At 48.5% G+C, this 57671-nt stretch carries 52 protein-coding genes and 2 tRNA genes (2 of these 54 cut by a window edge); 18 read left to right on the top strand and 36 right to left on the bottom strand.

Features of this window, described 5'->3' with window-relative positions:
• The 6 genes from pgsA to CWE06_RS01870 form a co-directional block, all read right to left on the bottom strand.
• On the bottom strand, positions 1 to 307 hold the 5' portion of the coding sequence (gene pgsA / locus CWE06_RS01895; RefSeq protein WP_126790628.1) for a CDP-diacylglycerol--glycerol-3-phosphate 3-phosphatidyltransferase. 242 nt of this gene lie to the left of the window's left edge; only the first 307 of its 549 coding nucleotides appear in the window; the start codon lies at positions 305 to 307; the stop codon falls past the left edge of the window.
• A gap of 51 nt (positions 308 to 358) precedes the next feature.
• Complete coding sequence (uvrC, locus tag CWE06_RS01890; RefSeq protein ID WP_126790626.1) at positions 359 to 2191, bottom strand: excinuclease ABC subunit UvrC; 1833 nt, start codon at positions 2189 to 2191, stop codon at positions 359 to 361.
• Positions 2192 to 2276: 85 nt separating this feature from the next.
• Positions 2277 to 2942 (bottom strand): LuxR C-terminal-related transcriptional regulator, encoded by a 666-nt coding sequence (locus CWE06_RS01885; protein ID WP_126790624.1) that lies wholly within the window; start codon positions 2940 to 2942, stop codon positions 2277 to 2279.
• Between the two features lie 258 nt (positions 2943 to 3200).
• Positions 3201 to 3788 carry a CBS domain-containing protein gene (locus tag CWE06_RS01880; protein WP_126790622.1) on the bottom strand — a complete coding sequence of 196 codons (588 nt, stop codon included), beginning with the start codon at positions 3786 to 3788 and terminating at the stop codon, positions 3201 to 3203.
• Between the two features lie 44 nt (positions 3789 to 3832).
• Entirely contained in the window at positions 3833 to 4135 is a 303-nt protein-coding gene (locus CWE06_RS01875) for a hypothetical protein (RefSeq protein ID WP_126790620.1), read from the bottom strand.
• Between the two features lie 123 nt (positions 4136 to 4258).
• Positions 4259 to 4350: transfer RNA gene (locus CWE06_RS01870), tRNA-Ser, on the bottom strand.
• Between the two features lie 339 nt (positions 4351 to 4689).
• On the opposite strand from CWE06_RS01870, the gene CWE06_RS01865 reads away from it, so the two are divergent.
• From CWE06_RS01865 to CWE06_RS01850, 4 genes are all read left to right on the top strand, one after another.
• Complete coding sequence (locus tag CWE06_RS01865) at positions 4690 to 5352, top strand: Bax inhibitor-1/YccA family protein (protein ID WP_126790618.1); 663 nt, start codon at positions 4690 to 4692, stop codon at positions 5350 to 5352.
• A gap of 99 nt (positions 5353 to 5451) precedes the next feature.
• Entirely contained in the window at positions 5452 to 5865 is a 414-nt protein-coding gene (locus CWE06_RS01860) for a DsrE/DsrF/TusD sulfur relay family protein (protein WP_126790616.1), read from the top strand.
• Positions 5866 to 5878: 13 nt separating this feature from the next.
• A complete protein-coding gene (locus tag CWE06_RS01855; protein ID WP_126790614.1) occupies positions 5879 to 6247 on the top strand; it encodes a DsrE family protein in 369 nt (122 codons plus the stop codon).
• Complete coding sequence (locus tag CWE06_RS01850) at positions 6235 to 6564, top strand: TusE/DsrC/DsvC family sulfur relay protein (protein WP_126790612.1); 330 nt, start codon at positions 6235 to 6237, stop codon at positions 6562 to 6564. Before CWE06_RS01855 ends, CWE06_RS01850 begins: the two co-directional genes overlap by 13 nt.
• A 68-nt stretch (positions 6565 to 6632) precedes the next feature.
• On the opposite strand, the gene serS is transcribed toward CWE06_RS01850, so the two are convergent.
• From serS to lrp, 7 genes are all read right to left on the bottom strand, one after another.
• The gene (gene serS, locus CWE06_RS01845; protein ID WP_126790610.1) at positions 6633 to 7925 is read right to left on the bottom strand and encodes a serine--tRNA ligase; all 1293 of its coding nucleotides are present in this window, start codon (positions 7923 to 7925) and stop codon (positions 6633 to 6635) included.
• 18 nt (positions 7926 to 7943) lie between these two features.
• A complete protein-coding gene (locus tag CWE06_RS01840) occupies positions 7944 to 8399 on the bottom strand; it encodes a fluoride efflux transporter FluC (protein WP_126790609.1) in 456 nt (151 codons plus the stop codon).
• Positions 8392 to 8784 carry a fluoride efflux transporter FluC gene (locus CWE06_RS01835; RefSeq protein WP_126790607.1) on the bottom strand — a complete coding sequence of 131 codons (393 nt, stop codon included), beginning with the start codon at positions 8782 to 8784 and terminating at the stop codon, positions 8392 to 8394. The genes CWE06_RS01840 and CWE06_RS01835 overlap by 8 nt, the downstream gene beginning before the upstream one ends.
• Before the next feature lie 84 nt (positions 8785 to 8868).
• Complete coding sequence (locus CWE06_RS01830; RefSeq protein WP_126791501.1) at positions 8869 to 10173, bottom strand: replication-associated recombination protein A; 1305 nt, start codon at positions 10171 to 10173, stop codon at positions 8869 to 8871.
• Between the two features lie 29 nt (positions 10174 to 10202).
• Positions 10203 to 10865 (bottom strand): outer membrane lipoprotein periplasmic chaperone LolA, encoded by a 663-nt coding sequence (gene lolA / locus CWE06_RS01825; RefSeq protein ID WP_126790605.1) that lies wholly within the window; start codon positions 10863 to 10865, stop codon positions 10203 to 10205.
• Complete coding sequence (locus tag CWE06_RS01820) at positions 10865 to 13429, bottom strand: DNA translocase FtsK (RefSeq protein WP_126790603.1); 2565 nt, start codon at positions 13427 to 13429, stop codon at positions 10865 to 10867. The genes lolA and CWE06_RS01820 overlap by 1 nt, the downstream gene beginning before the upstream one ends.
• Positions 13430 to 13510: 81 nt before the next feature.
• Positions 13511 to 13993, bottom strand: a complete 483-nt coding sequence (gene lrp, locus CWE06_RS01815) for a leucine-responsive transcriptional regulator Lrp (protein WP_126790596.1) — start codon at positions 13991 to 13993, stop codon at positions 13511 to 13513.
• Between the two features lie 193 nt (positions 13994 to 14186).
• Here lrp and ald point away from each other — a divergent pair, with 193 nt between their 5' ends.
• The 4 genes from ald (at position 14187) to infA (ending at position 17498) form a co-directional block, all read left to right on the top strand.
• Complete coding sequence (gene ald, locus CWE06_RS01810; RefSeq protein WP_126790595.1) at positions 14187 to 15314, top strand: alanine dehydrogenase; 1128 nt, start codon at positions 14187 to 14189, stop codon at positions 15312 to 15314.
• A gap of 155 nt (positions 15315 to 15469) precedes the next feature.
• Entirely contained in the window at positions 15470 to 16429 is a 960-nt protein-coding gene (gene trxB / locus CWE06_RS01805; RefSeq protein ID WP_126790594.1) for a thioredoxin-disulfide reductase, read from the top strand.
• A 43-nt stretch (positions 16430 to 16472) separates the two neighbouring features.
• Positions 16473 to 17213 carry a leucyl/phenylalanyl-tRNA--protein transferase gene (gene aat, locus CWE06_RS01800; RefSeq protein WP_126790593.1) on the top strand — a complete coding sequence of 247 codons (741 nt, stop codon included), beginning with the start codon at positions 16473 to 16475 and terminating at the stop codon, positions 17211 to 17213.
• A gap of 66 nt (positions 17214 to 17279) precedes the next feature.
• Positions 17280 to 17498, top strand: coding sequence for a translation initiation factor IF-1 (infA, locus tag CWE06_RS01795; protein WP_126775755.1), 219 nt, complete (start codon positions 17280 to 17282; stop codon positions 17496 to 17498).
• 115 nt (positions 17499 to 17613) lie between these two features.
• Here the strand turns inward: infA and clpA are convergent, their stop codons facing one another.
• Together clpA and clpS are read right to left on the bottom strand one after the other, a co-directional pair.
• On the bottom strand, positions 17614 to 19872 hold the full coding sequence (gene clpA, locus CWE06_RS01790; RefSeq protein WP_126790592.1) for an ATP-dependent Clp protease ATP-binding subunit ClpA: 2259 nt from the start codon (positions 19870 to 19872) through the stop codon (positions 17614 to 17616).
• A 22-nt stretch (positions 19873 to 19894) separates the two neighbouring features.
• Entirely contained in the window at positions 19895 to 20212 is a 318-nt protein-coding gene (gene clpS, locus CWE06_RS01785) for an ATP-dependent Clp protease adapter ClpS (RefSeq protein ID WP_126790591.1), read from the bottom strand.
• A 286-nt stretch (positions 20213 to 20498) separates the two neighbouring features.
• Between clpS and cspD the strand changes: the two genes are divergently transcribed.
• Positions 20499 to 20720 carry a cold shock domain-containing protein CspD gene (cspD, locus tag CWE06_RS01780; protein ID WP_126790590.1) on the top strand — a complete coding sequence of 74 codons (222 nt, stop codon included), beginning with the start codon at positions 20499 to 20501 and terminating at the stop codon, positions 20718 to 20720.
• Between the two features lie 82 nt (positions 20721 to 20802).
• Here the strand turns inward: cspD and CWE06_RS01775 are convergent, their stop codons facing one another.
• Entirely contained in the window at positions 20803 to 21864 is a 1062-nt protein-coding gene (locus tag CWE06_RS01775) for a nucleoid-associated protein (protein ID WP_126790589.1), read from the bottom strand.
• 78 nt (positions 21865 to 21942) lie between these two features.
• Between CWE06_RS01775 and CWE06_RS01770 the strand changes: the two genes are divergently transcribed.
• From CWE06_RS01770 to CWE06_RS01760, 3 genes are all read left to right on the top strand, one after another.
• Positions 21943 to 22170: a YejL family protein gene (locus CWE06_RS01770; RefSeq protein ID WP_126790588.1), complete on the top strand. Its 228-nt coding sequence runs from the start codon at positions 21943 to 21945 to the stop codon at positions 22168 to 22170.
• Between the two features lie 39 nt (positions 22171 to 22209).
• The gene (locus CWE06_RS01765) at positions 22210 to 23808 is read left to right on the top strand and encodes a DUF3413 domain-containing protein (protein WP_126790587.1); all 1599 of its coding nucleotides are present in this window, start codon (positions 22210 to 22212) and stop codon (positions 23806 to 23808) included.
• A gap of 104 nt (positions 23809 to 23912) precedes the next feature.
• A tRNA-Pro gene (locus tag CWE06_RS01760) sits at positions 23913 to 23989 on the top strand.
• A 61-nt stretch (positions 23990 to 24050) separates the two neighbouring features.
• On the opposite strand, the gene CWE06_RS01755 is transcribed toward CWE06_RS01760, so the two are convergent.
• From CWE06_RS01755 to waaA, 7 genes are all read right to left on the bottom strand, one after another.
• On the bottom strand, positions 24051 to 26030 hold the full coding sequence (locus CWE06_RS01755) for an alpha/beta hydrolase family protein (RefSeq protein ID WP_126790586.1): 1980 nt from the start codon (positions 26028 to 26030) through the stop codon (positions 24051 to 24053).
• Positions 26031 to 26127: 97 nt separating this feature from the next.
• Positions 26128 to 27162: a low-specificity L-threonine aldolase gene (gene ltaE / locus CWE06_RS01750; protein WP_126790585.1), complete on the bottom strand. Its 1035-nt coding sequence runs from the start codon at positions 27160 to 27162 to the stop codon at positions 26128 to 26130.
• Between the two features lie 60 nt (positions 27163 to 27222).
• Complete coding sequence (locus CWE06_RS01745; RefSeq protein ID WP_126790584.1) at positions 27223 to 29313, bottom strand: M13 family metallopeptidase; 2091 nt, start codon at positions 29311 to 29313, stop codon at positions 27223 to 27225.
• Between the two features lie 214 nt (positions 29314 to 29527).
• Positions 29528 to 29905, bottom strand: coding sequence for a hypothetical protein (locus tag CWE06_RS01740; RefSeq protein ID WP_126790583.1), 378 nt, complete (start codon positions 29903 to 29905; stop codon positions 29528 to 29530).
• A gap of 23 nt (positions 29906 to 29928) precedes the next feature.
• Positions 29929 to 30363 (bottom strand): DUF192 domain-containing protein, encoded by a 435-nt coding sequence (locus CWE06_RS01735; protein WP_126790582.1) that lies wholly within the window; start codon positions 30361 to 30363, stop codon positions 29929 to 29931.
• A 112-nt stretch (positions 30364 to 30475) separates the two neighbouring features.
• A complete protein-coding gene (locus tag CWE06_RS01730; RefSeq protein WP_126790581.1) occupies positions 30476 to 31273 on the bottom strand; it encodes a 3-deoxy-D-manno-octulosonic acid kinase in 798 nt (265 codons plus the stop codon).
• Positions 31266 to 32588, bottom strand: a complete 1323-nt coding sequence (waaA, locus tag CWE06_RS01725; protein ID WP_157981109.1) for a lipid IV(A) 3-deoxy-D-manno-octulosonic acid transferase — start codon at positions 32586 to 32588, stop codon at positions 31266 to 31268. The genes CWE06_RS01730 and waaA overlap by 8 nt, the downstream gene beginning before the upstream one ends.
• A 149-nt stretch (positions 32589 to 32737) precedes the next feature.
• On the opposite strand from waaA, the gene CWE06_RS01720 reads away from it, so the two are divergent.
• From CWE06_RS01720 to CWE06_RS01710, 3 genes are read left to right on the top strand one after another with little or no spacing between them, the layout of a single operon-like run.
• Positions 32738 to 33688, top strand: coding sequence for a gluconeogenesis factor YvcK family protein (locus CWE06_RS01720; RefSeq protein WP_126790579.1), 951 nt, complete (start codon positions 32738 to 32740; stop codon positions 33686 to 33688).
• A gap of 2 nt (positions 33689 to 33690) precedes the next feature.
• Positions 33691 to 36378: a M14 family metallopeptidase gene (locus CWE06_RS01715; RefSeq protein ID WP_126790578.1), complete on the top strand. Its 2688-nt coding sequence runs from the start codon at positions 33691 to 33693 to the stop codon at positions 36376 to 36378.
• 13 nt (positions 36379 to 36391) lie between these two features.
• Positions 36392 to 38419 (top strand): S9 family peptidase, encoded by a 2028-nt coding sequence (locus tag CWE06_RS01710; RefSeq protein WP_198679007.1) that lies wholly within the window; start codon positions 36392 to 36394, stop codon positions 38417 to 38419.
• 50 nt (positions 38420 to 38469) lie between these two features.
• Here CWE06_RS01710 and CWE06_RS01705 read toward each other — a convergent pair whose 3' ends face one another.
• From CWE06_RS01705 to apbC, 3 genes are all read right to left on the bottom strand, one after another.
• Positions 38470 to 40374, bottom strand: a complete 1905-nt coding sequence (locus tag CWE06_RS01705; RefSeq protein WP_126790576.1) for a sensor domain-containing diguanylate cyclase — start codon at positions 40372 to 40374, stop codon at positions 38470 to 38472.
• A gap of 45 nt (positions 40375 to 40419) precedes the next feature.
• Positions 40420 to 41001, bottom strand: a complete 582-nt coding sequence (gene dcd, locus CWE06_RS01700) for a dCTP deaminase (RefSeq protein ID WP_126790575.1) — start codon at positions 40999 to 41001, stop codon at positions 40420 to 40422.
• A 70-nt stretch (positions 41002 to 41071) separates the two neighbouring features.
• Entirely contained in the window at positions 41072 to 42109 is a 1038-nt protein-coding gene (apbC, locus tag CWE06_RS01695) for an iron-sulfur cluster carrier protein ApbC (protein WP_126790574.1), read from the bottom strand.
• Between the two features lie 211 nt (positions 42110 to 42320).
• Here apbC and metG point away from each other — a divergent pair, with 211 nt between their 5' ends.
• Positions 42321 to 44381: a methionine--tRNA ligase gene (metG, locus tag CWE06_RS01690; RefSeq protein WP_126790573.1), complete on the top strand. Its 2061-nt coding sequence runs from the start codon at positions 42321 to 42323 to the stop codon at positions 44379 to 44381.
• Entirely contained in the window at positions 44381 to 45571 is a 1191-nt protein-coding gene (locus tag CWE06_RS01685; protein WP_126790572.1) for a class I SAM-dependent rRNA methyltransferase, read from the top strand. The genes metG and CWE06_RS01685 overlap by 1 nt, the downstream gene beginning before the upstream one ends.
• Positions 45572 to 45693: 122 nt before the next feature.
• On the opposite strand, the gene CWE06_RS01680 is transcribed toward CWE06_RS01685, so the two are convergent.
• Both CWE06_RS01680 and ggt read right to left on the bottom strand, forming a co-directional pair.
• Positions 45694 to 46074, bottom strand: coding sequence for a histidine triad nucleotide-binding protein (locus CWE06_RS01680; RefSeq protein WP_126790571.1), 381 nt, complete (start codon positions 46072 to 46074; stop codon positions 45694 to 45696).
• Positions 46067 to 47857, bottom strand: coding sequence for a gamma-glutamyltransferase (gene ggt, locus CWE06_RS01675; protein ID WP_126790570.1), 1791 nt, complete (start codon positions 47855 to 47857; stop codon positions 46067 to 46069). The genes CWE06_RS01680 and ggt overlap by 8 nt, the downstream gene beginning before the upstream one ends.
• Before the next feature lie 84 nt (positions 47858 to 47941).
• On the opposite strand from ggt, the gene rrtA reads away from it, so the two are divergent.
• Positions 47942 to 48523, top strand: coding sequence for a rhombosortase (gene rrtA, locus CWE06_RS01670; RefSeq protein WP_157981108.1), 582 nt, complete (start codon positions 47942 to 47944; stop codon positions 48521 to 48523).
• Between the two features lie 36 nt (positions 48524 to 48559).
• Here the strand turns inward: rrtA and CWE06_RS01665 are convergent, their stop codons facing one another.
• The 8 genes from CWE06_RS01665 to CWE06_RS01630 all read right to left on the bottom strand — a co-directional run.
• On the bottom strand, positions 48560 to 48829 hold the full coding sequence (locus CWE06_RS01665) for a hypothetical protein (protein ID WP_126790568.1): 270 nt from the start codon (positions 48827 to 48829) through the stop codon (positions 48560 to 48562).
• 70 nt (positions 48830 to 48899) lie between these two features.
• Positions 48900 to 51401: a prolyl oligopeptidase family serine peptidase gene (locus CWE06_RS01660; protein WP_126790567.1), complete on the bottom strand. Its 2502-nt coding sequence runs from the start codon at positions 51399 to 51401 to the stop codon at positions 48900 to 48902.
• A 233-nt stretch (positions 51402 to 51634) separates the two neighbouring features.
• Complete coding sequence (maiA, locus tag CWE06_RS01655; protein WP_126790566.1) at positions 51635 to 52300, bottom strand: maleylacetoacetate isomerase; 666 nt, start codon at positions 52298 to 52300, stop codon at positions 51635 to 51637.
• Positions 52297 to 53322, bottom strand: coding sequence for a fumarylacetoacetate hydrolase family protein (locus CWE06_RS01650; RefSeq protein ID WP_126790565.1), 1026 nt, complete (start codon positions 53320 to 53322; stop codon positions 52297 to 52299). Before CWE06_RS01650 ends, maiA begins: the two co-directional genes overlap by 4 nt.
• Positions 53322 to 54455 (bottom strand): homogentisate 1,2-dioxygenase, encoded by a 1134-nt coding sequence (locus CWE06_RS01645; protein WP_126790564.1) that lies wholly within the window; start codon positions 54453 to 54455, stop codon positions 53322 to 53324. Before CWE06_RS01645 ends, CWE06_RS01650 begins: the two co-directional genes overlap by 1 nt.
• Positions 54448 to 55521, bottom strand: coding sequence for a 4-hydroxyphenylpyruvate dioxygenase (hppD, locus tag CWE06_RS01640; protein WP_126790563.1), 1074 nt, complete (start codon positions 55519 to 55521; stop codon positions 54448 to 54450). Before hppD ends, CWE06_RS01645 begins: the two co-directional genes overlap by 8 nt.
• Positions 55522 to 55873: 352 nt before the next feature.
• Positions 55874 to 57424, bottom strand: coding sequence for a transcriptional regulator TyrR (gene tyrR, locus CWE06_RS01635; RefSeq protein WP_126790562.1), 1551 nt, complete (start codon positions 57422 to 57424; stop codon positions 55874 to 55876).
• A gap of 159 nt (positions 57425 to 57583) precedes the next feature.
• Positions 57584 to 57671, bottom strand: the final stretch of a protein-coding gene (locus CWE06_RS01630; RefSeq protein WP_126790561.1) for a 4a-hydroxytetrahydrobiopterin dehydratase. The gene runs 257 nt beyond the window's last position; 88 of the gene's 345 nt are visible here — the last part of the coding sequence; its start codon lies beyond the right edge, outside the window; its stop codon occupies positions 57584 to 57586.

The following is a 57671-nucleotide window of genomic DNA, read 5'->3' as shown; positions in this document are numbered from 1 at the left end:
TCAGTTCACGGCTAATAATCACTAGCGCTGGAATCGTGATCCACAGCGTATTGTGGTACTCCACAACTGCAATTAACGCTGCCGCCACCATGATTTTATCGGCTACAGGGTCAAGAAACGCACCAAATTTCGTGTGTTGTTCAAGCTTGCGGGCAATGTAACCGTCTAAACCATCTGTGATTGCTGCGATGACAAACACCAACGCTGCATAAAAATGAGCATGTTCAATTGGCAAGTAGAAGACAACCAAGAACACCGGAATCAGCAATATCCGGAACGACGTCAAAAGATTTGGAATACTCCACATACTAAGTTTCTCATTGTTATCACGGTAGTCAGTTTTACAACTGTTGCGGAATCATTCATCACGCAAAGCATAGTAAATCGTTTCGGCCAGACTTCGGCTGATTCCTGGCACATTGGCAAGCTGTTCTATACTAGCGCTTTTTACTTGCTGTAATCCACCAAGATATTTCAATAAATTTTGCCGCCGTTTAGCGCCAACCGCCGGAATACTCTCAAGGCTCGACGTTTTTCGTGCTTTCGCGCGGCGTTGGCGGTGCCCGGTGATGGCAAAACGGTGCGCCTCATCACGTATGAACTGAATTAAATGCAAACCTGAATGGTCTGCAGGCAGCTGAATAGTTTTACGGCTATAGCCAAAGATCAAGGTTTCTAGCCCAGGACGACGACTTTCACCTTTGGCAACACCAAGTAAAATCGGTGGTTGTGGCCAGTCTTTAAAGTATGTCTCGGCTTGGGTTAGCTGCCCTTTGCCGCCATCAATCAATAACAAGTCAGGAACATTTTCTTTTTCAATGGCATTTTTATAGCGCTTTTCGAGTGCTTGCGCCATCGCGGCGTAATCGTCACCTGGTGTGATATCAGTAATATTATACCGGCGGTAATCGGCTTTGCGCGGACCTTGCGAGTCAAATACCACACATGACGCCACTGTTGCTTCGCCCATGGTATGGGAAATATCGAAGCATTCCATGCGCTCAATTGTTTTACTATCTGGCAGCACCTTTGCCAAAGCTCGCAGTCGCGTATCCATAGTTGATTGCAGACCAAGTTTACTTTGTACCGCGTTCATCGCATTTTTACCTGCTAACGCAAGATATTGCGCGCGCTCGCCTCGTTTAGGTTGAATAACCTTGCAGTTTACACCAAGCGCACTGCGCAGCTGCGTGGTTAGTTCGTCGGTAGCGAGCTTCAGCGACGGTACGAGAATCTCTGCCGGGATCCGTTCGCCATGGTTTTGATTCAAGTAGTATTGAACCAGAAACGACTCCATGATTTCTTCGTCTGAACTATGCTGAGGAACTTTCGGAAAGTAGCTACGACTGCCCTGCACTGCGTTTTGGCGCACTGTTAACAAGTGCACACAGGTGAAACCAGATTCCCGATAAAGGGCAATGGCGTCAAGCTCATGTTGGTTGCCGCTCACCGAGTTCTGTTCTTGTATCCGTCGTAATGCGGTGATTTGATCGCGATAGCGCGCCGCTTTTTCAAACTCAAGGGCCATGCTCGCGTTTTCCATTTTCCCGACGAGCGTGGTGATAACGTCCGAATTACGCCCTTTTAAAAATAATTTCGCTAAACGTACCTGCTCTTGATACTCCTGCTCATCGGCAATCCCGACACACGGCGCTAAACAGCGCTGCAACTGGTGTTGTAAGCATGGTCGACTGCGCGCTTTATAGTAGCTATCGTCACATTGGCGAACAGGAAACAGTTTTTGCACTAAACGTAAACTTTCACGCACTGCACCGCCATTTGGGAAGGGGCCGAAATACTCGCCCTTTTCTCGGCGTGCACCACGATGATATGCAATCCGCGGGTGCTCGTGAGCGCTGATAAAGATATATGGGTACGACTTGTCGTCGCGGAGAAGCACGTTGTAGCGTGGGAGGTGACTTTTAATAAAGCTATTTTCCAGAATTAACGCTTCGACCTCCGTATTCGTTACGGTCACGTCGATCCGATTAATTTGACTGACGAGCGCTTGCGTTTTAACTGAGTCGAGTTGTTTCCGGAAATAACTACTGACACGTTTTTTCAGGTCTTTTGCTTTACCCACATAAATAACCTCACCGTTGACGTCGTACATTCGGTATACGCCGGGTTGGTGGGTTAAATTGCGGATAAATTCTTGGGCGTTAAATGGCTCTACACTTGGTTCTTGCATATAACCGTGAACTAGTAACGTAAATCATAATCGTAAGACTACCAGAACACGGCTGCACTGTCTGCTAATGCTAACGTGGATTCAATCACGCTAGCAAAATAGCATCATCCCCATCGATTCCTGCTTCGATTAAACCGTACTTAATTGCAATATGCGCAAGCTGCACGTCACATGAGACATTCAACTTCCGATGCAGACGGTAACGGAATGTATTCACCGTTTTTCGTGAAATAAACAAATCTTTTGCGATTTGGCTAACCGACACGCCAGCTGTGACGAGTTGAAAAATCTCGCCCTCGCGGTTGGTTAAGCAATTCAAGATTGGATGTTCACTTACACTCTTACGATAACGTTTTACTGCTTGGTTGATCAAAAGCGGAACGTATGGCTTTCCTGCATAGGCCAAACGACAACCTTTGTTCACTTCAGCGACGGATGTTTCATTCAGAAAATAACCATGAATCGCTGACTTGTTCAGTTGGTACTGAATTGCAGTTCGCAACTTATCGCACCAAAGCAAAATTTTCAGCTTTGGATGGACTCGATGAAGCGCACGAACTAACGACTTAGTCTCGCCACCGGCGAAATTATCGTCAAGAATAACAATACGCGCACTGCGCTGTTCTGCTAACTCGAGTAAAGATTTTCGAGTCGGCCCAGGGACGTGAACATTCCAATTTAACTCTTTCAGTTCAGCGACAAGCCCTGAAGCGCGGATTCCCTGCGGTATTGCTACAATCACATCTTGCATAACAATTTCCTTGTTCCATATTTTTATTAGATTGCACGCAAGTCCCTCACGTGCATTGCTTTTTTATATTTTTTTTGAGACTTGGTCAACAAAAAATCACACCCAAATCACATACAATTCCAGTTACTGAATTGGAACACTCAAGTTAACAATAAAATCGATATTAGGAATAGCACAGTTCTTGTAATCTAAAACTGAAAACGGCTGAGCAAATCTGCCCAGCCGTTTTTGAATAGCTATAAAAGTGAGGTGTCGCGGTTATTCGATCGCGTCGCTGTGGTGCTTCAGATTAACTAACCGTGCGAAGCTTGTTGCCATTGGCGCGAAGCGTACGGATTCCCCAGTTTTTTCGGCGATTGTCAGCGCGCTCACAATGCCAACAATCCCTTCATCATTAGCAATCGTGAGAAAGCTTGTACCGGCCTGCTGCATCGTTACTGCAACATCGCCAATCATTGCTTGTAAGAATGATTGCTGGGAAACCTGGGGTAGTTCTTCTACCGCGGTCATTAACTCGAACACTTCGATGTCGTCATGCGCAAGTCGGAGATCTTTGGCAAGTTTAATTGCCCGACCACTGCTTAAATCAGCAAGCGCAACTACACCTAACAACTGCTGATGAGAATCGGTCACCCAAGCATAACGGCAGTGTGCTTTGCGCATCAGGCGTTCAGCGTCGGCAAGCGAGGTTGTGCTGTCCAATATTAAACTGCGCGGCGACTCGAGTGAATCGAAGACAGTGTATGCCGGCGCATGCCAGTCAAGCTGCACAGCGGTTAAAACTTTTTCGGTTGAAGAAATAAAACGTGGCGTCGTCTTTAACGCTAAAGCATGATAAGTAGACATAGTCGTTCTCCAAAAATCAAAAATTCAAGGGCAATTTTGTTGATTTAGGAGAGTTGCGGTGGCCCGCGAATTGTATTGTCAGAATACTGGTTATTCGCATAACCCGTGCTGGTTGTGAACAACTGGTCAACAACCACGGCAACACTTTTCCGCTCGCTCGCAGGTAAGGTTTCGTCGTAATCTTCAGTCTCTTGTTCACTCGGTGTAAAACATTCGCTCGTAAGCGCTGTGTGTAGTGCACTGAGTTGCTTGCCACCTACTTGTTCCCAGGCACTATCATGTGCTGCCGATGCCGAAGGCAATGACAACCAAGATAATAACGTAAGTAACAGTAAATGACGTGCCACAGGCGTATTCCTAAAATGGTTTACTCCCTTTTAAATACGCCCGTTGAAGACAAACTTCAAGTCCACAACGAAAATATATTTTACCCAAAGCAAAAACCCGCCACGAGGGCGGGTTCTTTAATTTGGCGGAGAGGGAGGGATTCGAACCCCCGGTAGGGATGAACCTACGCCTGATTTCAAGTCAGGTGCATTAAACCGAGCTCTGCCACCTCTCCGAGTTGTTCGCTGCGTGTATCGCTGCGAACGAGGCGAATATTACGGATCTGAATTCAGCTTGTAAAGTAAAAATTTCAATGAATTGGTTCGTTTGCTTTAATTTTATCCAAACCACCCCTTTTTTGCCCTTTCGCACACCGATTTTACTTGAACCCCACCCACGGTAATGCGGTATAGTAGAACTTATGCAAGGAATGATCGTCAAAGTAAGCAAATGAATTTTTTCAATTTGTGTTGCAACGAAGGTGCGGCGTTGATCGTCTCCTAATTATAAGGAGTACAAAGTCGTATCGCTCAAACACAAGTCGATCAGGTTATAACAACTGGAGAAACAACCTATGAACAACCCTACTGTGCATACAGCACGTGATACTCACGCCATTGAGGTGAATAAGGTATTACGCAATACGTATACACTACTCGCTATGACGCTCGCATTCAGTGCGGCAATGGCGGCTGTCTCAGGTATGCTGAACCTACCGCGTCCGGGCATTATTTTGATGCTCGCTGGTTTCTATGGTTTGCTATTTGCAATTCACAAAACTGCGAACAGCGCTATGGGGCTCGTGTTTACCTTTGCACTAACCGGTTTCATGGGGTACACCATTGGCCCAGTGCTAAATTACCTTGTGCAAAGTGGCGGCAGTGACATTGTCATGCTCGCAATGGGCGGCACGGCGTTAATTTTCTTCTCACTGTCTGGCTACATTCTCACCACAAAGAAAGACATGTCCTTCCTTGGTGGCATGATGGTGGCTGGTTTTGTTGTCATCATCGTGGCGTTTGTTGCGAACCTATTCCTCAACCTCCCTGCTCTGCATTTGGCTCTGAGCGCGATTTTCATTCTGTTCTCGGCCGGCGCTATTTTGATGCAGACGAGTGCAATCGTGAACGGTGGTGAGCGCAACTATATTTTGGCGACTGTCACGCTCTTCGTGTCGCTCTACAACATTTTCATTAGCTTGATTAATTTATTAAGTGCCTTTACTGGCGACGATTAATCATCACTCGGATACGACACAGTTTAAAACGCCTCGAAGTTACTCTCGGGGCGTTTTTCTATATACTAAGCGAAATTTAATTCAGCAGCAGAGAACCGTATGCAACCATCCGCAATCAGCAGCCAGCCCGCTGACAGCCCATCACAATCTTTTGTTGTGATGATTGAGCATGCGCCCACAAATACCGAATTGGGTTTACAGGCACTCGAGCAGGTGCGTAACCTCATCGCCGCCCAACATCGGATTGAACAGGTATTTTTCTACGCTGCGGGCGTACTCTACGCCAATTGTTTTCTCGAATTCCCTTCTGGGCTGCCGAACTTGCAACAAGAATGGTTACAGTTATCAGAGCAGCACGGTTTCCCTCTTGTCGTTTGTGCGACTGTCGGCAGCCAGTATGGAGTTAACGCACTACCGCTACCGGACGGAAACTTGCAAGCGGGGTTTGCGGCCGGCGGTCTCGCTGAATTTATCAGCACATTAAGTTCTGCTGATCAATTTGTGCAGCTGTAACGGAGGCTTGAACATGGCAAAGATTGCGTTTGTATTTAATCAGCTTCCCTTGCACGCCAGTGCCCGTCAAGGTTTAGACATGTTGATGATGGCGGTCTCTTTAGACCAAGCTTGTGTGGCCTGTTATGAAGGTAACGCGGTTTGGCAGCTGGTACCCGTTGCTGATGGACAACCGGATCCATTGAAGAAAATCCAAATGCTGCCCGATCTTTTCGATTTTACTGACTTTTACGTCTGTGCCGAAAGTCTTGCACAAGCCGAACTCAATGCCGCGGACTTACGGGTGCCTGTCCAGATTGTGCCGCGGTCGGAGTTGAACCAAATTCTATCGGCCAGTCAGCACTTAATTCGATTTAACCAGAGTGACCTATGTTTGAAGTAAATGGCGTCCAGTACGCAACCGATAAACACGAATATCTTGCCGAATTTGACCTATGGAACGAGGAACTCGCGCAACACATTGCTGAGCTGGAAAACATTCAAATGACCGCCGATCACTGGGAAGTCGTTCACTTCGTTCGCGAATTCTACCGTACCTACGACACCTCACCAGCCATGCGTGTTTTGGTTAAAGCCGTAGCGAAATCGCTTGGTGAAGAAAAAGGCAACAGCCGCTATCTGTACCGCTTATTTCCCAAAGGCCCAGCAAAGCAAGCAACACGAATTGCAGGCTTACCCAAACCAGCTAAATGCATATAAAAAAACCGTTGCAGCGAACAATACTGCAACGGTTCTTGTGATCGGACACTAGAATGAATTGGTCATGGTTAGTTGGTTAAACTTTCCACGCCATTCATGTATGGCCGTAATACGTCTGGAACCACCACAGAGCCATCCGCTTGCTGGTAATTCTCAAGAATCGCAACCAAAGTGCGGCCAACAGCTAAACCTGAGCCATTCAAGGTATGCACAAGCTCTGGCTTCTTTGCGCCCTTACGACGGAAACGTGCTTGCATACGGCGTGCTTGGAAGTCACCCATGTTTGAACATGAGCTAATTTCGCGGTACGTGTTTTGCGCCGGCAACCAAACTTCTAAATCGTACGTTTTACAGGCACCGAAACCCATATCGCCAGTACATAACAACACCTTGCGATACGGCAACTCGAGTAGTTGCAGAACTTTCTCAGCATGCGCCGTAAGTTCTTCGAGAGCAGCCATCGAGTCTTCTGGCTTGCTAATATGTACAAGCTCAACTTTGTCGAACTGATGTTGACGAATCAATCCACGCGTGTCGCGACCGTGTGAACCCGCTTCGCTGCGAAAACATGGTGTGTGGGCGGTTAACTTAATCGGCAATTCTGCTTCGTCATAAATTTCATCGCGAGCAAGGTTCGTCAACGGAACTTCGGCGGTTGGAATCAATGACAGGGCCACAGCATCTTGGCTTTCGCCTTCAACATGGAACAGGTCTTTACCAAACTTAGGTAACTGCCCAGTCCCATAGAGACTGTCGTGATTGACTAAATAAGGCACGTAGGTTTCTGCATAACCATGTTGATCACTATGTAAGTCAAGCATGAACTGGGTCAACGCACGGTGCATACGGGCAATGCCACCCTTCATAACGACAAATCGTGCGCCAGTTAACTTGGCCGCCTGTTCAAAGTCTAAACCATTATTGAGTCCAATCGCGACATCGACATGATCTTGAACATCGAAATCAAAAACCCGTGGTGTACCAAAGCGGCTGACTTCGACATTATCGTCCTCACTTTCACCAAACGGCACTTCCTCAGCTGGAATGTTCGGCACCCCTGCAATAATACTTTGCAGTTCGTCTTGAATCTGTTGCAGTTCGGTTTTGGCTGCCTCTAACTGTTCACCAAGCGAACCTACTTCGGCAAGCATCGGTTCAATATCTTCGCCACGAGCTTTCGCTTGGCCAATCGATTTAGCACGAGAATTGCGTTCACTTTGCAAGCTTTCCGTTTTAACTTGAATTTCTTTACGACGAGCTTCGAGCGCTTTCAACGTTGCGACGTCTAAGCTAAAGCCCCGACGTTTCAACTGCACTGCGGTTTCTTCAATTCCATCTCGAAAATGCTTCGCATCTAACATGCACAACTCTCTCTATAATTAAGCGGTCGGCGAACCTGTTCGCCAACGATAAAACCAAAAGCCACAGCCGACGGCCAGCAGACCGAAAATAATCGACCCGGCGATATAAACCAAGCTATAGATTGCCTGAAACTCAACCCATACATTCATAATCTGATAGGTAAACGCAGAAAAGCTAGTCAGTGCGCTAAACACACCGGCCGAAAGAAATAGAAACCCTGTTTCCATCTTGATACTCAAGCGTTCTTCGGTTAAGCCGCGTTTAGCCACCACCAAACCCAAACCAAAACTGCCTAATATGTTAACGGTCAGCGTGGCAAAAGTGAAATAAACAAATTGATTTTCTTCGCGGCTCGCCAACAGAAACAACTGCCCGCTAGCTTCACGCAATACCGCACCGAGTGCGCCACCAATAGCAACGGCCAAAGTGAAACGCCAGAATATAAAACCCGAACGCATGGAAAAGTTAGCCATAGAACCAAACCCCGCCAATGATATAGCCAAGAATAAGTCCGATGACTGTTAGTAACACCGAGCTAATGAGGTAGCTCATTGCAACCCAGAAGCGTGACTGCAGCAAGGTTCTCAGTTCCAAGGCAAAGGTCGCAAAGGTCGTAAAGCCACCGAGGAACCCAACTTCGAAAAAAGAAAAATAATGACGTGCAGAACCGGCTAGCTCGAACTCGTCAAGGTTAAAACTGAGGGCAACCATGACGACCCCGAGTAGCAGCGCACCGAGTACGTTCACCAACAAGGTACCATACATGCTCGTGCCGCAACGCCACGCCGATAGCCGAGTCAGCCAAAAGCGCAAAACGGAGCCAAGTGCACCGCCAAGGGCAACAAGTATCCAACTCATAAATCGATATATCCTAAGGTCGACATATTCTGCTTGGACGTACGTGCAGTGCGCATTCTCTTCGCCGCAGCACGCGAGCTTTTATTATTTCTTATAACGTTGCCAAGCACTGCTGGCATTCGTTTGCTCTAAAAACTCGAGCTTTTCTTTAATTTTGATTTCTAACCCACGTGCTTCGGGTTGATAAAAGCGTTGTTCTGCGAGCTCTGGTGGTAAATAGGCTTCGCCAGCAACATACGCATTTTCGTAATCGTGAGCGTAACGATAATCAGCACCAAATCCTTCCTGCTTGTGAACCGTCGTTGGCGCATTACGCAAGTGCTCGGGCACCGCATAAGACGGCCCCTCTTTAGCCAATTGCAACATGCTATTAAATGCCCGGTAGACCGCATTACTTTTCGCTGCACTAGCGCAATACAAGGTCGCTTGGGCAATTGCTCGCTCGCCCTCAGCTGGACCGACTCGATGGTACGTGTCCCAGGCGTTTAGGGCGATTTGCAAAGCCCGTGGGTCAGCATTACCAATATCTTCGGAAGCAATGGCCAATAACCGCCGTGCGACAATCAGCGGATCGCCGCCGCCAGCTAAAATTCGACAGTACCAGTACAAGGCACCATCTGGCGACGAACCTCGTACCGACTTATGAAATGCAGAAAGTAAATCGTAATACAGATCACCTTTGTTATCGAAGGCGGTACTTGTTTGACCGGTCGCAGCAATCACAGTGTCAGGATCAATTTCGTCGCCATCAGCAACAAAATCAGCAGCGATTTCTAAGCTGTTCAATAACCGTCGTGCGTCTCCCGCGGCAGCTTGTAATAACGCTTGCTTAGCTGCTGGGCTTAAGCGCAGTTGGCGCTGTCCTAAACCGCGTTCATTGTCGGTTAATGCTTGTGTGATTAATTGTTCAAGGTCTGCTTCCGTTAGCGCTTGTAGACGATAGGTACGCGCTCGTGACAATAACGCGTTATTCAGTGCGAATCCGGGATTCTCAGTCGTTGCACCAACAAAGATGACTGTGCCGTCTTCAATATGGGGGAGAAATGCGTCCTGCTGGCTCTTGTTGAACCGATGCACCTCATCGACAAATAAGAGCGTCTTTTGCCGAAATAAACCATCACCTGCGCGGGCTTTTGCTGCGTCGATGGCAGCACGAATTTCCTTCACACCCGAAGTGACAGCTGAAACGCGTTCGACATGGGCATCGGCAGCCGCAGCCATTAATTCGGCTAGCGTGGTTTTCCCTGTGCCGGGTGGTCCCCATAAGACCATAGAATGCAAATGCCCTCGCGCAAGAGCTTTGCGCAAGGGCTTGTCGGGGCCGAGAATATGTTGTTGGCCAACATACTCATCGAGGTTTCGAGGCCGCAGGCGGGCAGCCAGCGGCATAAAATCATTCAAGACTCTTACCTTATCGACTAACGTTGATCATCAATATCGGTTCCGTCTGGCAACTCGAGCGCAAACGTAGTTGCTGCCACGGTCTGATTAAAACGTACGTTGGACAACTGAAAAATACTTTCTTGTCCGTGTGCATCCTTCAGGCGCAATTCTGTTAAGCCGAATTCACTGGCACTATTAAGACTAAACACTAGCTCCAGTATTGAACCGCCGAAATCACTTTGTTCGTCTTTAATGGTCCACGTTTGGCGTTCAGCGTTGGTGTGCAATGACACATCGAAGGCCTGCCAATTCTGTTGATCGTTCTCCAGCAATAACAACAGTGGATTTGACTGCATCGCTTCAGCTTGTTTGAACAGCGTGACTTGTTCAATGAACGGGTTGTAATACCACAGCGTTTCGCCATCAGCGACCATCACTGACGCTTCGGGTTCTGCAGTTACCCAACGCAAGCGCGCTGGGCGTTCAAGAACGAAGTCTCCTTCGAGCTCTTGTAATAAATAGCCATCTTCGTAAATCGCTTGCGTGAACTGCCCTTGCAGGCTGCGCAAATCCGCTAAACGGCTTTGCAACTTTTCTGCGGCTGACGGCTCTGTCGCAATGTCCCCCGCATTCGCATCCGCACTCCAACTCAACGCCAAACAACTGGTAACTACAAGTAATTTAACAATCCGATACATCAATAATCCCTCGGTGGTTTTGCCGCCAATACTTCGCGAGCACCATTGTGCCCTGCTGCAGATACGACACCAGAAATCTCCATTTGTTCGACAATCCGAGCTGCACGATTGTAGCCAATTCGGAACTTACGTTGAATACTCGACACCGACACCCGTCCGGCTTCCGTTACAAACGCGACGGCTTCGTCATACAGCGGGTCGGACTCACCGTCTTCGTCACCGCTCTCGCCAGGTAATAACCCTTCTTCGCCTTGATCACCACTAAGAATCTCATCCAAATACTGCGGTGCGCCGCGTTGTTTCCAATCGGCAACAACAGCGTGCACTTCATGGTCATCAACAAAGGCCCCATGCACACGCACCGGCACTCCAGAACCTGGCGGCATGTAGAGCATGTCACCCTGCCCCAATAAATGTTCTGCGCCACTTTGGTCGAGAATGGTTCGTGAATCAATTTTTGACGACACTTGGAAGGAAATCCGAGTCGGAATATTGGCCTTAATTAAACCAGTAATGACATCGACAGACGGCCGCTGTGTTGCGAGTATCAAGTGAATCCCAGCTGCACGAGCCTTCTGCGCAATGCGAGCAATCAATTCTTCAACTTTTTTACCAACAATCATCATCATGTCGGCAAGTTCATCGACGACAACAACGATATACGGCAGTTTACCTAGTTCCGGTGGACGTTGATCCATCGAATCACCGGGTTTCCAAATTGGGTCGCGCAGCGGCTCGCCAGCGGCAATTGCGTCCTCAACTTTCTGGTTGTAGCCCTTCAAGTTACGAACACCGAGCGCCGACATGAGTTTATAACGGCGTTCCATTTCACCAACACACCAACGCAAGGCATTTGCTGCGTCTTTCATGTCGGTCACGACTTCAGTCAACAAGTGTGGGATGCCATCATAGACAGATAACTCGAGCATTTTCGGGTCAATCATGATCATACGCACGTCTTCTGGCTGTGACTTATACAGCATGCTCAGAATCATGACGTTGATCCCAACCGACTTCCCTGAGCCTGTGGTCCCTGCGACCAATAAGTGCGGCATTTTTGCTAAGTCAACGGTGACCGGTTTACCCGCGATATCTTTACCTAACACCATACTTAACGGTGAACCCGATTTAGCAAAGCTTTCGCTTTCGAGAACTTCGCTCAGGCGCACAATTTCGCGGTGTTTGTTCGGCAGTTCAAGGCCAACATATGACTTGCCCGGAATCACTTCAACCACGCGCACGGCAATCGCCGACAGTGAACGGGCAATATCTTTCGACAAGTTAGAAATTTTACTGACTTTTACGCCCGGTGCTAAATCTAGTTCGAAGCGCGTGACGACCGGACCCGGCTGCACGCCTGCGACCTGAACATCGACGCCAAAATCTTTCAGTACCGATTCAACGGTGCGACTTACTTCATCGAGCTCGGCTTGGCTAATCGGATTCGTTGCACTATGGGCGCGGTCAAGTAACGCTAACGAAGGTAGCTCGCTCACCCATTTCGCATTTGAGCCTTGGTTTTGCACATTGCTGTTGCTTGGTGCGGCTTTGCTTGCCGACGGCTTCGCTGCGGCGGCAGACGATTTTGCCACAGCTGTTTTCGCTGCCGCACTCACAGGTTCTGGTTCATCGTCAAAATCTGCAAGCAAATCCGCATCGGAGAAGTTATCAAAGTCATCGCGTGTGGACAGCGATGGCAAGTCATCGAGTTCGTCAGCGAGGTGCGGTTCACTAATTGGCAGCTCGTCCCACGGCGGCGTTTCATCATCGCTACGACGAGCTTTGGCAACAACCGGCTTTTCTTTACGTGCAAACAAACCCGTTACTTTACCCCACCAAGAGGCTTTATTCGTGGCATGTGTAAGGTCATGCTTGCCAGCGCTACTTGTCTCCTGCTTAGGTCGTGCTCGCGAGTCTCCACTGTCCGAATTCGAGCCTGCTTTCGCTGATTTCGCTGCGGCTTTCTGAGCACCTTTGGTGTGACCGTTTGAGCGCAGTGGTTTAGCCACCCAAAGTGCGCCTTGAATTGCACCGGCCCCCAATTTCTCAACCACTTGAATCCAGGATAAACCAGTAATTAAGGTAATTCCGGTAAGCACAAAGGTCAGCAGTAATAAGGTCGTACCGCCTAAATTGAAATATGGCAACATGGCCGCAGTGACCACACTGCCAACTAGACCACCAGCAGGAAAGTAATAAATATCGGCAAAATTGAGGGCAGCAATACCGGTAGCCCCCACAAGAAACATCAGAACCCCGAGGATTCGCAGCCCTAATGTTAGGTAGTCAACACTCAGCAGACGACGCGGGCGATGAAAAACAATATAGCCAAAGCCCACAACCACGAAAGGAATTGAATAGGCTAATGCGCCAAAACAAAATAATAAGATGTCGGCAAACCACGCGCCGATGACACCCGCTGTATTTTGTATCTCTTGGGTGTAGCCGGTTTGTGACCAGCTTGGATCGGCTGGATCAAAGGTCAATAAAGCCGTCAGCAGAAATATCGCCAACGCGCCGCATAGAATTAAGCCTGCTTCGAGCAGTCGCTGCAAACCAGTCATAACGCTCCAATCTTATTGTTTATTGTTATCCAATGAGAATAACACATCATTGTTCATCGCAAAGTAGAAAAGTCACTCAAATTAGCCTTTTATAACCACTTTGTTGTCTTGCTTTACAGCTTCCATAACAACGTAAGTTCGGCTTTCATTCACACCGGGCATATTCAATAGCGTCTCTCCGAGTAACTTCCGATAAGCGGCCATATCTGCCACCCTTGCTTTCAAAAGGAAATCAAAATCGCCGGAAACCAAATGACATTCGAGAATTTCATCGGTTTTTCGCGCTGCGGCGCTAAACTCAGCAAATACATCGGAAGACGTTTTGCTGAGTGTGATTTCCACGAACACCAGCAGCGGTGAGCCCAACTTATCGGGATCGATACGTGCATGATACCCTTTTATAACGCCATTTTTTTCAAGTTTACGAACTCTTTCCAAACACGGTGTCGGACTCAAGCCGACTTCACGGGCAAGTTGGACATTCGATATTCGCCCACGATCTTGCAGAATTCGCAATATTTTCCGGTCAAGTCGATCGATAGTTAGTTTAGCTTCTTCAGTCATGATTCTTCGATACTTTATGCTATGGATTATTTAAATTGTAGACGTTTATTCTTTTTTAAGCCACCAAAAAAGTCAGTAACGCCTGCAATTCTTAAGCTATACTTTGCCGCACATTTAGTTCTCTGCGGTTGAATTGGCAACGCCTCGCGGCACTAGAAAAACTGCAGCTTTTCGGCAATTTGAGGTTTTCATTATGTTAATCGGTGTACCAAAAGAAATTAAAAACCATGAGTATCGCATTGGTTTAACGCCAGCAGCCGTGCGTGAGTATATTGCTCACGGTCACCAAGTCATGGTTCAGCGCGACGGCGGTGTTGCTATCGGCTTTACCAACGAAGATTACGAAGCGGCAGGCGCTCGGATTGTCGATACACCGGAAGAAATCTTCGCTAGCGCAGATATGATTGTGAAAGTAAAAGAGCCGCAGCCAGGCGAATGTAAACAGCTGCGTGAAGGTCAAATCCTCTACACTTACTTGCACTTGGCACCCGATCCAGAGCAAACGCGCTTACTCGCAGAAGCTGGCGTTTCAGCAATCGCTTATGAAACCGTCACCGACAACCGCGGTGGTTTACCACTGTTAGCGCCTATGAGTGAAGTTGCAGGTCGCATGGCAATTCAAGCCGGCGCTCATAACCTCGAGAAAGCGCACGGTGGCAGCGGTACCCTGCTCGGTGGTGTTCCGGGTGTTGCACCAGGAAAAGTATTGGTAATCGGTGGTGGTGTCGTGGGCACTCAAGCTGCAAAAATGGCTGTTGGTTTAGGTGCTGATGTCACGATCCTTGATCGTTCATTACCACGCTTACGCGAATTGGACGATATCTTCATGGGACGCGTCAAAACTGTCTATTCGACTGTTGATGCCATTGATGCCTATTCACGCGAAGCGGACTTAGTTGTCGGCGCAGTCCTGATTCCAGGCGCTGCTGCACCGAAACTATTAACCCGTGAGCACATCAAAAACATGAAGCCGGGTTCAGTCCTCGTTGACGTTGCGATTGACCAAGGTGGTTGTTTCGAAACTTCAAAAGCGACGACTCACCAAGACCCAACCTACGTCGTTGACGACGTCGTGCACTATTGTGTCGCGAATATGCCAGGTGGTGTTGCTCGTACCTCGACAATCGCCTTGAATAACGCAACGTTACCGTATGGTATTGCGCTGGCAAACAAAGGGTTGGCGGCAATGGAAAGCGACGCCAACTTGCGCAATGGTCTGAACATGCATAAGGGCTACATCACCTACAAAGCGGTTCATGACGACCTTGGTAAGCAACTTGGCTTAGATTACTTAGAGCCGCTTTCAGCGATTAAGCTGTAAGGTCTGCGAGACAAACGAATAAGAGCCGGCTTTAGCCGGCTCTTTACCCTCTGCGCACAACTCCCTACAATGGGCGTTGAATTTTAGCCTCGGTACCCCCATTTTCGCGTAGGTGTACCCTTTTTTCTGTTGATAAACAGTGGAGTTTCTTTTTCATGGCTGACGCTAGACACTGCAAGCTACTTATTCTTGGTTCAGGCCCTGCCGGTTACACGGCCGCGGTTTATGCTGCTCGAGCAAACTTAAACCCAGTTCTCGTGACGGGTTTACAGCAAGGTGGTCAATTAACCACCACAACCGATGTCGAAAACTGGCCAGGTGACCCAGAAGGTTTGACCGGTCCAGATTTGATGGTACGCATGCAGCAACATGCCGAGCGCTTCAATACCGAAATCATTTTTGATCACATTAATGCTGTCGAACTAACCGAGAAGCCATTTCGCCTCAAAGGTGACAGTGGTGAGTACACCTGTGATGCTCTGATCATTGCTACAGGGGCATCAGCGAAGTATCTTGGCCTACCGTCTGAAGAAGCGTTCAAAGGTAAAGGTGTGAGCGCCTGTGCAACCTGTGACGGATTCTTCTATCGTGGGCAAAAGGTCTGTGTTGTTGGCGGTGGTAATACGGCTGTTGAAGAAGCGCTATATTTGTCTAATATCGCTGAAGAAGTTCACGTGATTCACCGCCGTGACAGCTTCCGGGCTGAGAAAATTCTTGTTGACCGTCTGATGGCTAAAGCTGAAAGCGGCAACGTTAAACTGCATTTGTATAAAACCCTCGACGAAGTACTCGGCGACAACATGGGCGTAACCGGTATTCGTATTCGCGACACCCGTAATGACGAACTCTCTGAATTAGAGCTCGCTGGTGTTTTTATCGCCATCGGTCATCAGCCAAACACACAAATGTTTGCCGGTCAGCTCGACATGGAAAACGGTTATCTGAAAGTTCATTCAGGAACCAATGGTAACGCGACCCAAACGTCTATTCCTGGCGTGTTTGCAGCAGGTGATGTGTCTGACCACATTTACCGCCAAGCGATTACCTCTGCCGGCACCGGCTGTATGGCTGCCCTTGATGCAGAGCGTTACCTTGACGCTTTAGCAGAAAAGTAGGACTGACTAAGCGGAGTAGCACACTACTTCGCTTTTTTTCGCCATGACCCACGAACGTACACCATACTTTCACATTCTCGAACGCGACCCGCTTAGTCCATTCCCCGCGGTGGAACTGGCGCACCGTGATCCCGATGGTCTGCTCGCGATTGGCGGCTGTCTCGCGCCCGAGCGCTTGATGAACGCCTACCAACACGGAATCTTTCCATGGTTTAGCCCGGGCGAACCGATTCTCTGGTGGTCTCCTTCAACTCGCGCTGTTATTCCTATTCACGGCGTTCGTGTGAATCGCTCACTGCGCAAATTTCTTGGCAATAATCCTTATTCCGTGACCATCAATCGCAGTTTTCCAGCCGTGATTCATCATTGTGCGACAACGCCGAGAGGCCCCGGTAACGGCGTTTGGATTACCCCAGAAATGCAGCGGGCATACATTCGCTTGCATCATTTGCACATCGCTCATTCAGTAGAAGTGTGGCATCAAGAACAACTCGTTGGTGGCTTATACGGTGTTCTGACGAAACAGACATTTTGCGGTGAAAGTATGTTCAGCCATGCACCAAATGCATCAAAAGTGGCATTAGTGGTCTTTTCTGAGTACCTCAAGCAAATTGGCGTGAAACAAATCGATTGCCAAATTATGAATCCGTTTTTACAGCAAATGGGGGCGGTTTCTATCGCCCGTAAAGAGTTTTTAGACCGACTCAACCGACAAGAAACGCTCGAATTTGCAGGGCAATTGCTGAAACCACAGCAATTGCTTGCAGCTAATGTTGGCAATTAACTTGAAATCGGGTTAAAATCCCCGCGCTTTAAATCAGCCAGACCAAAGAAAATACAGAGGAATTTAATGGCGAAAGAAGACAGCATTGAAATGCAAGGTACTATTTTAGAAACCTTGCCAAATACGATGTTCCGCGTCGAGCTTGAAAACGGTCACGTTGTGACTGCTCATATTTCAGGCAAAATGCGTAAGAACTATATCCGTATCCTGACTGGCGACAAAGTCACCGTCCAACTCACGCCTTATGACCTAACCAAAGGCCGTATCGTTTTCCGTTCGCGTTAATTTTTAACGCAAATGCGAAAAAACCCAGTATCGCGATTCGCGTTTCACTGGGTTTTTTTGATCATTCAATAAAAAGAGCCTAACGCAGCGTCGAACTGCACCTGCGAAGCGGCGGTTAAGTCACCGCTTCACTTGCACTGTCATAAACAAAGTCGAGGGTATTCGACTCGGTGTCGAGACGCACGCGAACGTTACCACCTTGGCTTAAACAGCCAAACAGGATTTCATTCGCTAGTGGCTTCTTCAATTGTTCCTGAATCACCCGACTCATCGGTCGTGCGCCCATCGCACGGTCGTAGCCTTTCTCAGCTATCCAGTTTAATGCAGCTTGTTCAACTTCGAGCGAAACGCCCTTCTTATCGAGCTGAGCCTGTAACTCACAGATAAATTTATCGACCACTTGCAAAATCACTTCGGTGTTGAGGTGATTAAACCAGATAATGCCGTCGAGACGATTACGGAACTCCGGCGTAAACACTTTATTAATTTCCGCCATCGCATCGAACTGATGGTCTTGCTGTTGAAAACCAATCGATTTACGCTCGGTTTCACGCACACCAGCGTTCGTGGTCATCACCAACACAACGTTACGGAAATCGGCTTTACGGCCGTTGTTGTCCGTCAGCGTGCCGTTATCCATCACCTGCAACAGGATATTGAAAATGTCACTATGGGCTTTCTCAATCTCGTCCATTAACACCACACTATACGGGTGTTTAATGACAGCATCGGTGAGCAAGCCACCCTGCTCGAAGCCGACATAGCCTGGCGGTGCGCCAATGAGTCGGCTTACTGCATGACGCTCCATGTATTCCGACATATCAAAGCGCAGTAACTCAACCCCCATGACCTTGGCTAATTGCTGCGTGACCTCAGTTTTACCAACACCGGTTGGTCCAGCAAACAAGAACGAGCCGACCGGCTTGTGTTCTGCTGCTAAACCACTACGAGACAGACGAATTGCGGAAACCAGTGAATCGATGGCCTGATCTTGGCCAAATACCACCATTTTCAGGTTACGGTCCAATTGCTTCAGCATGCTTTGATCATTGCGTGACACCGATTGCGCTGGAATCCGTGCAATACGAGAAATAATGGCTTCAATATCACTAACACCAATCGTTTTCTTCCGCTTCGATGCTGGAAGCAATCGTTGACTTGCCCCCGCCTCGTCCAGCACATCAATGGCTTTGTCCGGTAAATGGCGGTCATTGATATATTTTGCTGCCAGTTCGGCCGCGGCCCGGATGGCAGGTTGGGTGTAGCGAATACCGTGGTGCGCCTCATATTTGTCGCGAAGACCGAGTAAAATTCTCGTGGTGTCCGCCACTGAAGGCTCACTAATGTCAATTTTCTGGAAACGCCGAACGAGCGCACGATCTTTCTCAAAAATATTCTTATATTCTTGATAGGTCGTTGAGCCAATACATTTCAGTTCACCACTCGACAGTAAGGGTTTCAACAGGTTCGACGCATCCATAACACCACCAGACGCAGAGCCAGCACCGATTATCGTATGAATCTCGTCAATAAATAGAATGGCATGCGTTTGTCTGGTGATTTCTTTTAAAAGTGCTTTAAAGCGTTTCTCAAAGTCACCACGATACTTTGTGCCCGCCAATAAACCGCCCATATCAAGGCTGTAAATCACCGCATCGGCCATCACCTCTGGCACGTCGCCTTGGACAATTTTCCAAGCTAAGCCCTCAGCAATAGCGGTTTTACCAACGCCAGCTTCACCGACGAACAAAGGGTTATTCTTGCGTCGACGACAAAGCACTTGTACTGTTCGCTCGAGCTCCATGTCACGACCGATTAACGGGTCAATTTTACCGGCTTCCGCGCGCTGATTTAAATTCACACAAAAGCGCGCAAGAAAGCTCTGCTCTTCGTTATCAGAGCTCGCTTCTTGACTATCAATCGGTGCGCCTTTCTCTTCCTCGATGCGCGAGATACCATGGGAAATAAAGTTCACCACATCCAGCCGTGTCACTTCATGTTTATTCAATAAGTAAACAGCCTGTGATTCTTGCTCGCTGAAAATCGCGACTAAAACGTTGGCGCCCGTAACTTCAGAATTACCAGAAGATTGCACATGGAAAACTGCTCGTTGTAATACCCGTTGAAAACCGAGTGTTGGCTGAGTTTCCCCAAGGTCGTCGTCGGGGAAGCGTGGCGTCGAACGGTCAATGTACGTGAGCAAATCACTTTTGAGCGCAGCGAAATCGATGCCACATGCGCGTAAAGCGTCTGCAGCCTCGGGATTGTCGAGCAAGGCGACAAGTAAATGTTCAACGGTCATGAGCTCATGGTGACGCTCACGTGCTAGGCGGAAGGCGTCATTCAACGAGATTTCGAGCGCTTTGTTCAGCATACTGCTCTCCTTACTTCACAAATCATACTTGCTCCATGGTACAGAGCAATGGGTGTTGGTGTTCACGTGCATACTGATTCACCTGCACCACTTTCGTTTCTGCAATTTCAGCAGAATAGACCCCGCAAACGGCCTTGCCTCGATGGTGAACTTGCAACATAACCTCCGTGGCTGCTTCTTGATCAAGACGGAAAAACCGGACGAGCACCTCAATCACAAAATCCATCGGTGTAAAGTCATCATTGTTTAACATCACCTGATACATACGTGGAGGCTGCAGTTTCAGGTCTGTTGTCTCATCTAAATGATGCTCAGGAATTGAATCGCTAAACCAAGTCATGACTTAAAAAACACCTTTATTCCTATTCACTATAGCTAGATTTTTATCACTCTGTCATTTTTTTACAGAATGATTCGTTAAAAAATTGTAATAATTTTACCAACAAACGCTTGACTATTTTTTGGTCTTATCTACATTAACAAATGGTACTGATTGTTCAGAATTTCAAGCACCCTAAATTCAAGGGTCTGAACACACTTAAAATCAGTCTGGCACCCAAACAATAATAACAGGTGCGTCCACGACCATTATAACAAAACGACAAACGCAAGAAGGAAGTAGATGTATGGCTACCGGTAAAGTCAAATGGTTCAATAACTCGAAAGGTTTTGGTTTTATTGAATCTGAGGAGCGCAGTGGTGATATCTTTGCCCACTACTCCACCATTCAAATGGAAGGATACCGTACGCTAAAAGCTGGACAAGAAGTCGACTTTGAGCTCGAAGAAGGTCCTAAAGGTTTACACGCAATCCATATCGTTCCCCACTCAGCAGATACCAAATCATAACATTTGTTGTATCTATGAGTGGTTGCAGCCGGTGTGTTTTGCACACCGGCTTTTCCATTTGGCACAACTAAAACTGTAACCCTTAATCATTCATTCCATAAAAACGACGCAATTGAACGCGCAAATTCGGCGGCGTACCAACAATCGTTAAAGTATCTGTTTGCACGTCATATTCAACTCGGCCACCAAGTAGTTTCTGTTCAAACGCAACACTCAAGCCACCACCTTGACCTTGAAATTTCATTAATGAACGCAAGCTTGCTTTGTCGGCTGGAAATGCATCTGGCATATCCAAGCCTTTTTCCTGAGCGAAGCTTTTTAATGACGGCGCACCTTGCTCAACTAAACGTTGATCCAATGACTGTAGCTGCACCTGCTCGCCCTGTTGCCACTGCTCACCGCAGTACTCATAGACTTCTTTGCGAACATCTTGTGCACGCTCTGGCTCAAGGTCAGCACCCGCAATCATGGCCTGTACCGTATTGACTAACTGCTGTGTGCTCGCTTTTGCATTGACGCGTTCAACACAACCAAGAAAATCCAAGAAGAACTCACCTGCTTTGCGACCGGTGCGGCCTTTCAAAAATGAAACGTAGTAAAGATCATCCGCTTCAGCCTGATATTCGGTCAAGTTAATACGCGCCGCCAGTTGCACTTTGCCAACATCGAGTTGCGCGGCTTTGTGCACACTCAAGTCGGGTTGCACCATGACGCCTTCGCGCACAGGTAAGTAGCCTACTAACAGAAAACGGTCGCCGCTTTCTTCATAGTCCGCTAGTAACAAAAAGCCCGCTTCACCAACTGCATAGTTGCTTAGTTGTTGCTGCAATAAACGAGCAACCTGTTGCGATAGTTCAACAAAGCTATTGGCGTCCGTCAACCAATGAGCCAGCAACTTAGGGAATTCAGGCTCAGGAATCGCCTCGCCGCGCTCACGAGCATCCGCATAGACTGAGTCGTCAGCACTGACGAAGCTTGCGTACCCTTTGGTTGGCTTCGCTTGGTAAACCTCTGATAGTTCAGCAAGTAGCGTCACCACTTCAGGGTCGTTCTGCAAGGTTGCAGGGGAAAACCGTACGCCATAATTACCGTCTGGATCTTGATATATTTCGTGCACAATGCTGGCTGTAACCGTCAGATTCATGTCTCTCTCGCTATGCAACCTACTGATTTATGTTAAACTTAAGAAATTGTATTCTACCACGTGAATGAAGAGAGCCCCATGCCGATACTGTCGAAATACGACGAAGAGCGTCAAGAAAAACTCATCAATGAAATTTTAGATTTATTTGCCAATGACAGCTCTCCAAGTGACTTAGCTTTGATGACCTTAGGCAATGTCACTACCCACATCATTCATAACCATGTTGCTGCGGACAAACGAGAAGCAGTCGCAAGGCAGTTTGGGCAAATTCTGCTACAATCCATAGCAAACTCGAGCCAAAGTTAGTTCGCTCGCTTCCGAAAAGAATAAATACAAGAGCAGCCCATGGGAAAGTATCAGCAACGAGACCGCATCGCACGCTTGATTAGTTGGGGCCACTGGTTCACCTTTGGCAATATTTTCTTATGCTTATTAATCGGCCTTTTGTATGTGGAAAATGCGCTGCCGACCGGTTCTGCGTTGGGAAATAGTTACATTTTTATTAGTTGGCTCGGCCATTTCGCCTTCTTACCATTCGTTGCTTTTATTATTCTTTTGTTTCCTTTATGTCTAATCGTGCCATTCTCGAGGTTTCTCCGTGGCTATGCCGCAACCATTGGCACAATTGGCCTCTTTACCCTGCTTTTCGACGGCATATTCTTTCGGCAATATGGCTTCCATCTCAATACCTATTCACTCAATCAATTAGCACTCGACGCCGAAGAATGGTTTGCCGGTGGCAGCTTTCTCTTATTATCGCTCATCATACTCAGCTTTTTACTGATTTTTGCGGTTCAGCTCACCCTCGCCAACATAGCCTGGAAGCGTCTCGATTTACTACGTGATCGGTCCTTCGCAAAAGTGTTCACTGCGGTCTTTATTGCCAGTTTCCTAGCTAGCCACAGCACCCATATATGGGCAGATGCGAACTTATATTCACCGATCACACAACACGATGACTTATTTCCGTTGTCTTATCCAACCACAGCCAAATCATTGATGGCTCGTCACGGCTGGATTACCACCGAGCAATTCCAAGGGCGCCAAGACTTATTTAGCCGCGAAGCCCAGTTGCGAGTGAAGTACCCGACCGGGCCGATGCTCTGTAGTAAAGAATCTAATTCATTAAGTACAACGGTATTTGCTTTCCAACATATGGATGCGGAGACCGCCGCTAAACTCACCGCTTCGGTTCCGCAGCTCGAACGTCACCAAGGCCAGCATCTGGCTCATGTCGATAGCGCTGCGGCCATCACTACTTTGCTCTACGGCATTCCTGATTTGTACAATCAAAGTATTCACCGGCAAGGCCTCCTGCCAGCCTACCTCCGTACGATGCAGGATTTTGCAACACCTGTGCGTCTGCTTGCGTCACCTGCATTTGGCCGTGATTCTGTGCCGGCAGTCATGCAAGCGGAAACTCGCAGCTGGACCGGTGCGTTACAACCTGGGTTAAATGTCAGTGTCATCTTTGTCACGGCCGCAGATATTGACGAGGTAATCACCTACCTTGAGCAAGTTATCGAGTCCGCACAGCCGGTGATAATCACCGGCTTAACCGCCGCAACGGAAAACAGCAATACCATTCAGCCTGAAGTTTTGAATGTGCCGCTCTGGACTGCGAATATGGACGTATATCCGCGTCAATTAACGACCCTTGAAGATATTATTCCAACTGTGCTCACTGCGTACATGTCTTGCGCTGAGCAGTTTCGAAATTTCACCAACGGCATTTCTCTGACCCAACCGACTCGAGAATTTCCACGCGTCTACACTGTGCGCCCTTATTTCTATATATTTGAACAACAGCAAACGACTATCATCGATGCCAATGGCGACATGTTATTGTTTAATCAAGCTGGTGAATTAGTCCCTGGTGCCGTTCCACCGACTCCGGTGTTCATTCAAAGCTTACGTGAGTTGCAGCGTTTCGCTGATCAATAGCTCTACGGCTGATTAGGAATTGATTAAAAAGACGGCAGTTATTCGGCTAATCTGTTATTGCAGCTTGCGATTTGTGTTGAAAGCAGTAAGATACAGCGCACGGTCGGCGTGTGGCGCAGCTTGGTAGCGCACTGTCATGGGGTGTCAGGGGTCGCTGGTTCAAATCCAGTCACGCCGACCAACAAATTCAAAAAAAGGGTTAAAGCGCAGGCTTTAACCCTTTTTTATGATTTAAATTCACTTTAATCTACTTTTTCACCAATATGCTCAGCGAGAAAATCGAGCATTCGTTGCCAACGTTCAACATTGTTCTCTGGTTTATAGAAACCGTGCCCTTCCGTTTCCTTGATGAGCTCCGAATAGGGTAGCTCATGCCGTTCAAGCTCTGCCTTGAAATGGTGTAGGTGTTCAATTGGCGCCCGCATATCACGGCCACCGTGCACTAGCATCACTGGTCGTGTTAATCGTTGCGCCTGATGTTTGGGTGATTGAGCGCGCAATGCGGCAGTGTCCGTCCCTAACACGCGACGCAGATAAGCCATACCAAAATCACTTTGTGGTAAATCGCCACTAGTAAACATGAGTTCTAAATCGTAGAACCCAGAAAATCCGATGGCACATTGATATAACTCGGGATACTCGATGGCCGACATAACAGCCGCGTAACCACCAAATGACGCTCCGGAAATACACACACGATCCGGATCGATCAGTTTTTCGTTGGCGAGATGTGTCACACCATCGGCAATATCTGCAATAATCCGGCGTCCCCATTGCTGCAGACCCGCTCGCTCGAAGGCTAGTCCGAAGCCACTCGAACCGCGAAAGTTGGGTTGCAGCACTGCGTAACCATGGTCTGCGAGAAGTTTCGCTTCCAGATTAATAATACCCATTGAATCACGCATTCCGAGCGGTCCACCATGGGGGATCACCACTAACGGGATGTCGCCCGACTTAACATTATTCGGTAGTGTCAGAAGCGCCAGAATGTCGGTACCATCTCGCGCTGTATAGCGAATTGTTTTGGTATGTGGCAGTTCCACACCTTGTAGCCAAGGTCGGCTTTGCGCCAGTAGTTCGAGTTCGTTTGATTCCCGATTGAATAAGTAGAACTGACGGGATTCATTCGCCGATTGCACCGTCAGAATTTGCAACTGATTATCGGCCGTCGCTGAATGGATATGGGCCTGCTGCTTGGGGAACGTCGCAAAGACTCGTAAAAGGCTTTCCGCTTCACCCTCTTGAGTGCCGTCAGCAAAAAATACATGTTCTATTTCTTCTAGCTCAAAACTTGCGCCAATAACTTCGCTTGGACGTCCCTGGCGAAAACTAAACAGCGGCTCCACATCAACTTGTGGGTGTGCGAGCATTAAAGTTTCTTCATTCGTCTCAAAATTATATCGTGCAATACTAAAGGTATCTGTAGTGTTGGCCGAGAGCCCGACGACTTCGTTACCGTCATGAGTAAATGCAAGCGGAATAAAACCGCCCTCCAGCTCGTCAACTTCGCTAATTTTCACCCAAGGTGCGCGAGCATTAGCACGGTACAGCATGACCACAAGATTAGGGTTCTCAGTTGAAACACCCCGTGCAAGCCGCACTGTCCCAGTTTGGTCGGTTAATAGTTGAACTTGCGACCCACGATAGCTGCGTACCGGAATCCGCCCCTCGCTACGTTTGCGACCGCTATCGACTCGCATCCGATATAAATCAAGGAAGGGTTGGGTTTCACGCATACTAAACTGAGAAATAAGGACTTCACCATTATGGTTCGGCAAGATATCAACGAGCTCAGCAAACACAAAGTTGCCATCACGTGAGCGAGGTCCAGTCAGGATGACACGTCGAGAACCATCCGCATCCATCGCGATCAATTCACCGGTTGCAATGGGTTGCTCAAGTGCGCCAATTTCTCGCGCGGTGGTCATTAATAGACGATTACTCGTAACCCAGTGAAAGGCACTGACCGACTCATTACCACGTAATTGCGTAACCGAAAGCACCGCACGCGACTGCACATCGAGCACGGTAAGTCGTATCACTCCTTCGTCATCTCGGCTCGTAGCCGCGAGGTAATCACCTTGGGGAGAGATCTTAATGTCAATGAATTGTACCGGCCGAGCGTAATCAGCTAAGCTCAATCCACTGTTTGTATTGGCGTATCCCACCACGCTAAAAAACCCGAGCAGCAATACTCCGACTTTTAGCATCAGTCCTTTCATGTCGTTAAATTACCTTGTCGTCCGCGCTAAACAACAAATGGCTAAAACCACCATTTCAGCACTCATCGTCCATGACGATCATTGAATTTAATTCGTCTTAGTCCCCTATTATCCCACGAATAAACTCTTCGACAATCAAATCAATGTAAGCAGATGTTACATTCAAATGAGTCACTAGACGCATGCGCGCTGCACTTGAAAGCATGATCCCTTTCTGACGACAGTGTGCAGCGGTTTTTTGTGCTAATACCGGATCCGTAAATTGCACGTACACCATATTAGTAACTGCGGGCTCTACTTGTACCTGCTCAATGCCATGCGCGACTAGTTGTGCCTTCAGTTTAGTTGCTAACAACACGGCATTGTCATGATCAACTTGTAAACGCTGAATATGATGGTCTATCGCATAATCTATCGCTGCCGCAACAAATCCCGCCTGACGCATTCCACCACCTAGCATCTTGCGCCAACGGCGTGCTTTTGCAATCGTCTCACGGTCGGCCGCTAATACGGAACCAATGGGTGCGCCTAGCCCTTTCGAAAAACACACCGAAACGCTATCAAACCCATCTGTGAGTGTCTCTAAACTGGCACCGCTGGCAATATGCGCATTAAACAGGCGCGCTCCATCAAGGTGTAATTTCAACCCGTGATGCTGAGTAAAGTCGCGCGCAGCATCTAAGAACTTCGTCGGCATCACCTTCCCCGTATGCGTGTTTTCGAGGGCAAGTAGTCGTGTAACTGGAAAATGCGGGTCATTGGGTTTCACTTTCTTTGCCAGAACCTCGAGGTCGAGTGTTCCATCAGCCTGCACAGCAACGGTTTGCGGGACAATCCCCCCAAGCACTGCGGCGCCACCAGCTTCGTAGCGATAGGTATGGTATTCCTCACCGACCAAATACTCTTCACCGCGTTGACACTGACTGAGTAGTGCGAGCAGATTACTTTGGGTGCCACTGGTGCATAGCAACGCAGACTCTTTATTCAGCATGCGCGCTACACGAGCTTCCAATGCGTTGACCGTTTCATCTTCACCGTACACATCATCACCAACGTTGGCATTTGCCATATACTCGCGCATTGCTGCACTTGGTAACGTGACTGTATCACTGCGTAAATCAATTGTTTTCATAGGCTTCTCGTTAGCAAAAAGGCAGCGCGAACGCTGCCTTTATCATTCTGATGCGTACTATTACCAAATTTTAATCCGCACGTCTTCATCCCGATACATCGGATCACCCGGTTGCACGTCAAACGCTTGGTAAAACTCAGGCATGTTCGATAATGGCCCTAACACCCGATACTTCCCGGGAGAGTGCGGACCTACCACAACTTGTCGACGCAAAGCTTCATCCCGGAATTTAATCCGCCAAATCTGGCCCCAGCCGATAAAGAATCGTTGTTCAGGGGTGAAACCGTCAATGGTTTCACCGCCACTATCACCAAGAGAATTTAAATACCCGCGCAATGCCACATTCAAGCCGCCCAAGTCAGCAATATTCTCACCTAAGCTGAGTGCGCCCTGTAGATACAAATCATCAATTGGGTTAAAGGCACTAAACTGGTCGATCATTAAGGCAGCACGCTCACGGAATTGCGTCTCATCGTCTGGGCTCCACCAATCGCGTAAGTTACCTTCGCCATCCGAACGCCGCCCTTGGTCGTCAAAACCATGGGTGATTTCGTGGCCAATCACGGCACCAATTGCGCCATAGTTAATTGCATCGTCGGCTGCGACATTAAAAAATGGTGGTTGTAGAATTGCCGCTGGGAAAACGATTTCGTTCATCGTTGAACGGTAATAGGCGTTGACCGTTTGTGGCGTCATTCCCCAGTCATACGGGTCGACTTCCTGGCCGAGTCGGCTAATCATGCGGTCATACTCGCACTCAGCTGAGCGGCGCAAGTTACCAAAAAGGTCGTCTGCGGCAATCGTCAAGCAATCATAATCGCGCCATTTTTCTGGAAAACCAATTTTTGTAGTAAACGTCGCTAACTTAGCATGCGCTTCCAGTTTTGTTTCGTCGGTCATCCACTCTAAGTCGTCAATTGCTTCTGCGAAGGCAGCAAGAATGTTATCGACCATGACTGCCATGCGTTCCTGTGCTTCTGGTTGGAAATGTCGATTGACATACTCTTGCCCCACCATAAAGCCAAGCGTACTTTCTACTGTGCTTACAGCGCGACGTTCCCGAGAGCGTTCTTCCTCCAGCCCCTGTAAAACTCGCCCATAAAAATCAAAACTTAACGCAGCAAAGTCACGACTCAGAATATTGGCGCTGTTACGCAAAACATGGAATTGCAGGTACGCTTGCCAGTCCGCCATTGAGAACTGCTGATATAAGTCGGCAAATGCAGTGAGATAATCCGGCTGCCGCACAACAACTTCATTAATATCCAAACCGGCTGCTGCAAACATCGTCGCCCAATCAAAACCGGGTGCCTCTTCGGCTAATTCAGTCAGGGTCATTTTGTTATACGACGCCAGCCGATCTCGGTTCTGAATACGAGTCCAGTGATGGCGTGCTAACGCTGTCTCAATGTTAATGATCGACGTTGCCTTTGCCTCGGCGTCGTCCCAGCCCGCCAATTGCCATAACTCTTCAATGAAGCTTTGATACGCTGCACGCAGTTCTTGATTGCGGGCATCGCTTGCCAAGTAATACTCGCGATCAGGTAAACCTAAACCTGACTGACTAATGGCCGTTATATGTTGGTCAGACTGCATTTGATCTTGGCCGACGCTCACATTAAACGGTGTACCAGCGCGATAACGTTGTTGTTGCCCCCAATAGGTTGCAAGATCAGCATGTGACTCCAGCGCTTGAATCCGAGCGAAGTCTTCAGCGAGTGGGTTGATGCCGCGTGCCTCGATCGTGTCTTCATCCATAAACGAACGATAGAGATCGCCAATCTTCTGCACGTCTGAACCTTGCTCGGCCGTCGTCGAGGCAAACTCCTGAACAATTTCGAGGACATGCGCTTCAGCTTGTTCACGAAGCTCATCAAAACTGCCCCAGCGCGCCCGATCAGCTGGGATTTGGGTATTCTCTAACCAACCACCGTTGACATAACGAAAGAAATTCTCCCGAGGGCTTACACTTGTATCCATGTTGTTTATCTCAACCCCTGAGCGCAGCGCTTGCTGCTCTGCGGTACTGCTCATTTGCGCAGCAGTGTGTTGGGTTGCTGACGAGCCATTCGTCGGAGTCTCCCCGTCAGTGCAGCCGGTTACACCAAGCGCTAGCGCAACACTTGCTGCAATCATGGTTACTTTATTCATGAACGTTCTCTTCCTGTTGATTATTTATTCAATTTCAAATATCTGAAATCTTTGCTAACAGCAGTCTCAGCGAAGTCGAAACAAACTGTCGAGTCTTTGGCGGTCAACGGGTACGGATATGCGACTAATGCAGCACCTTTGTTCATTGTCCGAGCAATGAACATTAATACCGCGGTAACTATGGCGATAACTAGGGCGATAACTAGGGCGATAACTAGGGCCGCGAATACGCCGGAAACTCGTGAATTTGAATATCGTAGTCTTGTAACAAGGCTCGGGAATTAAAATACAGCGTTAGAGACAACATCCGGGTGCTGCCATCGCTAGCACCAGTTTGTCCGACATAGGTATAGTTGTACCAAAGTGCGTCACCGGTCTGCCCTTGGGAGGAAGGTGTCCCCCACCAGCGTTGAATGTCTTGGATTTGTGTTTGATCAATCTGCAGTACCCGTTCGACATTGTCATAGGTTATTTCTGCAAGTGGCATTACTCGCTGCGAGCTTTGGCTTTGACCTCCGGGCGTGTTGTCCGTGCTAGCACAGGCGCTCAAAAGCAGAACTGCGAAAATAGCTAGTATTGTCAGTTGTTTCATCTAGAACTCCTTGCTTGCAAATGTTAGTCGTGCGCCAGCAAAGCTCGCAACGGGGTTTTACAATCCTGCTGGTACACTTGGTCACCTGCAGCAACTTGCCATTCTTCAAAGTGGCCCGCATTCACTTCTAAAGCCATTCGAAATACTTGCGTCGCTGGGTAATTGCGACAACGCCCAGGAAAAATACTACGACACGGTTCCATTGTCAGAATCTCATTAATCACGCCTTCTTTATCGATGTAGGCAATATCCAATGGAATTAACGTCTTGTACATCCAGAACGCGCGTAAGCCATCGTTCGGATAGACAAATAACATACCCGCATTAGTGGGCAGCGACTTGCGCTCCATCAACCCCCGCGCTCGGGTGTCGGCATTGAGCGCTAACTCAACCGTGAGCTGCACGTTCTCGCTGCCAATCAAACACACCTGCAGTGTGTCAAGTCCTGACTCAGCCATCGCTGTTGCCACTGAATCTGTAGCGTGCGCGGTTGTACTCAACAGCGATGATACGCAAATTACTAGACCGCAACTAAACAGTGACAAACGAGAGTTTAGCCATTGCCGGTGCCTAATCATTGCTTGGGTATTCATTTTCGTCTCCATCACCCGCAACGTATCCCTGTATCAAGTGCTGCCAATCCGCAGAGTTAAAATAGAATGGTTTCGCCTGAGCGGCGAACTTTTGTTGTTCTTTCTCCAATGAACGATGCAAGCGCTCTAAATTCTGCACTTGCCAGCGCCCAGGGGAACGAAATTCACAACGGTCAAAATCTATGACCCATACTTTGTCGCAGCGTTCAGCCCGTTGCAATAAGATATTGTGGCAATTCAAATCACTGTGGTACACACCGGTTTGATGAAATCGAGCGATTGTGGCACCGATACGATGCCATTGTTCTGCTGGCAGAGTTTGCTCTTGTAAGCACTGGAAAAGATCCTGACTATGCGGAATCCGCTCAATCAGAATATCAGCTTGGTAAGTCAATCCTCGCTTCTTCTGATAAGCAGCGATCGGCTTCGGCACCGGTAAACCTAAATGGTACATTCGCCACAACAATTCGAGCTCCTGAAAACTACGCGTTTTCATGACTCCCGTGTAGAAAAACAGGTCGCGTAATAATTTCCCCGGCAAACCACCCCGATAATAATGCCGTAACACCCACTCCTGTTCACCACAACGCACGAAATAAACCGTATTGCGGCCTTTCGATTGCCCAGTAATGGCTTGTTGTTCTCGCCAGAAGTTTGCCGAGAACCATGCTCGTAATTCAGTGTGGTCACTGACATTTGCATCTGCATCAGGGGTCACCAAGAAACGCTCGCCAGCCTGCCCCCGACGTTGAATTAAATTGTTCTGGTTATTCATCTCCGCTGCGCTCCAGAAAGTCGTCAATCAAATCAAGATAGCGATCCGTTGCACCTTCATGCTGAGCAAACAAACTTTGTGCATGTGCGGTTTTTAGCTGGGCATTTTCATCGTCCAACAGTCTCTCTAAGACAAGGTCTAACTGGTCGTCTGCCGTCACCCAATTCACTGCTTCTAAGCTATCAAGCTGGTCATACACCTCTTGGAAATTAAATACATGGGTTCCAGAAACGATCGGCACAGCTAACGCAAGCGGCTCAAGCGGGTTATGCCCACCGCGGGTTATCAAACTACCCCCGACAAAAGCGACATTAGCGACTCCGTACCAAAGCATTAATTCACCCATCGTGTCAGCCAGTAATACCTGAGTTGTTGGTAGAACAGGTACACCGGCACTGCGGCGAACATATTTGAACCCACGCTGTTCCACCAGCTCGGCCACCGCCTGAAACCGCTCTTGATGACGCGGAACAAGAATGAACAACGCAGTTGGATGCTGCTTTAAAACACTCGTAAAGGCTTTGAGCAATTGTACTTCCTCGCCCTCATGCGTACTGCCGGCAGTGATAATCGGCCGTTCGCCAAACAGCGCCTTATAATCTTTAATCTCGTTTCTTAGTTTCTCCGAGCAGCTGATATCAAATTTCAGGTTACCGACGACATCGACCTTATCTGCCGGCACACCAATACGCTGAAAACGTTGTGCCGCACTCTCCGTTTGCGCACCGCAAAAATCTAGCGCTCCCCATACTTGTTTAAACAACCAATCCAAGCGCACATAACCGCGCATCGATTGTTCTGACATCCTGCCATTAACCAATACAATAGGGGTCTTGCGACGGCGACACTGGTGCACTAAGTTTGGCCATAACTCCGTTTCCAAGACAACAATCGAAAGGGGCTTGGCCTGGTTGAGAAAACGACTTACTGCGGTCGGCGTATCAATTGGCAAATAACAATGAAAAGCGCGTGCAGCAAACGTTTTTTCTATTAATTCGGAAGCCGTCGGGGTCATGCTTGTAATGATGACTGGTGTATGCGGGTGGCGTTGTATAAAACGTTGGATCATTGCTCGTGCTGCCAAAAACTCACCAACTGAAACACAGTGAAAAACGACACCGCCGCAATACCTATCAGGAATCTTGTGTTTACCAAAACGCTCATCTAAACGCGCACGGTAGGCAGGGTTGCGTCGTCCCTGTCGCCAGAAATAAAGTAGAATCAACGGAGTAAACAAGTAGAGTAAGCCGCTATACAGTGCCAAGCTCCATCGGGTAAATTGCGGCTGTGCTGTTGCGCTCGTATTTTCTGTCATGAACCCATTCCTTCGAAAAACTGCGCTTATCTTGCCAGAATTTAACAATCCATGCGAAACCATAAACGAAAAAGTCTTGGAATTTATTTCACAGGCGCTGCGCAACAGATTATAGTTTGTGGAGTTTTCTAAGGATCGTAGACAAAAAGATGGAAGTTCCAAACAAAAAGCGCCAACTTGACGTATTTAAACATCTTCGCATCACTGCCATTGGTGGTGGCCACGGGCTTGGGCGCTTGATGTCCACCCTTGCATTTATGAAGCGTCGCTTAGTTGGTGTGGTCGCCACCACGGACAACGGCGGCTCAACCGGTAAACTGCGCGCTGCCAACCATTGCATTGCTTGGGGTGATATCCGTAATTGCATGTCGCAAATTGCTGACCAGCCACTGGCTGCTGAGGTTTTAAACTATCGCTTTGCAGAAGGCTCAGACCTTGACGGTCATAGCCTTGGCAACCTTTTACTGTACTGTCTTGACGAACTTTCTGCACGTCCTCTCGACGGTATCGAATTGCTCAGTCGGTTATTAAAAGTACCGAATCGCATTCTGCCCATGTCAGAAACGCCAACCGACTTAGTTGCAGAGATCAGCCCCGACTTGACCTGTTTTGGTGAGCTGTATGTCGATCGTTTAATTTCAATGCCGCAACGTATGAGCCTTTCGCCTGCGGTACAAGCAACCCCGGAAGTCCTCATCCATATTCAACAGAGTGACTATATTATTTTAGGGCCCGGTAGTTTTCTAACGTCCGTACTACCACCTCTATTGGTCGCTGAAATAACGCAAGCAATCGCGAATTCTCCTGCAAAAGTCATTTTTATTGATAATCTCGTTGCTGAGCCAAGCCCTGCCGGTCAATTACCACTCGCCGCTCGATTGCAATGGCTCGAAAAGCAATTAGGTTACCAACTGATCGACATAGTGATTAGCCCGCAGGAAAGGAATCTTGATTTAGGATTACCTGTAGTGAACGGCGTAACAGCAGATCCTCAACTTGCGCATCGTCATCATAGTGAGAGCTTATTGAACGCTGTTCGCCAAGCCATTGATTATTTATCGACGCAATCCACACCCTGCCGAATTTCGGAGAGCATGTAATTATGAAAACAACGATAAGCTTAGTCGCGCTCGCGATTGTCGCTAGCATCAGTACTAGCGCAGCGACCGTCAGCGCCAGCGAAACAGTGCCGACATGGCCTGCTGCGACCTATCAGCAAACCCCGACCATCGAACAAGTACTTGGCTACCCCGCGGGCACGCGCGTCTCCTCACCTGAACAAATTAGTCGTTACTTCGAAGCGCTGGCACAAGCGCATCCTGACCAAGTTAAACTCGTTCCCTATGGTGAAACTTGGCAAGGTCGTCCCCTCTTTTACGCAGTCATCGGCAGCAAAGAGAACATTGCACGGTTAGACGAAATTGAAGCAGGCATGCGTTCTTTGGCAGACCCGCGCACACTCAATGAACGCCAAGCTCAGCAGCTAATGAATAATTTGCCGGCCAGCGTCTGGATAGCAAACAGTGTGCATGGCAATGAAATATCGCCGGCAGAAGCATCCATGGTCACCGCCTTTCATTTATTGAGTTCAGCTGATGAACGCACACAAAGCATGCTCAATAACACCTTGGTTTATCTCGACCCATTACAAAACCCAGACGGTCGCGCCCGTTTTGTCAGTCGCTTTTATGCCACAATAGGGCTTGAACCTTCAGATGATCGCATATCTGCAGAGCATAATGAGCCATGGCCGAATGGTCGCACCAATCACTACTTGTTCGACATGAACCGCGATTGGTTAGCGTTGACGCAACCTGAAACTCGTGGTCGGATTGCGGCTCATCTACAAACCTTTCCGCTAATTTTTGTCGATTCCCACGAAATGGGTGGCGACCTGCCGTATTACTTTACGCCCGAAGCACACCCATTTAATCCGTTCATCACCAGCGAGCAGCGTGAAGGCCTCAACTGGGTTGGCGAACATAACGCGACGCTCTTTGACCAATTTGGTTATGACTATTTTACCCGCGAAATCTTCGATGCTTTTTACCCGGGCTATGGCGCCAGTTGGCCGCTCTATCAAGGCAGTTTAGCCATGACCTATGAAATGGGTTCAGCGCGCGGGCATCACTTCCGTACCCGCGAAGGTGAAATCCTAACCTATGCAGATGGCGTTCAACAAAACTTCGTCGCGTTTATGGCCACCATCGAAACCGCTTCAGAGCGCCGTCGCGAGTTGCTGAACCGTTTCTATCAGTATCGTCAAAGTGGCATTGAAAAAGGCAGTCGTGGCGATGTTCGCAGCTATATTTTCCCCAATCAACGAGACATCGCGGGTAATCGCAAACTAGCCGCGCTATTGAGCGAACAAGGCATTGAAGTGGGTCAAGCGCAAGCCAACTTCCGCGCCTGTGGTAACCAGTATGCCGAAGGTGCATATATCGTTCAGGCTGCACAGCCAACTTACCATCTTATCCGCACCCTCCTCGACCAACATGTACCCATGGATGCTGATTTCATCAAAGAGCAGGAGCGTTTGCGCGCGAATAATCTGCCTGATCAAATCTATGATGTCACCGCCTGGTCATTACCATTAATGTTCAACGTTGAGATGGATATCTGTAATCAACAACCACGTGTAGCCGTTAACGAAGTTTCCAGCGACCGTATTGTCGCTGGTAAAGTTAACAATGCCGATGCCGCGTTCGGTTTTGCAGTGGCTTGGGGCGACATGAATAGCGGCCGTTTACTGACTGCCGCATTACGTGAAGGTTTATTAGTACGCAGTTCAGACCTGAGCTTTAAACATGCCAACGGCACCACTTATCCGGCCGGTAGTTTAATTATTCCACGCGCCGGAAACCCAGAAAATCTGACCGAAATTCTGACCCAGATTGCAACGGAAAGCGGCGCCCACGTTGACGGTCTTGAAAAAAGCTGGATGCAAGATGGTCCGAACGTTGGTTCTGCGAACGTACAACGTATGTTTGCTCCGAATATTGCCATGGCTTGGGACGTACCAACTAACGTGCTTAGTGCTGGAAGTACGCGTTTTATCATTGAGCGCGAGTTTAACTACCCAGTAACGGCAATTCGCCCAGATCGTCTGAGCTGGGAAGATCTCAGTCGTTATAACGTGATTATTTTACCAGCCACAGCTGGCGGCAATTATGAACAATACTTAGGTAATCAGGGTCGTGAGAATCTTCGCCAGTGGGTACAACGCGGCGGTGTCTTAATTACATTAGGTAATGCAACCCGCTTCGCGATCTCGGGCGAGCAACCGTTATTAAATAGCGCACTTGAGAAAAAAGCCCAACTCGACGACGTTGCTGCCAAACCAGCTGGAAGTCGAGTCAGTGGTGCGATTATTGCCGGCCATGACGATCACTTACGCTACCTCCGCGATCCTGACGCGGGTCCAGATTGGGTATCAGGCGTTATTACCCGTGCCGAAGTCGATCAAGAGCATTGGCTGACTGCGGGTATTCATACACAACTGCACACCATGTTCATCGGTAGCGATATCTATACACCACTGCGGATTAATGATGGCCGTAATGTGGTGAATTATGCTAGTAAAGACAATGTCTTAGCCAGTGGCTTTATGTGGCCAGAGAACCATGAACAAATCGCTCATAAACCCTTGGTCATGGTGCAAAATCATGGCCGCGGTATGGTCATTAGCTTTACTCAAGAGCCAAATTTCCGTGCCTACTTAGATGGTCAACAGGTGCTGTTGATGAATGCGATTTTCCGTGCGGCTGCGCACGCACGACCGCTTCGATAAGAGGATTTTTGCAATGAGATTTACCACGGAGTGCGCCCTTTCGGGCGCCCTACTTACGCTAACTGCGCCGGCACTCTTGTTCGCGGGCGCGGTCAATGCGAATACAGAAAACAACAACCCTCAACCCGGCTTTCAGGCCAGCGATTATTACCAGTTAGTCTCTGTCAGTGACTTACAAATTAGTGAAGACGGCCGTACTATCGCATTCGTGAAAACCCAAGTCGGTGACGACAAACGCAGCCGTAACAGCTCGATATGGTTAAGTCGCGACGGCGCCGAGCCGGTCCAATTTAGTCGCAGTAACAGTGACTTTGCACCGCGCCTGAGCCCTGACGGTCAACGCTTAGTGTTTTTATCAGGACGCGACAATGGTACCGCCCTGTACTCGCTCTCTGTAAACGGTGGTGAAGCACAAGAGTTAGTGCGCTTAGAGCAAGGCAGCTTGCAAAGTGCGCAATGGCATCCAAATCAGACCGAGTTACTGTTAACAATTTCACTCGACCCAAGTATTACTGAGCCACTTAAAAAAGCTGACAACCAAGACGACAAACCCGACGTCACAGTGATTACCGATGCTGTGTACAAGCGTCAAGGTGGTTATTTGTCGAGCAATCGCAGTGGGCTATGGACCTACAACCTTGTGGAAGAAACCCTCACATCCCTTACTGGTGATAGTGAGTGGCACGAGGGCAGCGCTAGCTATTCGCCTAATGGAGCTTGTATCGCCTTTGCCAGCAACCGTCACCCACAAGCGCGCGAAGGCTATTTCTCCTCATCGATTTTCGTTCGTTGTGGCGATGAAGAACGGGAATTAGCAACGCCACAAGGCCATTCGTCCTCGCCAGTGTGGACCGGTAACCAAAACATTGCTTATGTTTACCGTGAAAGTAATTATGCGGCACCGTCACTGCAACTGTATGACCTACGCAATGACAGCTATCGCGAACTAGCCGGACAAATGGATCATAGCCCAAATGATTTACAAGCGGCGCTGGGTTCACTTTGGTTTACCGCTGATGACCGCGGCAGCCGCCCACTTTTCCGTGTCGATCTCGATCTCGGTGGTTATCAGCTTATCGCTGGTCAAGGTCAATCGTTGAGTTCCGTTAGCTTTGCTCAAACCGGTGCAATTGCATGGATTAGCGAAGATGAAGTCACTCCAGGCCAAGTCATGCGTGCGCACTCCATTGCGAGCCTGCGTGACCGTGAAGTTGCGCTGATCGCACAGTTTAATCGCGACTACTTAGACTCAACGCAGCGTCAACGCTATGAAGTATTTACCACCGAAAACGAGCGTGGGGACCGCTTAGACGTGTTCTTCCTGCCGCCTTTAAATCGTGAAGAAGGTAAGCAATACCCGGTGGTTCTGAATATTAAGGGTGGTCCCGGTGGCATGTGGGGACACCAATGGTTCCCAGAAATGCAACTCCTGAGTGCTCGTGGTTATGCGGTCGTGTTTGTCAATTATCGCGGTAGCTCAGGCTATGGCCATGACCACGCCAGTCAAGTGCGTTTAGATTACGGCGGTGCTGACTACCGTGACAATATTTTTGCCCTCGATGCCGCACTCGACCGCTATAACTGGCTCGACCCTGATCGCCAGTTTATCACCGGCGGCAGTCACGGCGGTTTTCTAACCAATTGGGCGACGACTCAAACCGATCGGTTCCGCGCTGCCGTGACTCAGCGCAGTGTCAGTAACTGGATTTCTGAAGCGGGTACTCAAGCATTTCCACCGTTGTCGATGATTGAAGAATTTGGCGGCAGTATTTGGCAGAATTACGACTATTATTGGGGTCGCTCACCACTCAAGTATGCCGATCGCGTTTCCACACCGACCTTAATTATCCATAGTAATCATGACCACATCACGCCCATTGGCCAAGGTGAAGAATGGTTCTATGCATTAAAGGCAAACCGAGTGCCAGTGGAACTTGCAGTCTATGACCGTGAGGGGCACGGACTGAGTCGCGGTGGTCGCCCGATAAATCTTGTTGATCGCCTCGAACGCATTGTTGAATGGTTTGACCGCCACCAATAATTGACTGGCACAAACGAATCAAAAAGCGCGCGGTACATCACCACGCGCTTTTATTTTTCTGCGACGCAATAACGATTGCGGCCCGTTTGTTTGGCCTGATACATAGCTAAGTCCGCATGATTTAATAGGTCTTTGTAATTTTCCGCATGACGTGGATAGAGTGCCACGCCAACCGAAGCGCCGACGGTAACCAATATATCGTTCAATCGAAACGGCTGTTGTAACTTGGTTACTAAGGCCGCCGCCAGTTCTAACGCTCGGCTTTCAACGTCCTTACCCTGCAGCACAATCACAAACTCATCACCGCCTAACCGCGCAACCATGTCATTCTTACGTACTAACCCCAACAATCGCTGGGCGACCAGTTTTAATAAAATATCACCCACTTGGTGACCATGGCTGTCGTTCACCGGTTTGAAGTTGTCAAGATCCATAAAAATGAGTGCTAGCTCGACCTCATCGGCCTTTGCTTTGGCAACCGCAGCTTCAAGTGTCTGCAAAAGCCCCTCGCGATTTGCTAAACCGGTTAAGCCGTCGGTAATTACTTTGCGTTTAATCCGATTTTCCGAATCTTTTTGTTCGGTAATATCATTAAAGATATGAATGAGCTGAGTGACCTTGTTATTCGCATCGCGAATGGTACTGATTGTTTGCAGCGCCGGAATTGCTCTGCCGTCGGATGCTCGATACCACAACTCACCTTGCCACACGTCATTCGTTGTTAAGGTCCGAATGATTCTGCGCTCAAGCTGTTGTGAAATCTTATCCATAACCATGAGCTTTTTCAGGTTTTGGTTGACAAGAGCGTGCACACTGACATCAAGGAGGTGGGCAAATGCCCGGTTCACTTGCAGAATATTCAACTCTGCGTCGGTAATCACAATCGCCTCATGGGTGTTCTCAAAAACCTGACCAGCTAGTTTTAATTGTTGATTCTTAATCACTAATTGGTCCGCTGAACGAGTCAATTCATTAAGAATAGGGCTAATGGTGCGGCGAACCGCGAACGTTCCGAGAATGATCGCAATCAGAATCGCTGCAAACACGGCTAACACACTTTGGTAGAGTGACCGATACAACTCGTAACTTGGAACCGACACAACCATTTTCCAGCTCTCGTCAGCGAGCGGCACGACAAACAACGAGTGCTCCTCGCTCCCCCAATTGATCACAGAACTAGACACGCCTGAGCGCAAAATTTGGCGGTCAAAAGGTAATTCTGAATCTCGGTTCACGATAACGTCATTACGCTGCCCTTCGCGGTTGACGTAAGCCAAGTGAAAGTTATGTGTCTGCCCACTATTCACAAAATATAACGCCATGTGTTCGCCAAAACGATTCATTTCAGCGGCCACCTTAGCCAATGATTCGGCAGAAAAGAATAACAAGTCAGTGCCAATTCCTTCACCGGAACTAGCTTCAATTATGGAAGGCACAGAAATAAGTAACTGTTCGGGCGATAACTGTTGTCCAGTGTGCAAAAAAATAAAGTCTAAATGTTCGCGAGAAACCCTCAAGAGCTGTTCGTTAAATTGGTCACCTAGCTTTTCGCTGCTGGTAAAGTAGTGCTCTGCAACAATTTCTCCATCGCGACCGAAACGAACCAGTGCGATTAAATCAGCAGAGGCTTTTCCTGCATCCGCTAATCGCGGTTGGGTAAAGGCTTGTATTTCGTCTAATGATCGCTGTTCTTGAATATAAGCTTCAAGTTGCACACGAATTTCACTGCGGGATGAGACTTGTTGGCCAATATCCTGATATCGTCGAACTTCGGCACTAATCGCTTGAGCTTGAGCGTCTGCGTACGCATGATTAAGGTCGGTAATATACGTCTGAATTTGGTGATAGAACGGCGCCAATGTTGCTAAACTAGCAACAACGCCAATGACAAGCATGCCGATAACGGCTCGTCGGAGTAATAGATTTTGGTAATGTTTGAACGCCTGCCGTGGCATACATTCACCTCAATGTTGAGCGCGCAAACTACCTACTCCACAAAATCAATCTGCGCCAATTCGACTTGCGACCGCCCCTCTTTGATCTTTATATTTTGCATCGGCGCGACGACTATACGGCCTTTGGCACGGTTCGCTCAGGGTTTCAAAGCTAAGGGCTCCAATTTTCATTAATGGCCGCAAAGCTAACGGTAATTTACCACTATTATAGAACTCTAATACAATTTGGCCAGACCAACCAGGATCGATTCGGTGTGCTGTGACATGGACCATCAGTCCAAGTCTGGCAAGAGAAGAACGTCCATCAAGCCAACCGACGATATCCGCTGGCAAGGTCACCGATTCGTGGGTCACTGCGAGCGCAAATTCCCCCGGATGGATAAAGAACGCATCGCCCGGAGCAAGTTTAATCTCATCACTCATCACACGTTGAATCGCTGCATCAATTTCTTCCCGCGGTCCGCTAATATCAATATAGGGCGCAGCATGGTCTTGCAGAACGCGGAAACTGTCACCTAAATGAATATCAACCGTTACACCGGTAATATCCTTACTATCCGGGGCCGGTTCAATCGCAATCATCCCTTCCGCAAGGTATTGCTCTATCTGTCCATCGGTTAAACGCATGCTGTCGTTCCTTTCGCTTTTAAGTCTTAAGTTCGTTCTTTTTTCGCGTAGTGCCAAGCGAGTACAAGAGTCATTCTGCCTGTGGCGTCAATAAATACCACAAGTTGGCAGCTAACTGCTGTGCGCTCTTGGCGAACACTGCGTTAAGCTCATGTTCAGGGGTGCTCACTTGTAGCGGTTTACCCTCATCGAGACTCTCTCGTAACGCTGTTGCTAACGGCCAATGACCAATCACCGGCACTTGATACTTGCGGGCAAGGTCATCGCCACCTTGCGTACCAAAAATAGCTTCTTGATGACCGCATTGACCGCAACGAAAATAACTCATGTTTTCGACTAAACCGACCACCGGCACATCCACTTTCTGGAACATAGCAATGCCTTTTTGGGCATCGGCAAGCGCAATATTTTGTGGTGTCGTGACCACCACCGCTGCCGTCAATGGAAACTTTTGTGCCAAGGTTAATTGAATATCCCCTGTACCGGGCGGTAAATCAACTAATAAATAGTCCAAGTTTGACCATTGGGTATCGAATAATAATTGTTCAAGAGCCCGACTTGCCATCGGGCCACGCCAAATTGCAGCAGCTTCAGTGTCAACTAAATACCCTAATGAGTTACCCTCAATGCCCCAGCAATTCACCGGTAACATTTTTCGGTTTGGCGTAAAGGTTAGTTTTTCTGTGAGATTTCCGAACATGGTCGGTAACGACGGGCCATAAATATCGCCGTCAAGAATACCCACCCGGGCGCCCTCTGCTTTCAGCGCCAGCGCTAAACTTAAGGTTACGGCTGACTTTCCCACCCCGCCTTTGCCCGAGGCAATAGTAATTACATTCTTAACTTGCGGTGCACTGGAGCCCGCCGGCACGGTTGCTGCTTTCGCAGGTAGTGCCTCGACTCGCACCGTAATCGTCCAATCATAGTGGGCAAACTGCGGTGCTTCCTGTTTAAACTGTTGAATCAGCTCTTCTGCTGCTTGTTTAGCAGCGAACGGAAGCTGCAACTGAATTTGTGTGCCGTCGATTTGTAACCATTCTGGTGCAAAACCTTCGACAAAAACATCGCTACGTAATGCTTGGCAAGCCGCCAATACTGCTGTGGACATGTTTCGCTTCCCTTTGAGTTGAGTGCGAAGATAATAACGCTCTAGAACAACGTTCGAGGACATACGATTCGCAGAACCTGAGCGCCACCTCTATCTTTCGTGTCATCTTAGTGATTTAAGCGCCTAGAAGCTACTGAGAACGGATGAAAAGTCGCGAATTTTCCGTTATGATAGCGCTCTTTTCAGACACTAGAAATCCATGGAATTAAATATGGCAGACACCTCGAATCGCACTAACTCGCGTCGTATCCTCGTGACCAACGCCCTGCCTTATGCGAACGGTCCTATTCACATCGGCCATTTACTTGGATATATCCAAGCAGATATCTGGGTTCGCTTCCAACGCCTCATTGGTAACGAGTGCCATTTTGTCTGTGCCGATGACGCCCACGGCACGCCAATCATGCTCAAAGCCCAACAGCTTGGTATGACGCCGGAGGCCATGATTGACGAAATGAATATCGCGCACCAAAAAGATTTTGCCGATTTCGCAGTGTCGTTTGACAACTATCACTCAACGCATAGTTCAGAGAATCGTGAATTAGCAACGCTGATATACACTCGGTTGCGCGACAACGGTCACATTCACACCCGCGTTATCGAGCAGCTGTATGATCCAGAAAAAGAGATGTTCCTGCCGGATCGGTTCGTTAAAGGCACCTGTCCAGATTGCGGTGCTGAAGATCAATATGGCGACAACTGTGATGTTTGCGGTGCCACCTATTCACCCACAGATTTGAAAAACCCGCGCTCAGCAGTCAGCGGTGCAGTGCCAGAGCTGCGTGAGTCTGAACACTATTTCTTCGATTTGCCAGCTTTTGGTGACATGCTCAAAGCATGGACCCGCTCTGGCTCGCTGCAGCCAGAAATGGCAAACAAGCTTAATGAGTGGTTTGAACAAGGTTTACAGCAATGGGATATAAGCCGCGACAAACCTTATTTTGGCTTTGAAATTCCAGATGCGCCGGGCAAATACTTTTATGTCTGGCTCGACGCGCCAATTGGCTACATGAGTAGCTTCAAAAACTATTGTGAAAAACGCCAAGACCTCAATTTTGACGACTTTTGGCGCCCTGATAGTGACGCCGAGGTTTATCATTTTATCGGTAAGGACATTATCTATTTCCATAGTTTGTTCTGGCCAGCCATGCTCAAAGGCGCCAACTTCCGTCAACCGACTAACGTTTGGGCCCACGGTTTTATTACCGTCAATGGCACCAAAATGTCGAAGTCGAAAGGCACCTTTATTATGGCGCGCACCTATTTAGATCACCTCGATCCAGAATACTTGCGCTACTATTTTGCTGCCAAACTAACCAGCCGCATTGACGATCTCGACTTAAATTTGACCGATTTTGCTCAGCGAGTTAACGCTGACTTGGTTGGTAAAGTTGTCAATATTGCTAGTCGCTGTGCCGGGTTTATTAGCAAGAAGTTCGATGGCAAATTGTCCGAGCGAATTGACGATCCAGTCATGTTGCAAGAGTTCCAAGCTGCAGCTGACGATATCGCCGCAGCTTATGAACAACGTGAGTTTGCTAAGGCCATGCGCGAGATCATGAAACTCGCAGACCGTGCCAATGAATATATTGCGGTGAAAGAACCGTGGCAGCTTGCCAAAGAAGAAGGCAAAGAAGCAGCCGTTCATAACGTCTGCTCGATGGGAATTCACCTTTTCCGCCTTTTAATGATTTATTTAACGCCAGTTGTGCCTGCGTTAGCCAAAGACGCACAAGGCTTCTTGAACGATGAGTTTACTTGGGCAAGTGCGCAGCAGACTCTAACCGGTCACGCAATTAACAAATTTAAAGCGCTAATGCAGCGCGTTCCAACTGAGAAAATTGAAGCTATGCTGGAAGCATCGAAAGAAAGCACCGCGCAACAAAACACGAGCGCAGAGAATACACCTTCAACAAAAACAGCGGTGAACTGCGAGCCTATTGCTGCTGAAATCGAATTTGATGATTTTGCCAAAGTCGATTTGCGCGTTGCTCGGATTATCAACGCAGAGCATGTCGACGGTGCCGATAAATTGTTGAAGTTGACTCTCGACATCGGTAACGAACAGCGCCAAGTATTCGCGGGTATCAAGTCTGCTTACCAGCCAGAACAGCTTATCGGTCAATTAACCGTGATGGTTGCCAACTTGAAACCACGCAAAATGCGTTTTGGCATGAGTGAAGGTATGGTTCTCGCCGCCGGTCCTGGTGGTAAAGAGATTTATATTTTGAACCCACACGACGGTGCCCAGCCGGGCCAGCGGGTTATGTAATGAGCGATCGTATCGTCATTAAAAGTGGTCGTGAGAAGTCGTTACGACGTCGACACCCTTGGGTTTTTAGTGGTGCGATTGCGAAAGTTCAAGGCAAGCCAACACTTGGTAGCACAGTCGAGGTGGTGAGCGACAAAGGTGAGTTCTTAGGGCTTGCTGCCTATTCACCGCACTCGCAAATCCGCGCACGCGTTTGGAGTTTTACTCAAGGGGAAAGCATCGATCGCGAATTCTTTTTGCGCCGAATCCGCAGTGCTCAAGCCTTACGTGACACACTTGTCCGTCAGCAGACCAATGCTTATCGATTAGTCGCTGGCGAATCAGACGGTTTACCTGGAATTACCATCGACTGTTACGATCAAGTCATCGTCTGTCAATTGCTCACTGCCGGTGCGGTTTACCACCAAGAAACGCTTTTTGCCGTGCTCCAAGAACTTTACCCTGATCGCGTGATTTACGAACGCTCAGACGTCGATGTTCGCAAGAAGGAAGGCCTAAAGCTAAGCACAGGCGCTCGCTTTGGTGACGCACCAATCGCACCTATTGTGATCGAAGAGAACGGCCTTAAACTCGCAGTTGACGTAGTGACCGGCCATAAAACCGGCTATTACCTCGATCAACGCGACGCCCGCAAAGCGATACAAACCTACGCAAAAGGCAAACGCATGCTGAACTGTTTTGCTTACACCGGTGGTTTTGGTCTTTACGCGACCGCCGCTGGTGCAAGCGAAGTCGTAAACGTTGACGTATCCCAGCAAGCACTCGACACCTCGGTCGAAAATTTAGCTCTGAATGGTTTCGAAGGCGCCAACGTACAACACGTCAAAGCCGATGTCTTTGAACAATTACGCCATTACGTCGAGCAAGGCGAAATGTTTGATGTTATTGTTCTCGACCCGCCTAAGTTTGTTGACAGTAAGGCAAGTTTGAATCGCGCTTGTCGCGGTTATAAAGACATTAATCGCTTAGCAGCGAAGATTCTAGCGCCAGGCGGTGTCCTGTTGACGTTCTCATGCTCGGGGTTACTCAGTGCTGACTTGTTCCAGAAAGTCGTCGCTGACGCCTGTTTAGACGCGAATCGTGACTTACAAATCGTGGCATGGACGCAACAAGCAGCAGACCACCCAGTCCACATTCATTATCCTGAAGGTTGGTATTTGAAAGGCCTTATTTTGCGCGCAATGGATTAGTGCGGACAGCCATTTAGCAAGTATAAAAAAGCCCTGACCGTGCACTTTGCTGGTCAGGGCTTTTATGTGTTACGAACACTCTATGTCGTACCTAAAGCCTACTCATTTAAACGCCTGTTCATTTAGGCTTCGATTGGGTTCGTCCGTTTCAATTTTTCCTGATATGGTGGCCAGCCTAATGGCTTACCAGCTAACATGTGAACGTGAATGTGGTAAACCGTTTGACCGCCAAATTCATTACAGTTCATCACAACTCGATACCCTTCATTGGCAAAACCGTGTTCGCGAGCAATCTCACCGGCAACGTAATAAAGATGACCTACGATCTCGCGATCTTCTTTACGGATATCGTTCACCGTAGCAATGGCCTTTTTCGGAATAATCAAACAGTGAAAAGGCGCTTGCGGATTAATGTCTTTAAATGCGAGCGCTAGCTCATCCTCATAGACGATGTCCGCTGGAATCTCGCGACTAATAATCTTACTAAAAATCGTTTCACTCATGTTCGTCTCCTTTTGCTGTTCCCTCGCGACGAGGGTCTGCACCACCCTCAAGTCGCCCATCACGAATTGAAATACCATGTAATCCGCTATTGAGGTCACGCACTTCGACATCATGACCGCGCGCTTCGAAAAGTCTGACCAACTGCTCTAAGTTCGTGTGACGTTCGAGTGCAGTTGCACTGTTCAAGTTTGTAACTTTTGGTAAATCAATCGCTTGTTGCATGTCTAAGTTCCAGTCTAGCAAACCGATGAGAGTTTGCGTGACATAATTGATAATTCGAGGGCCACCCGGTGAACCGACGACGTGCAACACGTTACCTTGCTCATCGAAAACAATCGCAGGTGCCATTGAGCTGCGCGGTCGTTTACCTGGCTCAATACGGTTAGCTACCGGCTCACCGTCAATTTCAGGAACCCAAGAAAAGTCCGTTAGTTGGTTGTTTAACAGAAAACCGTGGGTCATGACCCCCGAACCAAAGCCAAATTCAATTGTTGTAGTCATGGAAACCGCATTACCATGCTGGTCAACAATACTGAAATGGCTCGTATTCGGAAACTCTGGCGACTGGTCATCCGCACGCAATAAATCCTCAATACTTCCAGGCAGTGCGTGTCCCATATCGGTACCGCCAATATAAGCAACACGCTCAGCCAAATAATCGCGGTTCAATAACGCTGCAATCGGAACTTCTAAAAAGTCCGCATCACCGATATAGCGGTTGCGATCAGCAAACGCTAAACGCGATGCCTGGGTAAAGAAATGCAAAGCCTCTTCACCGTTTACTTCCAAACCCTGTAACTCAAACGGCTCGAGTAACGCCATAATCTGCAACATCGTGACGCCACCTGAGCTCGGCGGACCCATGCTACAAATTTCATAGACACGATACGGCCCGCACACTGGCTCGCGCCAAATCGGCTGATAATTTGCCAGATCTTCCATGGTCAATAAGCCCGGTTGAACTTCACTGTTCTGCACCGCAGCAACAATCGCTTCTGCAATCGGGCCAACATGCAAAGCATCCGCGCCCTGCTCTGCAATCGCTCGCAGCGTTGCTGCAAGTTCGGGATTCTGTTTACGACTATGCGCCTGTAACGGCTGCCCGTTTGGCCAAAAATAGTCGCGGGCTGCACCAAGTTGGGTTAACCCAGGGTTCAATTCCATCTCAATGAGCTGAGCAAGGCGTGGCGAGACACTAAATCCTTCGTCAGCAAGCTCTATGGTTGATGTAAAAAGTGATGCCCACGGCAGCTGACCCCAACGCTCGTGCGCAGCCTCAAGGCCGCGCATGACGCCAGGCGTGCCAACCGAACGCCCCCCCACCAAGGCTTCCAAATACGTGGGGGGATTACCATCAGCGTCTAAGAATAGCTCTGGCGTCGCCGCCATCGGCGCTGTTTCTCGTGCATCTAGCGTATATAAACGCTGTGCTTCATTGTCCCAATAGAGCAGAAAAGCACCGCCACCAATACCAGACGATTGCGGCTCTACCAGTGTTAACATGGCTTGCACTGCGACCGCTGCATCAATTGCGCTACCACCATTGCGAAGTATGTCGAGACCCGCTTCAGTCGCGTACGGGTTTGCTGCTGCGACCATATAGTTCTGCGCATAGCTAACTTCGTTGCTCATCCGGCCCGTTGCTGCTTCTGGATCGGCAGCGGCGACAGGCGTTTGAACTTCCGTCGCCGGCGAACACGCGGTCAACCATAAGGAGGTTGCGAGAATCAGAAGCCCTAAATTTTTTCTCAAAAGTGATTTAGCTGTACTGGAAAGAGTCATATCAAACGCTCATTTTGCGAAGGATGAATATTTAAGGGTATCATACGAAGCTGAGAATTTTTCGCAATGTTTACAGGACGACCCATGACTAAAACTTTTCCGCTCCGCTTTTTGCTCGCGCCCGTCGTGATTGCACTCCTTTGTGTCGTCATTCATTTACAGCCGCAGTGGCATAACTACTTAACGCTAAGCGAGAACAGCTTGTTAGCTCAGCCGTGGCGAATTTTCACCACCCACCTCGTGCACCTAAATATACAGCACTTAGCCATGAATCTGGTTGCTTTGCTTCTGCTCGCCATTATTTTTCGGCAACAAGTGCAGGGACGCCTGCTCGTCAATGTCATGGTCATTAGCGCATTATTTGCGACCATAGTGCCAATCGCCGTCAGCCAAGAGTATCTTTTCGTCGGTTTATCCGGCGTGCTTCATGGGGTTGTAGTCTTCGCTGGTGTCACCATGACAAAACAAGGCAATAAAATTGGCTTTATCGTCCTCGCTGCAGTCGTTGTGAAGCTCATATTTGATATGACTTTGAACAGCGGTTACCAAGACTGGCTTGGTGCTGAGGTGGCCTATTTATGTCACTTAGGTGGCGCGATTGGCGGCGCATTAGCTGTCCCAGGTTTGCGCCGAAGACCGATTGATCTAGTTAAAAAACAATCGTAAATCATGATACGGAAGTCGAGTCCTTGCAACTCGGCTTTAGGATTTAGTTTCCGCTTTAACTGCTTCTTTGCTCGCCTCTTCGTAATCCATTAAAAGTATCGTGAGATAAATCTTGGTCGGTAATGACAAGATAACTCCGATGGCGCTCATGGCTGCACCAAGAATATATCCACGATGATCGATTGCATCATTTAAAAAAGTCGCACTCAACACTAGATGACCAGTGATTAATAGACAAATCCCAGCGACCATGCTGACTTTTAACCAGCGAATAAGGCGTCGGTCTGCAACTGATAAATCTGTCATAGTGGCGTCAATCCTTCGCAAAAAAATGGGCAGCTTTAAGCTGCCCATTTTAGTCATATTTGCACCTAAATTACTTGAGATTATCTTCAAATAATTTATAGATGCGACGATATTGATCAAGCCAACTTGATGGTTGCACAAAACCGTGTGGCTCGACGGGGAAAATCGCAGTCTCAAAATTTTCTTTTTCAAGCTCGATTAAACGCTGTACTAAACGCACCGAGTCTTGGAAGAAAACGTTGTCATCAACCATTGGTGCGCTGATAAGTAGTGCGTCTTCTAAGCCTTCTGCAAAATAAATTGGTGAGCTACGACGATACGCAATCATGTCGTCTTGTGGCCGATTCAGAATGTTTGACGTATAGCCTGTGTTGTAATGCGCCCAATCCGTAACCGGACGTAACGCAGCCCCAGCTTTAAACAAGCCTGGTTCGTTGAACAGCGACATAAACGTCAAGAAGCCGCCGTATGAGCCACCATAGGTACCCACTCGTTCAACATCAACGTTCCGATGCTCACCCAACCATTTAACAACATCAACCAAGTCTTCTACTTCCGGCCAACCCATTTGACGATACACAGCTGTCCGCCAATCACGGCCATATCCGGCTGAACCGCGGAAGTCGAGATCAAGTACCACATAGCCTTGCTCAGTCAGCTTGCTATGGAACATGAACTCACGGAAATAGTTCGACCACCCTGCGTGGGCGTTCTGTAAGTAACCTGCGCCATGAATAAAGACAACTGCTGGGTATTGCTCAGCACGCTCGGCGTCAAAGTCTGCTGGTACATACACCCGGCTATAAATCGGGTCTTCTACATGGCTTGACGGTACCGGTACAATTTCCGGCAACGGCCAAGGCTTGGCAACGAACTCCGCAGAAACCGTCTCAGTTAAGCGCATAGCGGCAACATTCGGTTGCGCATCTTGCACATAGATTTCTGGTGGCTGATGCACGCTCGAGTGCGTTAACAATAAGCGCTCTTCGTTCGGACTAAGCTGATAAGAAGTCATGCCGCCAAGATCAGTTAACTGCTCCACGTCACCGCCACTGACCGGTACACGGTAAATTTCAAAAATTCCCGGATGCGGCTTATTCGCTTGGAAATAGAAAGTATCACCGGCAGCATTTAACGTCACCTGATCGACTAAATAACGACCAGACGTCAGTTGACGAACACGATTATTGTCGAGGTTCTTCACATATAAATGCGAGTAATTGCTTTCTTCAGACAGGTACCACAGCGAGTTTGAATTCGGCAACCAGTTGAAGGCATTGAAATCGCGGTTAATCCACGCCTCATCGTGCAAGCGATGCTGATTTACCAATTTGCCTTCAGCGAAATCGACGGTCGCAATCCAACGGTCTTTGTTGTCCCATGCACGCAGCATGATAGCGACGGCTGAACCGTCAGCTTTCCAGTTGATATTACCTTCTTGGGCCGACCATCGTGCCATCACCTCAATAGCACGTGGCTTACGTTCGCTGACATAGGTTTTGCCTTCGGCCGCATAGTTCTCTTCACGCACTGATTTCAGGACATCTTCGTCAAAGCCAGGCAACGTGTCGTATTTCAGCTCGGTTTTTTCACCGGTCGCTAAGTCAACCAAATACAGGGTGTGGTTCACTGGACTCGCATCAGCGACGCGACGACGCACATCTTGATTCTCAACACGTCCGCTTTCGGTCACATAACGTGGCATTAAATCACCCTCACCACGCCAACTTTGCGGCTGAGTAACTGCCACGAGTGCACGATCGGCCGTCGGCGACAAACTAACTTCTGCGACCTGTACGCCACGACCTAGATACACCGGCGCTGGCGCAAGTGCTGGGTTGGCTTGTTGCAGAGCCTGTTGATCATTAAATCGTTCTTCGCGAATGCGACGCTGAACTTGGTTATAAACAATCAGGTCGATTTCTTCTTGGGCAAGAATATCTTTCGGTTCCGCTAACGCCTCTGGCGCATCTTGCGTTTGCAATGACAGCACCAACTCGGTGTAGCCGTTACTTAAGTCCATTGCGTAAAAGTCATTGCCACTGCGATAGCTTAAACGACCGTCGGCAAGAAACTGCAAGTCGGTTTTATTTTGCGTGTCGCGAGTTAATTGCCGAACATTGCCGTTGCTCTGTTCGAGGACAAAAATATTTCGTTCGAAGACATAGGCGCGTAAGCTACGATCCGCATTAAATACCCCAGTACGATAGGCGTGCGCATGGAGATCGGCTAACGCGACTTGCTCACCGTTGCCTCCCGCAGTTAAACCGCGGATAAACAAATCACGCTGTGGGCTACCTTCACGCTTGCGATTGAACAAGACGCTGCGACCGTCCCACGACCAATAGGCTTGCTCTGGGAAACGACCCAACCAATCCGGGTCCGCCATGATTTGCGTCATCGGGAAGTTTTCATCGGCTGCTCGTGGACCTAAGCCGACCGGAACAGTGCTTGGGGTTAAAGATTCTGTTGTATACCAAGCAGCATCAGCAGATTGTTGCCCTGCTCCGCTACTTGCGCAGGCGGCAGCAAAAAATGCCGCACTGATAGCAACCGCAAGTTTTCTTTTCATTGTCGTTTCCTTGTTTTCTTATATCAGTGTACTTAAGCCTGTTTAATTAAGCCTGTTTAATTAAGCCTGTTTAATTAAGCCTGTGTACTTAAGCCGCTTTGTCTAAGTCGCTTGTTCTAAGTTTGACGTTCAACCTGCTATTAAAGCAAAAACGCTCGGCTATGGTAAGCCATGCCGAGCGTTTCTTAGGTAATGTTCATGATTTTTGCGTTAAGTGTAATGCAAATACTGCTTTAGCTATTGGCATCCACCTGAGCTTCCGGAGCAGCCATTTGCAACGCTGGCAGTGCTTCTAGGTTGGCGATAACACGTTGCAAATTAGGATACGGTGTTAAATCGACACCAAATCGCTTGGCATTGTATACCTGAGGCACCAAACAAACATCCGCAAGGGTGACATGGTCACCGTAACAATAATGCCCTGCGTAGCGCTGTAAGCGTTGTTCAAATGCAGCAAACGTGCGCGTCACCCACAGCTTAATCCACTCGCCCTTTGCAGTCTCGGGTAAAGCAAAGTCTGTTGTCAGGGCTTGCAGCACACGTAGGTTTGTTACCGGCTGTAAATCCGCAGCCATATCCAACGCCAGCATCCGCACCACAGCAGCTTGCGCCGGATCAGCAGGAATTAAGCGCACTGCCGGATAAATCGCATCGAGGTATTCAATAATCGCTAACGACTGATTCAAGCACAACGTTTCGCCATTCGCAGTATTTGCAATTTCGAGTGTTGGCACCAATTGCGCCGGGTTAAGTTGTTGGTAACGAGCAGATTTCTGCTCGCCACCGTCACGCAACAAGTGCACCGGCACATAATCGTATTCAATCCCTTTTAACGCAAGTGCGATACGCACCCGGTAGCTAGCAGACGAGCGCCAGTAACCATGAAGCTTTGGTTTCACGCTTGTGGTCCTTTGTACGCTACGACTTGTTGGTCAATCGCGCCAAAAATACTCTGCCCTTCGGCATCCAGCATTTCAATGCGAATCGTGTCACCAAACTTCATGAATGACGTGCTCGGTTGACCATCACGGATGGTTTCGATCATGCGTACTTCCGCAATACAGCTATAACCGACGCCGCCTTCACTCACCGCACTGCCATGATCCGTGCCCTGTTTATTCGATACCGTGCCTGAACCAATAATGGTTCCCGCACACAGTGGCCGAGTCATGGCTGCATGCTGAATTAAGCGGTCAAAATTAAACGTCATGTCTTCGCCAGCGTTCGGAAACCCGAACAACTCACCGTTGTACGTCGAACGCAGTGGTAAATGAACTTTACCATCTTGCCATGCGCTACCTAATTCGTCTGGAGTAACCGCTACCGGTGAGAACACAGAACTCGGCTTCGAGTTATAAAAACCAAAACCTTTGGCCAATTCATTCGGAATCAAACCGCGTAATGAAACGTCATTCACGAGCATCAATAAGCGCACATAGGAACGTGCGTTGGCAGCTTCAGTGCCCATTGGTACGTCGCCAGTCACGACCGCCACTTCACCTTCAAAGTCGATGCCCCAACTTTCTGAACCCAGTGGAATATCTTCACGCGGCCCGATAAAGCAATCTGAGCCACCCTGATACATGAGCGGGTCTTCCCAGAAGCTTGGTGGCATTTCGGCGCCACGAGCCTTACGCACAAGCTCAACATGGTTCACATAGGCACTGCCATCAGCCCAGTGATAAGCCCGTGGTAATGGGCTTGCACAGGCGGTTTCGTCGAAATTAAACTCATCTTCCAACGAACCTTTATTTAAAGCGGAATAAACAGCCTGCAAGCGCTCTTCTAACTGCTCCCAGTTGTCTAACGCACACTGCATTGTGCGGGCTATTTCCGGTACGGCGACCGCACGTTTTAAATCACGGCTCACGACAACCAGTTTGCCGTCTCGAGTACCATCCCGATACGTCGCTAATTTCATTATTTTTTCTCCTGCCAGCTGTACACGTAGTCGAGGTTCTCAACCGAATTGGCGACTTCCCCTACTTCTAACGCATCGCGCGTATCTAACATGACAGCAACTTCGTCAGTGAATTTCTTTTTGTATTCCTGTCCAGCCTTGAACGCCTTTGGATGCGGACCATGGGTAAATCCCGCCGGATGAAAAGTGACCATGCCACGGTCGATATTATCGCGGCTAAAGAAGTCACCCGCATGGTAGAACAGGACTTCATCATAGTCGTCGTTATTGTGGTAAAACGGCACTTTTAACGCACCTGGATCGCTCTCAATCGGGCGCGGTACAAACGTACACACGACAAAGCGATCAGCTACAAACGTTGTGTGTGCAGAAGGTGGTAAGTGATAACGATGACTCATAAGCGGACGAATATCCCGCCAATTAATCCGTACCGGCGCTAAATCACCATGCCAGCCCACCGCATCAAGTGGATTATACGGGAAGGTAACCACCGACACTTGGCCGTGTCGTTTAACTTCCACTTGCCACTCATCTTCGCTGTATTGCGCTCGAAATGCGTCATCGATCTCCGGCACATCTAAGCAGGCCGGGTCGAAAATCGCATGGTTACCAACTAAGCCTTTTTCCGGCAGCTGATACGCACCATTGGTCGCTTCAATCATCAGTAACTGCATTGGTGCAGTTGGCTCAATGCGCCAATTAGTCGAGCGTGGAATAACGACATAATCGCCGTCGCGCAACGTTAAATGACCATAGTCACAGAACAATTCACCAGCACCCTCGTGAACAAACAGTAAATCGTCACCGTCAGCGTTACGAGCAAGTTTCTTCATGGGCTGATCGAGATGCCAAATGCGAAACTTACAATGGGCGTTAAACAACAGGTTCTGCGCCACCCAAGGTGAGGCAGTATCCAGTCCGGTTAATTGATTAAAATCGAAGCAACGCGGGCGTAATGGCCCTTCCCAATGACTCCAACCCGTTGGTGCATGAGTATGGTGAAAATGGGTGGCTGGGCCGAAGAATCCACTTCGGCCTGCTTCACGCTCGTAAATTGCCTCTTCCGGGAAATCAGCATGAGCTTGGCGCGAGGCCGTGCCCATCTGTTTCGGAAATGAGATCCATTTACGCATCGTTTAATACTCCACGGCGGATTTGATCTTCTTCGATCGATTCGAACAACGCTTTAAAGTTACCTTCACCGAAACCTTCATTACCTTTGCGCTGAATGATTTCGAAGAACACAGGGCCGATTACGGTTTTGGTAAAGATTTGCAGCAAAATACCGTCTTTCATTGGTGCGCCATCAATCAACACACGCAAATCACGCAGATCGTCAACGTTTTCCGTGTGACCTTCAACACGCTCGTCGATTTTGTCGTAATAGGTATCAGGCGTCGACATGAATTCCATACCGCGCTCGCGCAATGTGCGAACTGCGTGGTAAATGTCGTCGGTAGATAAGGCAATGTGCTGAATACCTTCGCCGTTGTAGTCTTTCAAATACTCTTCGATTTGAGACTTGTCATCGTGCGACTCATTGATTGGAATCCGGATTTTGCCACATGGCGACGTCATTGCGCGGCTAATCAGGCCGGTCAATTTACCTTCGATGTCGAAATAACGAATTTCACGGAAGTTACCAATGCGCTCATAGAAGCCTGCCCAGAGGTCCATGTTGCCACGGAAGACGTTGTGCGTAAGGTGATCGACATAGTCCATACCAACTTGGAAGTCGTTCATCTTCTCTTCCCAGTTGTCGTAGAAACGGAAGTCAACGTCATAAATTGATTGGTGACCATAACGGTCAACGAAATACAGCGCACTCTCGCCAATGCCGTAAATCGCTGGAATATTCAGCTCCATGGCGCCGACATCTGCTTTAAACTCTTTTGCACCGTTCGCTAGAGCATGCTCCATAGCGACGTTTGCATCTTGAACACGGAACGCCATCCCGCAAACGCTTGGGCCGTGTTTACGCGCAAATTCTTCTGCATGTGATGACGGTTGGCCGTTGACGATGAAGTTGATGTCATTCTGCTTGTACAGCCACACGTCTTTCCGGCGGTGCTTGGCGACTTCGGTAAAGCCAAGCTGCACAAACAAGTTCTTCAGAGCTTCAAGCCCCTGTGCATCCGCTGCTGTGTATTCAACGAACTCAAAACCGTCTGTACCTAATGGATTAATGTTGCTGTTCATGATTGCTCCTCATTGTCATTATTTGTGCTGCCAGAGCCCGAACCCGAACTCGGCATCTATAAAAATCCGACCTTGTTTTAACGCGAATGTTCCTCACAAGGCTAGCTTACGGGCGAGGATTCAGCTGTGAACATATTTTCAACAAGTGTCAACTTTAGTTGACGATCGAGGTAGGACAGAGTCTGGTGATGGCTTATGTAAACTTTTGTTTACATAAATACATAACGCTGTACACTTTTGCATACAGCTGGCGTTAGGTCATGCATTTGATGGCGTGTTGTTGACTGAACACTGACGGCTGAATAAGTCTCGAAGTGATCCCGAACCACTAATTTACTCGCCGCTCGTGCGGCTATTTCCGCCGTTGTTTGCCGATGCCATAGTCACGCAGCTTATTCGCCACTGCGGTATGACTAAGGCCAAGTTTACGTGCCAGTTGACGGGTCGACGGGTAGCTTGGATAAAGTCGACGCAACAGCGTACTTTCGAATCGCTTAACGGCATCTTCTAGCGAGCTCTCATCAATATCGATGGCGAGCTGATCATGCACAGCATTCATTTCTGGTAGCTTGATATCAACCGGCTCAAGAACTTCTTTTTCAAGCATAGAAATTGATCGGAACAAGGTATTCTCGAGTTGCCGAATGTTTCCAGGCCAAGTGTAGTTGTTGAGGTAGTCTCGGCAACTCGGCGTTAATCGCACCGGCGGACGCTGCAGTTGTTGACTGAATTTATGCACAAAATGCTCAGCCAGCATGAGTACGTCACCCTTGCGCTCGCGCAGCGCGGGTACTTGCAGTGACAGAACGTTGAGTCGATAAAAGAGATCTTCACGAAACGCGCCAGTTTCTACCCGTTCGAATAAATCGCCGCGCGACAAACAAACGAGGCGTACATCGACCTTAACCATTTGTTCTTCGCCGATCCGACGAAAGCGGCCATCTTCGAGAAATCGCAACAGCTTCGCTTGCAATTCTGGCGACATATCCCCCACTGAATCTAATAATACCGTGCCGCCTTGGGCTTGCTCGAAAATGCCTTTTTTCCCTTGTGGATGATGGGGAAACACGTTCGCCCCGTAGCCAAATAACTCACCTTCGGCGACGTTATCTGGCAATGCACCGCAATTGACCGCCAGAAACGGCTGCTGACTGCGATTTCCAGCTTCATGGCAGGCACGCGCAATTAACTCTTTACCGACACCCGTTTCACCTTCAATGAGCAAGGGTACATCCAACTGCGCCATGCGCTCGGCATCTTTTAGTAGACGTTTCATGCTCGCATGCTGAGTCAGGATTTGCGCAAATGGCGACGGCCGGTCGCCCGCTCTTACGCGCAGCGGTAAAGGTTCCGATTGGCAATGAATCACCGCACCAGCAAAACTAGGCTCACCTTCGGAATCGCTCACCCAAATCGGTAACAAGTTCGCCCGATAGCTCGCTGAACCCAGTTGCAAATATTCAATAAGCGGGTCGTTTGGCTGTTTATCGAGCCATTTGGCTAAATTAAAGCCACCGATGAGTTCATTCGCCAGCGCACCTTTGAGCGCCTCTTTTTCAGCGTCGAGGAGCGCTGCAGCAGCCGAATTGATGACGTCAAAGCGCCCTTTCGAGTCGACCGAAAGTACGGGGTTCGGTAAGGTGCTTAACAACAGATTAAATTCGTAGTGCTCACGCTCAGTGGGCATATAGGGAATGGTTTTTACATCGACGACGTTGGGAATACGGCGGATTTTCGACATGACTAACTGAAAGTCAGTAAACTCGATTGCTGGAAAATTTAAATAGATCTTTCCAATCGGGTCGACTTCAATACCTTTCAAGTCTATTTCATTTTCCCGCAGTATCGTTAAAACATCCTGACATAAACCTAAACGATCACTGCACGTAATTTCCAAACGCATCGGGGCACCAATTTGATTAACGCAACTTACGCTGCACTGTAAATAAAATTATACAGTTTTTGCCCATAAAAAAACAGTATGACGTTGCCGCCATACTGTTTTTAAAGCTGTTGCTGAAATGCGAACAGTCGCTAGTGCGCTCTCCCCGCAGCTAACGGTTTAGGCATCGCTCAGCAATGCGTCAGTCTTTGCTGCCATGATAAAGTCGTTTTTGTGCAAGCCACCAATCGCATGGGTCCACCAAGTG

It is taken from the genome of Aliidiomarina haloalkalitolerans (assembly GCF_003987315.1).
In the GTDB taxonomy this organism is placed as follows: domain Bacteria; phylum Pseudomonadota; class Gammaproteobacteria; order Enterobacterales; family Alteromonadaceae; genus Aliidiomarina; species Aliidiomarina haloalkalitolerans.
This window is presented reverse-complemented; position numbering and strand designations above follow the sequence as displayed.

Coding starts and splice junctions, on each gene's coding strand:
- CWE06_RS01830 (WP_126791501.1), bottom strand. CDS start 10,173: ATGCCGCTGGCTGCCCGCCTGCGGCCTCGAAACCTCGATGAGTATGTT.
- CWE06_RS01840 (WP_126790609.1), bottom strand. CDS start 8,399: ATGGCTAACTTTTCCATGCGTTCGGGTTTTATATTCTGGCGTTTCACT.
- CWE06_RS01770 (WP_126790588.1), top strand. CDS start 21,943: ATGCCGATACTGTCGAAATACGACGAAGAGCGTCAAGAAAAACTCATC.
- CWE06_RS01645 (WP_126790564.1), bottom strand. CDS start 54,455: ATGCGTAAATGGATCTCATTTCCGAAACAGATGGGCACGGCCTCGCGC.
- metG (WP_126790573.1), top strand. CDS start 42,321: ATGGCAGACACCTCGAATCGCACTAACTCGCGTCGTATCCTCGTGACC.
- CWE06_RS01820 (WP_126790603.1), bottom strand. CDS start 13,429: ATGACTGGTTTGCAGCGACTGCTCGAAGCAGGCTTAATTCTATGCGGC.
- CWE06_RS01775 (WP_126790589.1), bottom strand. CDS start 21,864: ATGAATCTGACGGTTACAGCCAGCATTGTGCACGAAATATATCAAGAT.
- tyrR (WP_126790562.1), bottom strand. CDS start 57,424: ATGCGTTTGGAAATTACGTGCAGTGATCGTTTAGGTTTATGTCAGGAT.
- trxB (WP_126790594.1), top strand. CDS start 15,470: ATGGCTGACGCTAGACACTGCAAGCTACTTATTCTTGGTTCAGGCCCT.
- CWE06_RS01665 (WP_126790568.1), bottom strand. CDS start 48,829: ATGACAGATTTATCAGTTGCAGACCGACGCCTTATTCGCTGGTTAAAA.
- ggt (WP_126790570.1), bottom strand. CDS start 47,857: ATGACTCTTTCCAGTACAGCTAAATCACTTTTGAGAAAAAATTTAGGG.
- CWE06_RS01765 (WP_126790587.1), top strand. CDS start 22,210: ATGGGAAAGTATCAGCAACGAGACCGCATCGCACGCTTGATTAGTTGG.
- CWE06_RS01735 (WP_126790582.1), bottom strand. CDS start 30,363: ATGGCTGAGTCAGGACTTGACACACTGCAGGTGTGTTTGATTGGCAGC.
- CWE06_RS01705 (WP_126790576.1), bottom strand. CDS start 40,374: ATGCCACGGCAGGCGTTCAAACATTACCAAAATCTATTACTCCGACGA.
- aat (WP_126790593.1), top strand. CDS start 16,473: ATGACCCACGAACGTACACCATACTTTCACATTCTCGAACGCGACCCG.
- uvrC (WP_126790626.1), bottom strand. CDS start 2,191: ATGCAAGAACCAAGTGTAGAGCCATTTAACGCCCAAGAATTTATCCGC.
- CWE06_RS01660 (WP_126790567.1), bottom strand. CDS start 51,401: ATGAAAAGAAAACTTGCGGTTGCTATCAGTGCGGCATTTTTTGCTGCC.
- CWE06_RS01835 (WP_126790607.1), bottom strand. CDS start 8,784: ATGAGTTGGATACTTGTTGCCCTTGGCGGTGCACTTGGCTCCGTTTTG.
- CWE06_RS01740 (WP_126790583.1), bottom strand. CDS start 29,905: ATGAAACAACTGACAATACTAGCTATTTTCGCAGTTCTGCTTTTGAGC.
- ald (WP_126790595.1), top strand. CDS start 14,187: ATGTTAATCGGTGTACCAAAAGAAATTAAAAACCATGAGTATCGCATT.
- waaA (WP_157981109.1), bottom strand. CDS start 32,588: ATGACAGAAAATACGAGCGCAACAGCACAGCCGCAATTTACCCGATGG.
- apbC (WP_126790574.1), bottom strand. CDS start 42,109: ATGTCCACAGCAGTATTGGCGGCTTGCCAAGCATTACGTAGCGATGTT.
- CWE06_RS01710 (WP_198679007.1), top strand. CDS start 36,392: ATGAGATTTACCACGGAGTGCGCCCTTTCGGGCGCCCTACTTACGCTA.
- CWE06_RS01745 (WP_126790584.1), bottom strand. CDS start 29,313: ATGAATAAAGTAACCATGATTGCAGCAAGTGTTGCGCTAGCGCTTGGT.
- cspD (WP_126790590.1), top strand. CDS start 20,499: ATGGCTACCGGTAAAGTCAAATGGTTCAATAACTCGAAAGGTTTTGGT.
- CWE06_RS01755 (WP_126790586.1), bottom strand. CDS start 26,030: ATGAAAGGACTGATGCTAAAAGTCGGAGTATTGCTGCTCGGGTTTTTT.
- CWE06_RS01730 (WP_126790581.1), bottom strand. CDS start 31,273: ATGAATAACCAGAACAATTTAATTCAACGTCGGGGGCAGGCTGGCGAG.
- CWE06_RS01880 (WP_126790622.1), bottom strand. CDS start 3,788: ATGTCTACTTATCATGCTTTAGCGTTAAAGACGACGCCACGTTTTATT.
- dcd (WP_126790575.1), bottom strand. CDS start 41,001: ATGCGTTTAACCGATGGACAGATAGAGCAATACCTTGCGGAAGGGATG.
- CWE06_RS01850 (WP_126790612.1), top strand. CDS start 6,235: ATGTTTGAAGTAAATGGCGTCCAGTACGCAACCGATAAACACGAATAT.
- ltaE (WP_126790585.1), bottom strand. CDS start 27,162: ATGAAAACAATTGATTTACGCAGTGATACAGTCACGTTACCAAGTGCA.
- CWE06_RS01855 (WP_126790614.1), top strand. CDS start 5,879: ATGGCAAAGATTGCGTTTGTATTTAATCAGCTTCCCTTGCACGCCAGT.
- CWE06_RS01860 (WP_126790616.1), top strand. CDS start 5,452: ATGCAACCATCCGCAATCAGCAGCCAGCCCGCTGACAGCCCATCACAA.
- serS (WP_126790610.1), bottom strand. CDS start 7,925: ATGTTAGATGCGAAGCATTTTCGAGATGGAATTGAAGAAACCGCAGTG.
- hppD (WP_126790563.1), bottom strand. CDS start 55,521: ATGAACAGCAACATTAATCCATTAGGTACAGACGGTTTTGAGTTCGTT.
- CWE06_RS01650 (WP_126790565.1), bottom strand. CDS start 53,322: ATGAAATTAGCGACGTATCGGGATGGTACTCGAGACGGCAAACTGGTT.
- CWE06_RS01865 (WP_126790618.1), top strand. CDS start 4,690: ATGAACAACCCTACTGTGCATACAGCACGTGATACTCACGCCATTGAG.
- clpS (WP_126790591.1), bottom strand. CDS start 20,212: ATGACTTGGTTTAGCGATTCAATTCCTGAGCATCATTTAGATGAGACA.
- clpA (WP_126790592.1), bottom strand. CDS start 19,872: ATGCTGAACAAAGCGCTCGAAATCTCGTTGAATGACGCCTTCCGCCTA.
- CWE06_RS01680 (WP_126790571.1), bottom strand. CDS start 46,074: ATGAGTGAAACGATTTTTAGTAAGATTATTAGTCGCGAGATTCCAGCG.
- lrp (WP_126790596.1), bottom strand. CDS start 13,993: ATGACTGAAGAAGCTAAACTAACTATCGATCGACTTGACCGGAAAATA.
- lolA (WP_126790605.1), bottom strand. CDS start 10,865: ATGTATCGGATTGTTAAATTACTTGTAGTTACCAGTTGTTTGGCGTTG.
- CWE06_RS01715 (WP_126790578.1), top strand. CDS start 33,691: ATGAAAACAACGATAAGCTTAGTCGCGCTCGCGATTGTCGCTAGCATC.
- rrtA (WP_157981108.1), top strand. CDS start 47,942: ATGACTAAAACTTTTCCGCTCCGCTTTTTGCTCGCGCCCGTCGTGATT.
- CWE06_RS01885 (WP_126790624.1), bottom strand. CDS start 2,942: ATGCAAGATGTGATTGTAGCAATACCGCAGGGAATCCGCGCTTCAGGG.
- infA (WP_126775755.1), top strand. CDS start 17,280: ATGGCGAAAGAAGACAGCATTGAAATGCAAGGTACTATTTTAGAAACC.
- CWE06_RS01685 (WP_126790572.1), top strand. CDS start 44,381: ATGAGCGATCGTATCGTCATTAAAAGTGGTCGTGAGAAGTCGTTACGA.
- CWE06_RS01720 (WP_126790579.1), top strand. CDS start 32,738: ATGGAAGTTCCAAACAAAAAGCGCCAACTTGACGTATTTAAACATCTT.